Raw genomic sequence first — 57,671 nt, 5'->3', positions numbered from 1 at the left:
TTTTTGTAAAATTGGTGAAAAATTTCCACTGGTGACCCTGCCCACCGACTGCCCATTGCTGAAAATAGCCATGTCGTGGCGGGGAATGCCGCGTTCCACCATTTCGAATGCAGCAAGCTGACGGGTGAGGCCAACCTTTTTTTGCTTGCCTAACGCGAGGTGTCCTTGAAACTCACCTTTATCCCAGGCCACCACCCATTCGGCATTGGCCTCCAGTGGCGAGGTGTTCTCATCCATATCGTTGCCATACAGCAAGTAGCCCACGTCCAACCGCAAAAGATCTCGCGCCCCTAATCCTGCGGGTTTGGCTTCGAATTCTGCGCCGGCCTTCAGTAATCGATCCCACGCGAGGGACGCTTGCGCCGCCGGCACATACCACTCATATCCAAGCTCTCCGGTATATCCCGTCCGACTCAGCAAACCGGAAAACTCCATTCCCTCCAGGGCCAAACACCTACGGGGCTTCAGGCCGTCGATTTGTGCCCCAAGGAGTTTTTGCATGATAGCTTTTGATGCGGGACCTTGGATCGCAATTTGGGCCAGTTCTTCCGATCGATCACGAACAATTGCTCCAGGAAATTTTTCCGGCTGGTGCTTTATGAACCACTGGAGTACCTTCTCCCGATTGGAAGCGTTGACACAAACCAAAAAGGTGAATGACCCGGTTTTATAGACAAACACATCATCGAGAATGCCCCCTGAAGATTGGCAAAACATGCCATATTGCGCCTGCCCTATCTGGAGGCGGCTCACGTCATTGGTACTGATCCATTGCAGAAAGGCTTCGGCCTGATCTCCTGATATCTCGATGCGTCCCATGTGACTGACATCAAAGAAACCGGCCGCTTTCCTGACAGCGTGGTATTCCTCAAGGACACCGGTATATTGTAGTGGCATGAGCCATCCGGCGAAATCCACCAGCTTGGCATTGAGCGCCCGATGGGCGTGAGCGAGCGGTGTTTCGTCCATCAACGCAGGTCGAGCAGTTCGACTTCAAAAATGAGGGTTGCATTGGGGGGAACAGCTGATCCGGCTCCTCTGGAACCGTATCCCAACTGAGGCGGAATAACTAATTTGCGGATACCACCGATTTTCATACCTTCGACCCCTTCGTCCCAACCCTTAATCACGCGGCCGGCTCCTAAACGAAATGAAAATGGTTCGTTCCGATCTTTCGAACTATCGAATTTTGTTCCGTCGGTAAGCGTCCCCGTGTAATGGACTATTGCGGTTTCTCCCGCATGGGCTTCGCGCCCGGAGCCAGGAGCGAGATCGACGTACTGTAATCCAGACGTCGTGGTCACCATCGTTTCTTCCGCGGCTTTTCCGGACAGGGGATTCAAAACAAATATGATGAGGAGAATGATCCAAGACCCTATAATGAATACGGGTAATCGAAGACCTGATTGTAACGTCATACCGTTTTTCATGAACCTCTCTCTTTGCTAGTGTTGAACGTATCCGATGTCATGTCCATTTTTGAGGGGCGAGACACTTCTTCATAAAACAGCGCCAGACTGGCCGTATAGCCATGCAAAAAATTCTTCCCGCTCACGGGGCCAATTTCTCCACCTGCAAAAAACCCCGCTATGGGAATGGCCCCCATCTGGTGTTGCAGAGTGGCCACGTCATGGTGGGGAGTTTCGAAAAATCGCCGACCACGCCCATTACAACTAAATAACAACGCGCCCTTAGGCGGACTGTCCGGATGAGTCACCCGTTCCTTGGATAGGAGTAAATGGAAGTCTTCACTCGCTGCATGAGCATCCCGAACATGGAACTGAATCGTCTGGCCCTCCTGGACAAAATCCGCGATGGCCAGACTCCCGGATTGCCGATCGGCTCCTAACAGGCCGCGAATCAAAAAGTCCCCCTGGCCGAATTCGGGTCTATGTTCATCCATGGCAATGCCCACTTGCAGCCCGTGCGCCGCTTGTTGTTGTTCGTGTTCATCCAACGATTTTAGAGTGGATTCCAACCGTTCCAATGGGGGGATTCCTCCCAACTCCTGAATGACATTCTGATCGACCTTGGTCACAACGTAACGTTCTCCAATAGGTTGACACCCTTGGGACACCACTGTCCGGATTTCCACTCCACCCTGAACAGCCACTCCGACCACCCCCGATCCAATAATATTCCGATTAAAGACCAGGCGGCTTTCCCCGACATCCATGCCCCCACTGGCAATACCTCCAATCGCGGACGAGCCAGGGGCCTGTTCCTCCAACAGGGACAATAATTCATCAATGGGGGTAGAAAACGGATCAGCAAAGAGGAAAAACGTGTAAGGATGAGTCGTGGATTCTAATCCAACCGGCCAGCCCTCTAGTGAAGCTACCTCACCCTCTATCTTCGGCGTTAACATGAATGGGACCACTCGCATGTCGGTGCTTCTAAGACCCCAGAGCACCAGACCTGGATGTTCTTCTATTTCTTGATCGGCCCCAATTATCCCTTGCCCCATGCACCCAACCAATGTCTGAGGACGAAGGGTCTCGTGGATGATATCGACCATGCGCTGGATTTCTGAGGAAAAGTGGGGGGAAAAAAAGACAAATGCGAGATGACACCCTGCTTCGCCTAACGCCTCATGCACTGATGCTGCCACCGCATGAGCGGCCAATTCAGGATGAGATTCTTGGGAAAGGGCAACATGACACTGCATCGTAATTAAATCGGATTTGAGTCTAGCAATCCCCGCCAAACGATGTCCATGCAGAAAGGTTGGTGAATTTCGCCCTCATTTCAGGCAGTTCCCATAAGACCATAGAAAATCCACCCTAGAGGTTGGTCGCTTACCGAGTTGGGGGGCGATAAACATTTAAAATCGAACGGAGTCGGTCAATCGAGATCGCCTCAAAACGTCGTCCATCTCTCCCGGTAACCGTTGTGGCTTGCAATAAGGCATTGAGAATGGCTTCCTCCGTGGCCTCCACGGTGGCTTGAAACAAGGGGTTTATATGCGTATCAGCAAGATGGGCCATAAAAAATGTCCGTTCTTCCGGATAATGAGGAATGACATTACCGGTGGAAAACGCCAAAACAAAATCTCCACTGCCATGATGGGAGATTGACCCGGTTCGTGCCAATCCTATGGTAGCCCGGCGCGAGAGCCTGGACAGTTGACGTGCATCGAGGGGAGCATCCGTCGCAATGATAATTATGATGGATCCGCTGTCCTGTCGTTTTTGCGGGAAATCTGCTGGGATTTCGCCAGGAGTCGCCATGGTCGATTCTTGCGAGTTTTGTTGGGAAACGGTTGCCAGGTCCGTATCATAGACTTGGCCCACAGGTACTCCCGAGATCATGAATTCATGCCGACGACCATGGTTGGCATTCACCAACACCCCGACACGATATCCTCCTTCTTCGGAAGGAAGTATTCGGGAGGCGGTACCAATCCCTCCTTTAAATTGATAGGACACCATTCCCGTCCCTGCCCCGACCGACCCCTCTGGAACAGGACCTATCGAGGCAGTCTCCAGGGCGCGTACCACATCTTCCGAAGACACATGCCTTCCCTGGCTATCATTCAGTCGACTATCGTCGCATTCAGCCACAACAGGAGTGAGGGTATCATCGGATATCCCAATACCGGGATAACGTTGCATCATCCAGCTCATGACACCATCTGCCACACGAGGGACATTCAACGTATTCGTTAATGCAATGGGATATTCCAAAAACCCTGATTCCGTCACCCATGCTAACCCCGTCATTTCCCCTGTCCCATTTAACACAAACGCTCCAGCTGGAACTTTGTGATGCCAGACATCTTCACGCGGGATAATAACAGTCACACCAGTCCGAACAGGGCCTTGACCTACCTGCAAGGCTCCATTGCCTTCATAGATGGTGACATGCCCCACCTTGACCCCTTGGACATCCGTGATGGCATTCATTTCGCCAGGAGAATACCGGCCGATGGTAATCCCAAGATCTCTCACATGTGGACGGGGTTCTAACTCCATCAGGGCGGCCGAAGGGTTGGCCAATACCGCAGGGGGGAACCATGCCCAGCTCAGCCCTACTATGCAAAAAAGGCAGGTCTTTACGCCCTGACGCCATCTGAACAAACGCATATTGCCAGTCCTACCTGTTCTCAAGCCCAGTTGCCCATAACAATGAAAATGCATTTACACGATTGATTGAGGAAATGACGGAGACGTCCAGGAAAATTCTTTCTCATACATATGGTAGGCAGTTTCTTGAAATCCAAGTTTGGCATAGGTTTGGTGGGCTTGAATATTTTTCTCTTCCACATAAAGACGATATCCGCAAATGGGCTCACGGTTCAAATGGGCTTGGCCTTCCACGTATTCATAAAGTTGCCGAAAAATATGCTGTTGGCGCTGGTCTGGATGCACATACACACTTTGAAGCCACAAAAAATTCCCGTTTCGCCAATCGCTCCACTCAAAGGTAATCAATATCTGTCCAACTACAATGAGTCGGCCACTTTGAAAAGACTTTTCTGCAACCGCATACCATCCCTTACCAGCATCTTTAAGAAGTGCCTTTACACCAGACTCAAGAACCTGTACATCCAACGTTCGATTTTCAGTTTCTTTGGCTAAAGCCATATTGAAATTTACAATAGTATTCAGGTCAGACATCGTTGCTCGCCTGATAAAGACTGGGGATGGTTTATTCACATCTGTTGACAGGTTAAGTGTCCTTCTTCGCAAAGTTTGCTGCTGACAACCATCCTGGTTGGGGGCGATAGAGTCCCGCAGAAAACTCCATTTTCATTGCCTCTTCCGGGCGCAACTGAATTCGATTTACGCTTCCTTCTGGGACAAAGGCCAGATAGCCGGTAAAGGGATGGATTGCTGTTGGAACAAAGACCATCATGAGAGGTCCTTCGGGAGCAACTTGCAGCTTATGTGGGGGTAATCCCATGTCAAAACCTAATGCCCAAAGCCCGTCACGAGGAAACGGAAATGCGACGACTTTGCTTTGACCAAACCGATCACGGAACTTGATGACATCCGCCATACTTTTTAGGGTATAGTAAATACTACGCACGAATGGAATCCGCTCTAAAGAATTTTCCAGTTTTCGATGAATCCGCTGGCCAAGTAAATGGGTCGTTCCCATGCCCACCCAGAGGACCAGAAGACAAAAAAAGGTAATACCTGACCCGGGAATCCTCACTCCATATAAGGCCCACACAATGTCTACCGTCATATGTTCTAAGGCTTCGAGTAGCGTATAGAGGATTAATAACGTTCCCCATGCCGGAATAATTAGAAATAAGCCGGTAAGGAAATACCGCTTGAAGGTATGGTCAGAAAGTCCATTCATACAATGAAAATAGGGCGGTCATTGAAATTGAGAGCAGTCTAGCAAAAACCTACCCACTCCGCAGCACCAGCGGCGCGACTGCGGATTGCTCACAATTCCGAATTTCCTGAGGATTTCTTGCTACAAACGAAGGTGGGTGCTACTGTTCTAATGAAAAAAGTGAGTCAATTTATTGGTACGTATTGAAAGGAGCCATAGAGTGCGACCTGAAAACACATCCACAGGAAAAGGCGAGATTCCTGCCGACCTATTGGCCATTCTCTGTTGTCCAGAGACCAAGCAGGAGGTGTGTCTATTGGACCAAACGATTGTGGAACGACTGAATAAACGGATTTCAAAAGGAGAATTAAAGAATAAGGGAGGGCGACCCGTCACTGAACAAATCGATGGAGGACTCCTTCGAACAGATAGAACAGTAGCCTACCCTATCCGCGATCAAATTCCCATTATGCTTATTGAAGAAGGCATCATCTTAGAGAAATCTGATCTTTCATCCATCTAAGGCCAAGGCCCCACAAATTCTGAAAAAAAGCCGTAACTGTTTTTGTGGAATGGACTTTTTATGAACCTTGAGTGCTCCGACCGCCTTTTCTAACCCACCATAGCGATCGACCAATCTGGACTACAACATAGATAAACACACCAAAAAAAATCCCATAGTATCCATACGATTCAATCGGCCAATTCTGTCCTCCATGCAAGAGAAAGCCCAAGGCCACATGAGCTCCTAACCCTAAACATAGGGCTAAGATAATCCATTCACGGACCATTGTTTTTCGGGACAACCCCATGCTAGTTCCGAGTACAAAGAGCAGTTTGGACCATCCCACTAATGGCCCAACTGGTAGGTAGGCAATTACACAGGGCTTTTCGTTGATTCGATTTCCGTGGCAGTGATCAAGCTGATCAGGTAATCAGTTACAAAAATTAGTGCTTCTTCTCTCCCATCAGCACGGCGCCCCTTTTCCCTGCGTTGTATGGAGAGTTCGTGTTCCAGATCTGACTTGACGTCCCCTAAAAGCTTCTGAAGAGAGGCCGTAGTCAGATTCATATCCACATCCTCTAATTCTTGACATCGGTCCAGGACCCAATTGAGCCCTTCTACCCGACCAAAATACCTTTCTTGTTCAGCTGCATCGATTCGGGCCATGGTTGAGGCAAATGCTTGCCCTTCATAAATGAGATTGTAAAAACTCGCCACGGCACGATGTAAAATTGAATTCATTATCCGTTCCTCACAAAAAAATTGTTGTACTTTCTCTTCGATTATATACTGCTATTCATAATCCTTCTAGGATTTTTTCATTTTAATTGTGCAATGAGGATACTTTTTATTGTTCCCGGTATCTCTCAAGTAAATAATAAAGGATGAAATTCGGCCATAAACCCATAATATAAGGGAGCAAATTGTTTCAGGCTGTTGGGACTATTTTCTTTGAGACGTTTAAAGAAGAAAACCTGGTGGGTCGGCTCCATTTTCTCTAAAAGTTTCCCCAATTCCGGCATTGAAAATTTGCCTTGCGGAACACTTAGGACATAGTGAACCAGACGTTCCACAAATTGATGCATAATATACTCACTGTCCAAATATTGTTTCGGAATTTCCCCATTTTTAATGATTTCACCAAAAGAAACAGCTTGGGCAGAAAAGGGGAGATCTTCTATGGTTTTTGAAAGTTTCGTCACGTTTTTTAAGAACCCTTCACTGAAGTGAACGGCAAAGAAATCAACATTTTCATGTGGTTAATATATAATTGTATCAGGGGTCCCCAGTATATCAAAACCTTTTTGCCAACTTTCTTACCACAATATTTGCAAAATTTCCCTGTACGTCAAAAATGTTTGCACATTCGTCCTGACCCACTCTAACCACCAAATCCTGTCCGAGTCTATTTCTAGGAAATGGGCGCCAAACAGCCAAAAATTAAAAATATTCATGTCATTCCTCTGACTGACCTCTATACTTCCTTAAAATTTCAATTAAAACAGAATAAAAAATGGGAAAATATTCTACAATTACATGAAAATCCTGATCAAAAGTCTTTATCTCTATACTGCTCTCGTTGAAAGTGAGACCACCTTTAAGACATCACCCAGATCTTAAAGGAGGAAAGCCATGGGCCACTAGGAACCAATTGAACGCTGAACAGCAAATTGACGAACCGCTCTCGTCTTACTCGTACTGAAATGGGAAGAATCGGTGGCGGAAGCCGCCCGGCCACATGGCCTGACGGTCAGGGACGTAAAAGGCTGGCAAAACCAGTTTATTCGTGCGGCAGAAAATGGCTTGCGGCGTCGGCCCAAGGACGAGGAGGTGCTGAAAGAAGAGCAGATCAAAACACTGAAATATAAGATTGGGGAGTTCGTGTTCGAGAATGACGTGTGACGGAAGACCTTGCAACCGTACCCTTTAGGGCGGGAGATGGCAGACGCGTGGGAGCCGCGATTCCGGACATCTCGCAACGAACCGCCTGTTGTCTTCTCCAGGTCAGCCGATCGGCGATGCATCGGCTGACCAAAGGGTTAATCTTTCAGATCTGGCGGTTTCGACAGGCCTGTCGAGCCTCCGGCTTGGCTCAAGAGTTTATTACTCCATACACCCCGCAACAGAATGGGCTCATTGAACGGCTTTTTCAAAGTCTCAAAGAAGAGGGCGGCTGGCAACATCGTTTTGGCAGATTTAAGGAAGCGCGTCATAAGATCAACTGCTGGATAGCGATGGAACCGGTGCGACCTCATCAAGCTTTGCAGTACCTGAGTCCTCAGGAATATCGGCACCAACAAGACTTACAGTTGGCGTGATTTCGCGGAAGCATTACATCTTTTCAACCTACGGCTAAAAAATAAAACCCTTCAATTGGAATCGAGCATTGAACCCGGCACTATTAATACAAGTTTATTATAAATAATAGGAAGAAGGTTGATGGGGAATTCAGAATCAATTAATTCTTTCAGAATATACTGGCATTTCCCTTTTTTAATGTAATTCTCTTTGGAAGAAAAAAATTTCGAACCTGGTAGTTTTTAAAGTACGAACCTTATCCTTGACATTATAATATTCAATTTATTCCTCATGCATACCTAAAATTTAACCCACTTTAATCCAAACCAGGTATCTCGACTGAAACTATGTAAAATTCAAACCATTTCTGTTAGTCCGCAACTTACATAGTCTTCCAAAAATTAAAGGGATCAGTTTCCCCCATAAAAAAAGCAGGGGGCGACATCTGTCGCCCCCTGCTCTTCGGTCTCCCCTCTGGGCTTCCGCTTACAGCCAGTTCACCCGCTCCGCCGGGCGGATGTAAATCGGCTCTTCCACTTGCTGCCGCACCGCTTCCTTGCCCGATTTGTTGAACCCCAACACCGTGTCGTTGTACATCTCAAACTTCCGCCCATGGATTTGGGTTTCGAACACTTTCGGTCCCGGAATCACGTCATACCGGAAGATGATCTGTTGGCTCGCCCGCCACAACTGCAGCACCGCCAACAATTCCCGGCTCGGCACCAGATACTTCTCTATCGCATTATCCACTCCCGGCCCGAACATCTGCCGGATGTAGCCCCGTGGGGCTTGGCGTGGGGGAATGTAGAAGCCATTGGGCTCCGTGCCCCATTGCGGATACAACGGCAACGCCACTTGTTCCACCCGAATGGCATAGTACAACGGATTCCAGCGATCTTCCGCCCATAACCCGTCATCGCCCACCTTCACCAGCCCTTGCAACCGGATCTTACCCACGCACGCCGCCATACATCGGGTTTCCATCGGCTCGCCCCCCGTGAGGGGGTCTTTGCCCTCGACCCGCGGATAGCACGCAATACACTTCTCACTTACCCGCGTCGTGCCCCGGTACATCGGCTTCTTAAACGGGCATTGTTCCACACACTTCTTGTACCCCCGGCACCGGTTCTGGTCGATCAACACAATCCCGTCTTCCGGCCGCTTGTAGATGGCCTTCCGCGGACACGCCGCCAGACAGCCTGGATACGTACAGTGGTTACAGATGCGTTGCAGATAGAAGAAATACGTTTCATGCTCCGGCAAGCTGCTGCCTTGCATTTTCCACGGCTCTTCTTTCGTGAACCCCGTCTTATCCACTCCTTCCACGATCGCCCGCATCGAGGTCGCCGTGTCTTCATAAATATTCACAAACCGCCATTCCTGGTCGGTCGGGATGTAGCCAATGGCCGCCTGCCCGATCTTGGCCCCCGCATCAAAGATCGTCATCCCTTCAAACACTCCGTACGGTGCATGGTGCTTGCGGCCCACCCGCACGTTCCACACCTGGCCGCCCGGATTGACTTGCTCGATGAGCTGCGTAATCTTGACGTCGTAAAATTGTGGATAGCCCCCATACGGCTTCGTTTCCACGTTGTTCCACCACATGTATTCCTGCCCTTTGCTGAACAGCCACGTCGACTTGTCCGCCATCGAGCAGGTTTGACATGCCAAACACCGGTTGATGTTAAAGACAAACGCAAACTGCCATTTCGGATGCCGCTCCTCATACGGATACAGCATCTTTCGTCCTAACTGCCAGTTATACACTTCAGGCATTGTCGTCCTCCGTTTCTGTTGTTTGAAATATCAAGTGAACGAGTGGGGAACCCAAAGAAATTACTTTCTTTAGGCTCCCCTGAACACGTTCTTACACTTTAATCTTAATATGATCACCCTTCAGCCATTTGATCATGAACTCATTCTCCTGGCCTGGGGTAAACCCGGTCCGAACCGGCTCCCACGGTCCACGCCCGCCGATACCGCCGTCTTCCGCCTTGGTTATGCGGATCAGACATTCCTTCGGCGTCGTATTGACCGCATGATGGTCAATCGCAAAGCCCCATTTAAACTTCCAGCCCACGGGATGTTTGCCCGGCAACGAGTCGGTTTGATGCATGGGCATCAGCCAACTGCGGGTAAACGACTGCTGCGCTCCATACCGGAAGTTCGATTGATAGCCCGTGTCCAGCGCAATCGCCCGTCCATCCGGCCGGGTTTCATGCCCTTTCACCGACTTCGCGGTCGACACATACGGCGCATGCTTGGCCATCGTGACATGGTACGGGAACGCCGGGTTGTACTTCGCCCGGATCATTAACCGCGCCACCTTGTAATACGGGTCACTGGGCTTCCAGCCCCGATACGGCCGGTCCACCGGGTTGCCGTCGATGTAGACATAGTCCCCATCGTTGATCCCCCGATCTTTGGCCGCGGCCGGGTTGATATGGATTTGATGCTCGCCAACTCCTGGCGTCCGCTTATCCATCCGATAGGCATCCCCAAAGTTGGATTCATACATCTGCACCCAGTCATTCACCGACCATTGGCTATGCACCCGATGCCGGGTCTTCGGAGTGACGCAATAGAACTGATACCCCTTCTCCCAAAGCGGATTGGCGTACCGTTTAATTTCCGACCAGGGCAACTTGATGTTGCGGATGGTTTTGTCGTCATGATGTTGCGCCGTGATCGGCACCCCATAGTCATCCGGCCGGATATACGGATTGGAGGACATGATCGCATTCGGCAAATACGGGGTTGCCTCCGGGCCTTCCCGATGGACAATGAAGTTTTCCCCATATTCAATGGCTTCCGGCTCCACCCGGTAGGTTTCCAGGCGTCCGCTACGCGTCCACTGCGGTTTCGATTCGTTGACTTCTTCCCACAATGGGACGCGAGGATAGGTCCGGGTCATGACCATCCAGCCCTTTTCCGACTTCAACATCGTATCCGCGTTATAGCCATAGGAGCAGTTGCCCGCATCCAACAACCGTTGCAGATACACGTCCACGCGATTGTCATAGACAAACTTAAAGTAATCGCGGAACCGCCCATCCCCCGTCATTTCGGTGAGTTTAGCCGCGACGCCCGCGACCGTATCCAAATCGTTCCGTGTGTCATACAACGGCCGGATGCCGCCTTTCCACACCTGGAACCAGGGATTCGACACCGTCGCCGTATGTTCCGGATAGGTAAACTCCATCCACGTATTCACCGCAAATGACACGTCGAAATGGTTGACATCCGACGTCATCTCGACTTCTTGATTCACCAGACATTCATTATGCGGATCCACATTCTTGACCATGTCATAATGGTGCTTGGCATTATTGAGAATATTGACATTGGCCACCCACCGGAATTTACTCGGGGTCGGCATGTGTGTTTTGCCTGTAAACACCCGACGACCATACTTCGGCGTATTCACAATCAACGCCGTATCGCCGTGGTTCCAATAGCCGGGCTCCTCCCCATAATAGTAACTTCTTACGTGAATTTCCTTTCCATGGGCATTGGGGTCCGTCGTAATCTTGAACGGATCCTCTCCGGTATGCACTCCAAGACCGGATCCTGCCCACGGGGTCGCCGCCCAGGTTCCCGCCTTATAATTCCCGGACCAGGTATGACACCCGCTGCCGAATTTCCCAATATTCCCCGTATAAATGAGGTTCAAGGCCGCCGCCCGCCCATTTTGGGTCATGTGGAAATAATGACAGACGCCTTCCCCGTTGTGAATCGCAGCCGGTTTGACCGTCCCGATATCACGCGCCCACCGCACGATCAAATCTTTGGGAGACCGACAGATTTGATGCACCGTATCCAAATCATAGTCTTGGAGATGGACTTGATACATTTGGAAAATCGGCATCACGTCCACTTCCCGCCCACTGACCAAACGCACCCGGTGCGTCCCCGTCAAGGCCGGGTCAATGCCACTCTTCTTGAAATGCCACCCCACCAATTCACGATGAATGGGAACCGCTTGATTCTTGTTCAGATCCCAGACCATGAGGCCACCTAACCGCGCGATTTCTGCCGGTGTCAGCGTCTGCACTTTGCCCGAATAGGATTTGGAAAAATCGGGGAACTGATAATCTTTAATCACATCACGCGGATCTAAATACTGCAGGGTATCGGTCCGGACCAGGAGAGGCATATCGGTGTAGGACCGACAAAAATCCGCATCGAACAAGCCCTCATCTACAAGCATTTTACACGACCCTAAAAAGAAAGAGGCATCAGACTCTGGACGCACAGGAATCCAGTAGTCCGCTCGATAGGCCGTCGGATTGTATTCCGGGGTAATGACCGCAATACGCGCACCACGTTCAATGGATTCAAGTTTCCAGTGGGCTTCCGGCATCTTGTTTTCGACGAAGTTCTTGCCCCAACTGGTATTAAACTTCGTGAAGCGCATGTCGCTCAAATCCACGTCACAATTCTGGGTCCCATTCCACCAGGGCTGGGAAGGATCCTGGTCGCCGTGCCAGGTATAGTTATTCCAGTAGCGTCCGCCTTGCGCATGTTCAGGCGTAACTTTTCGTACGTAGGTATCCAATAAGGCGCCGCAGCCGCCATTCATCCGGGTGATGCCCATTTTCCCAATGATTCCCAAAACAGGCATGCCAGCCCGGAATTTCATGCTTCGAACTCCTGAGCCTTTCATCATCTCCAGCATCTCGGGCGGATAGCCTTGCTCCCGCAACCGTCGAGCCCCAGCCTCACCGCTATACCGGTTGGCGATGATGATCATGGCCTTCGCCAAATAGGTAAACGCCGTATCCCAGGACACCCGCAACATGTCGTCCAAATAACGGGCATTAAATTTGTATTTCGTCTGAATGGCTGGCGTGAACTCCGGGCTCCCGTCATCCATCCATTGCTTCCACCCCCGACGCATCAAGGGCCCCTTGAGCCGGTACGGTCCGTACACCCGCCGATGCATCGTAAACCCCTTCAGGCACATGCGGGGGTTATGCGCGAACGTCCCACGATTACCATAGAGATCTTCATAGGTCTGGTGATCGTAATTTTGCTCCACGCGCATGACGACCCCGTTTCGGACAAACGCCCGGATTCGACAGGCATGCGTGTCATTGGGAGAACAACACCAGGTAAACGAACTGTCATAGCGATATTGATCGTGGTAGACCCGCTCCCATGAACGGTCAGGATATTCGCCGAGAGGATTCCCGACTTCGATGACTGGCTGTAACGCCGTTAAGGCCAGCGCCTTATCGGCCAGTGCGACTGCAGCTACCGTTCCCGCTGAAACTTTCAAGAATTGCCGTCTAGAAAGAAACATTGCTTACACCTCCTAAGTGAGTGCAGGACATTAAGTCCATGATTTAATTCATCAATCCAAATTCAAAACTCTTTATCACCTCCTTTACATGAATGAAATTTGCCCAATTAAAATACTTAACCTTAATTATGATTTGTTAAAAATATACTAAGAACAGGAAAAGCAAGATTTGAACCTTTTTTAATTATTATAAAAATTTCATAAGTATTTGTTTAAATTATAAAAAATACAAAAACTAACTTTTGGGTAAAATGAATTGATCCAAAATGGTAACATTCACAATTTCCTTCAAATGATTTCCCTTTCTTAAAATCCTACTTACAAAAAATCATAAACACTTGAAAATTATATATAAAATTATTTAAAAATTACATTGCCTTAAATAGAGATACCAATTGGTAACAAATAATTAAAAGGTAACATTAATTTATTTCAAACAATTTTAACCAGCAACATTCAAAAATATCCCAATGCATAGGCAATTGAACCCCTAACGCAAATCCGCTCCAATTCTTTTGGTTAAATTTTCTAAATTCCCAACATTTTGAATCGCTTCCATTATGATCAATCGTCGCACAACACAATTAGGCGGATGAAGAGTCGTTTATAAAGGACTTGAATCAAATAAAAAAACGCACAGCCGGCATATTCCTCAATTTTAACGTCTGGATAAAACACCAATTTTTGGACAATAATGGCTTAGACTACAAGTACTGCACCGCGGCGAGACTGGTGTGCATATGTTTTGACCGAATGGGACCAAGATCCCATTGAGAGGAATCCACCACCTTCGAGGAAGCTTCCCACGGAGTGCTTGCTCTGTTCCATCCGGGGTAGTGGTAAAGACAAAGCCCCATCGATTGCAAATCCGATGGACATGTGTATCTACACAAATTCCTGGCATTTTATAGGCTAAAGTAACCACCAGATTAGCCGTTTTACGACCAACTCCTGGCAATGATAACAGGGCATCAATGGTATCAGGTGTTTTCCCGTGAAAATCCTTGCAAATCTTTTGGCTTAAGTCCTTAATTTGCTTGGCTTTTACGCGATAAAACGCAACCGGGAAAATGGTATTTTCTATTTTTTTCACCTGCATTTTAGCCATTGAAAATGGGTCAGATGAAATAGCAAATAACCTCTTGCTAGCCTCGGCGGTCACCTGATCACGAGTGCGCAAGCTCAAAACACAGGCAATCAAAATTTCAAAAGGGTCACTACCTTGTTCGGCAAGGTGACTAAGGATTGGGGTAGGAAGTGGCCTTATGGCCTTCTTAACCAGACTGAGGAAGACAACATTGTCATCCTCATTCATATTTTCCTTAAATTAGACTTGGAGAGAAAAATTGAGGAGAAATTGCGATGTTGCAGGCAAATAGTTACTGGAAGGCTAAAACATTCTATTCTTTGAAAGCCATTTTTGGCGACGACGTGCAGCTTCACGCTCTTTACCCTTTTTCTTAACGCTGGGTTTTTCATAAAATCTGCGCCGTTTCAATTCACGAAATAAACCCTCTGCCGCTAACTTTTTCTTAGCAACTTTCAATGCTTTTTCAACGTTGTTATTGATAACTCGTACTTCCACGTTTCCCTCAACCTAAAGATTAAATCAACATTTTACAGTTCAATGGCCTGCTACCGAGTCTGGCACTTTATCACGAGTTGGAATCCTATGCAAGACGAAAATAATTCGAATATTCAGACATTTTATTTTAAAATCAAGAGACTATGCGTTTTCAATAGCTTTGCCTAAAAAGACTGCACTCAGGAGTCTTTTAAGGCGGCAATAATATCCAATATCATTTTTTTGCCGTCCCCAAATAACATTAAAGAATTATCCAGGGCGAATAATGGATTAGGGATTCCAGCAAAACCAGGGCTTAAGCTGCGCTTAATCACCACAACAATCTTTGCCTTATCAACATCAATGATAGGCATTCCCGCAATGGGACTGCTTGGATCAGTCCTGGCTAATGGGTTCACCACATCGTTGGCACCAATAACCAGGACTACATCAACCTGATCGATGGTTTGGTTGATGTCATCCATATCCTTTAGGGAATCATAAGGAACATCGGCTTCTGCCATCAGCACATTCATATGACCTGGCATTCTTCCCGCCACAGGGTGAATGCCATATTCCACGGTTGTTCCGCGGCTCTCAAGGAGCGCAGCAAGGCTTGCCACCGGATGCTGTGCTTGAGATACAGCCATTCCGTAACCTGGAATAATGGCCACTCGCCGCGCCGCATCAAACAACAAGGCAACTTCCTCAGGAGATGCCGACTTAACTTTTCCGCCATACACTTCATCTGCAGTTTGGCCGCCCTCGCCCGAAGGCCCCATGACCCCAAACAAAACATTGGTCAACGAGCGGTTCATGGCCTTGCACATAATATGGGTCAGGATGATCCCGGACGCACCGACTAATGAACCGGTAATAATGAGGACATTATTGGAAAGCACAAAACCTGTTGCGGCGGCAGCTAAACCCGAATAGGAATTCAATAATGCGACCACCACAGGCATATCCGCACCACCAATAGGAAGCACAAGCAAAATTCCTAGAATAGATGCCACCCCAACCAACATCCAGTACAGCGAGAAGCTTTCAGGATTTAGGACCACCCCGATACTTAATCCCAGCACCAATACAGCCAATATTGAATTAATAACCTGTTGACCGGAAAACAATACCGCGTTTTCGGAGATCAGTCCCTTCAGCTTTCCAAAGGCTACCAAACTACCCCAAAACGTCACGGCCCCGATTAAACCTGATGCAGCTGTGGCAATGGTTAATTGAAGAATGGGTGAATCTGTTAAGGAAGAACCTTCAATCAATGCGGCCCCAGCCACAAAAATCGAGGCAGCGCCACCAAACCCATTTAAAAGGGCGACCATCTCGGGCATGGAGGTCATCTCTATGCGCAGCGCTAACACCGCTCCAATAGCGCCACCCACTACCATTCCCAAAATAATGTACTCATAACTGACAATGTGTCGATCAGTAAGGGTCACTATCACGGCCAGCAGCATTCCACAGGCACCCAGAAGATTCCCGCGAACTGCCGTTCGAGGATGGGTAAGCCCTTTCAAACCAAAAATAAACAGGACGGACGCAACGAGGTAAGAAAAATTTATAATAAAATCGTACATATAGTTTTAATTCTTCTTTTTGAACATGGCCAACATTCGGTTCGTCACCATAAACCCACCAATCACATTGATGCTCGCCAAGACCACAGACAGAAAACCCAAAACTGTAGTAACCCACAGTTCGGTTCCTGTAGAAACAATGGCTCCCACTAAGGTGATACCTGAGATGGCATTAGAACCTGACATTAAAGGAGTGTGAAGAGTGGGTGGGATCTTCGTGATGACCTCGAAGCCCACGAAGATCGCGAGAACAAATACTGTAAACGACATGAGAAACATTTCCATAGCAATTCCCTCGTTCTTACGCCGATTGAGCTGGAAGCCCCAATAACTCTCGAATGCGCGGCTGAACAACTTCCCCATTTCGCGTCATCATGGTTTCTTTTGTAATTTCGTCGTTCATATCAAGTTGAATCTCCCCTTTTTTCACTAAATGGAGGAGAAAGGTCGCCACATTTTTGGCATACATTTGACTAGCATGATACGGAACGGTTGAGGACAAGTTTTCAGGACCATGAATAGTCACACCATCCACTACAATAGTATGGCCAGGCTTGGTCAGCTCGCAGTTCCCGCCTCGCTCTGCAGCCAAATCAACAATCACTGACCCTGGAGCCATAGCCCCAACCATATCCGTCGTAATAAGAATCGGTGCTTTTTTCCCAGGCACGGCTGCCGTGGAGATCACTACATCACTGGCGGCAATGACTTTTCCTAATAACTCTCGTTGCTTTTTGTAAAAGGTTTCATCTTGGGCTTTGGCATACCCCCCTTTATCTTCCGCCGCGCCCGTTTCCAATGGCAACTCAACAAACTTGGCACCTAAACTTAAAATCTGTTCCTTGACGGCAGGCCGAATATCATACGCCTCAACAGCAGCCCCTAATCGCTTGGCCACAGAAATGGCTTGCAATCCTGCAACCCCAGCGCCAATGATCAAGACCTTCGCAGGGGTGACCGTTCCGGCTGCGGTCATGAGCATTGGAAACATTTTGGGCAGAGAACTGGCGGCAATCAGTACCGCTTTATAACCAGCGACTGTGCCCATGGAGGAAAGGATGTCCATGCTTTGGGCACGGGTAATGCGAGGCATCAATTCTAATGCAAAGGCCGTGACCTCACGAGAGGCAAGGTCTTGAACCGATTGGGGGACGGTCAAGGCTTCGGCCATTCCAATTAGCATCTGTCCTTTGCGAAAGCCGGCTAAGTCTGATTGGCCTTCGGTAGGGTTAGCCCCCAGCAAACGCACCTGAACCACGCAATCAGCCTTTTCAAGCACTTGTGCGCGAGAGGAGGCTATAGTTGCCCCTTTTTCGATATAGGTGGAATCAGGGTAACCGGCTTGCTCACCTGCCTCGGATTCCACAATGACATCCATTCCCCCTTTTTTCAGTGAGGGAAGCACGGCTGGAACTAGAGCAACACGGTGTTCACCAGGATACGTTTCTTTCAGGACGCCAACAATCATAGGGGCATATCTCTAAAAATAAGGGTTATAGAAATTTTACAAATTTATTAAATCTGCCGGGAATTTTAATGCTCCTTAACAAACCCTGTGTTGATATCATAGGGATTCAAAGAGAATCAATGTGTCTTTGGATCTATAAGGTGAATGAGACTAACGGCCCATCGTGTTAGGCAAGACCGAGGCAACACGCCTCATAGCCAATCAACAGAGAAATCACAGGAGAGGTAGCCACGGGTTCCGCGACCAAAAGAAACTTTTCACTCAACTACTTTTCTTTGAATAGAATGCCTGCGCGATCTCAGTCGCCAGAAATAGCATGGCACGGCTATGGGTATAGCATGCATGGCCGAATAAATGTTGTCGAGGAGACTCCTCCGCTTGCACCCCATATTCCACCAACAAACATTGTCCGTCATTAGCACATCGTGTGGCACGCCTGGTACATTCCAGCCACCGTTCAAAGCCGTCATAGGGTTCAAAAATTTCCCGGAAATCAACATTGGCCTGCTCGGCCTCAGGGTTATTCGGAACCATGTCAGTTCCAGCTACAGCCAATTGCTGTACATAATCACCTCCAGTTTGATAGGGCACTTCCCACGCAATTTGAGGTAATTCCATTTTAGCCAACCAACGCTTGCCATCCGTTCGAATTTCACGATGATTCACAAAATGAAGTAGATGACCAACCCCATCGATATCCCAACCATAGCGAATCGGTGTCCCTAGCGTGACAACATCGACCGCTGCTCCATTTAACGCCACTTGATCCATTACAAGACCATACATACATTCGAGTTGGGCTACGGACCGATCCGCTGAAGGGCACGACTGCCAGTATTTGGCCAAAATCTCGAAAACGCGCGCCCTCGCCTCTGATTCCCCTTTGGTGAGAATATTCGACAATAAAGCCAGGACCTGCCCAGCATGACCATGACCGACGAGAAGAACCCGATCATCTTTTGTTAAGTCAAGACTAGAGCCCCATTTTTGAAGATACATTAAGAGGTGAATGGCGGCTTCGACTCGGCCAACATGATGATTTACCGAGGACCAAATGTAGCGATTACAAGGAATAGATTTCTCGCTCGCCGGAGTCAGGGCGAGTTCAATATTCCTTACATACGACGAAGAAAAATTCCCTATTTCCTGAGCGAGCAGGTCCAACCTTTTGTGCGTTGCTTCATCATCTGACACAGGGGGGTGGAGGGAATCTCCTGGGAAACAAATACCATTTGTGGCAGGGCGAAGAAGAGCCAGCAATGATTCTAAACCAGATATTCCCCGTGAATACCCTCGTTTTAAACCTCCAACCTCATCTAACCTGGCAGCTCCAAAGAGATCCATAAAGGGAAGACCCTGGAGAAAGAGTACCCCCTTCACTCGGGATTGGGCCATGTGTTCGCCAACGCCAGCCATGGCTTGGCCCCACTCAGGAGAATCCGGAGCCGCTCCAGGCTGAAAGGTTCGATAGCCCACCCGTGCACCAGGGTCCGACTTTGAATAATTGGCATGTTGGAAATTATTTTCGTGAGGCATCGCGAACCATCCCTACTGTGAATACCCCCATTCATAATGGATACCCCAGACCGAGGGCAAGAGAAGCTTGAAAATTTTTGGGGTCCTTTATTATGGAAAGAAACGCCTGGGCTTCTCAGTTGGTTGACCGCCTGAAAATCTGCATGATAAGTTCAAATCCAACCACTCATCTGACAGTGGAGGAGAAGTTTCCTACTCAGAGAATGTAAGGTTCATTCCCAATTTCATCTATATTTTCTTTTCCTGGAGCAGGGCAGAAATTATGAGCACTTCCCAAATACCTACCCCCCAACATCGTCGTGGTAAACGCATGCGGTGTTTTTTCTTCGCATGGAGTTTGGTCTGGCTTCCGCTAATCGGAGGAACAGCTTCGATTGCTTCTGCCACACAAGCCGAACACATTATTCTGGTTGTATTGGAAGGGATCAAATCATCATCCATCCAAAGCGGTGCGACCCCAAACCTGGCTCGTTTAGCTAAGGAGGGAGTGGTGACCTGGGCCGCTCACTCCATTGCTCCACCTCTCACTGTTCCGGCGATGGCCTCTCTGCTCACCGGACTTCAAGTCGAGAAGCATCGGGTGACCGCCGAATGGGAAACATACGATTTTGCACGTTCATTTATGCGTTCACCCACAGTCTTTGATTACATGGATCTGGCTGGCGGAAAAGACACAGGCGTCTTTCTTATGGATGAACGCCTCTATCAATTGATTCGACCTGAAATTTACGTCGATTCCCAAGTCTGTGGCTACACCAAACCCCAATGCACGCCTGAAAGAGCGTCGGCATACATCAAAGACTTTTTAAAAAAAGTCACCAGTGAGAAAGGCTATGGCTTCCGACTTTTTGGAGTACCAAACCTCTTATTAGTCCACCTGCCTACGGCGGTGAAGGTCGGACAAAAATACGGGTGGGATTCCGAAAAATACTCCGATGCCCTAAAGGCAATCGATACTACTGTGGAACAAATCATCCAAACGTATAAAGAACTTGGGGTATTGGACAAAACCATGGTGATTGTTACTGGCTTGAATAGCGGACCCCTTTCCTCCCCAGGAGGAGGCGTGAAACCAGTCTCTACCAGTCCTACTTCCCCTGAGTTAGATGCCACCGTCCCATGGATTGCCTGGGGCGCGAATATTAAGAAAAATCACCCCATCACCCAATCAGTCTCTTTGTTAGATACGGGAGCAACCATCATGTATGCCCTCGGGCTTGAAACGTATACAGAATGGGACAGCCACGCTATTGGTGAAATTTTCCAAACCGTTCCAGAACGACGGACCACCGGCAATGAACCATAAAACAAACAATAAAACCATGATTCGAATACATTTTCCGCGTCAATTCACACATATCGTTTTCTGCCTGTTGCTCATGGGAATTTCTCCACTGCTTATTCAGCTCGGGCACACCGCAGACTCTAACAACCCTTTGTTGCGACAATTTCCAATTACCGTGAATCCGAGCGCCCTCGCCCCTCCGACATGGTGGCACGTACCCGGCATGACGCCGTTGATTTGGACAAAAGATCCCATTAGTAGTGACGCCTACAAAACATCCGAGACCAGAACACTGAACCTCAAGCCTGGAGAATATCGCTTTGGGACTTTTACGTTTGATTTCTTATTCAAGGTCACCTTATCCGGGACCTTGGAATTCTCTCCAACACTTGATCAATGTGTAGACGGACGAGGAACACAAGTCCTGACAATTCGTTGTAGCCATACGCAACCCTATCCCCAAGAACCGGACTACCCGAAATAATCGGAAGGGATAAGAAGGAAAAAAATGTCGAATTCTGTGCAAGACTGGATTGATGCCCTGGAAGATGCCGATGATGCCACCCGAGAGGAAGCGGCCAAGGCCCTTGCGGAAAAGGGTGACCCGAAGACGCTAGAACCCCTTCTGACCGCCCTCGAAGATGACTATTGGTCGGTTCGATCTCATGTCGGGTGGGCTTTGGCAAAAATCGGCGGAGAAAAAGCCGTTGAAGGTCTCATTACACTTTTCAATGACAATATGATGGAAGTACAAGCTGAAGCAGTAAATGCCATGGCCTCCATGGGAAAAAGCGTCATTCCGCAATTACTGACTTGCTTAAAAGACAAACGATGGCGGGTGCGCGAACAAGCCGCGAAAACGTTAGGCGAATTGCGTGACCCTCAGGCCGTCCAAGGCTTGAGCCTGGTGTGTCGTGACCGAGATGGTGCAGTCAAGAGTGCTGCAGCCGAAGCATTAGGAAAAATTGGAGACCCCAAAGCCATACCAACTCTGATTAAATTATTTAAAGATACATCCAAAATCGTGCGGGAAACCGCCGGAACCGCATTGATGTACGTTGGAAAAGAATCAGTCGATGCGCTTCTGGAATCCCTCAAAGACCCCCATTTCGTTGTGCGCTGTCACGCCGTTCGCGCGCTAGGAGGCATGACCACGGATTACCAAATGGGACGGGTGTGGGTACGTGAACCACGTGTCGTCGATGCCTTGATCGATATGGTCAAGGACCCTGACCGAGCCGTTCGCGAAGATGCCACAATTGCTTTGGGCAATATTGGAGATGCACGTGCGGTGGATGCCCTCATAGAAGCCATGAAAGATGGGACAGTAAAACGGCATGCAATCGCTTCCCTAGGCATGATCGGTGATCCTCGCGCCTACCCTCCCGTCCTGGACGCCTTAAAAGGTAAAGGGATACATCAGGAGGGGAAGCCAACCCCTGGCTGTATTATCAGCGAAGACCTCTTAATTAAAGAAGCGGCTGCCACAGCCCTTGGCCATTTCCGACATCCCAAAGTCATTCCGGATTTAGTGCTGTTACTCAAAGACCTAGTCCTTCGTGATTATGCCGCCAATTCCTTGGTCTTGATTGGAGATGCGGCCATTGAGCCCCTGGTATGGTTCTTCCATGACCCGGATTTATCGAAGGTCCAGCAAGAAAGCGAAAGGGTTTTGGCCTTTGCTACTTCTCGAATGACAGCAGGAGGTGCTCTCAAGAAAACGATCCTAGATACCCTGGATAAACTCGGGTGGAAACCATCAGAAGGCATCAGCAAAGAGACCAGAGAGATTGAATATACCGATACTTCCAATGTGTTAGGTGAGGGAGGAGAGGGCCGCTTTGGCAAGAGCGGGGACTTTGCCATGCCGGCCAAACCACCTAAAATCGAACGGTAATATACTCCAATTCCCGTGTCGGAATGTGACGGGGCTCCGCTCCTGACGGATGCCCCTTCCTCAATTAGTCTCGCCGGAAATGCAAAATTCCCCAGCTGAGGTGGCCACTTTTCCCAGCCTCTACCCAATGCTGGAGACCCACCTTCATATTAGCCAGATAATCCTCCGTACAAACCCGAATAAGCATATGATGTTGGGTGGTAAGTTCCTGAAGCACTCGCTCGTAATGTGAAGCAAGGTTCGCGGAAAGATCCTCAACTCCAACCTCTTTGAATCCAATTTTGGCAGCCAACTTCCGATAGTATTCAATCGATCCCAGTGAATCCAAATGAATACGATCTAAAATAGGTTGAAGCACATCGGGAGAACAGGTTGCACTCTTCATCGGATCGGTAAAAATAAATTGTCCGCCCTTAGCCAACACCCGGTGGACTTCCTGGAAAACTTTCTCCCGATCTCCGCTATGTAAAATGGCATCTTGCGACCACACCAGATCCACGCTCCCATCCGGCATGGGAATCGACTCAAAATTCCCGTCAATGACATTAATGGCTAGACTGATATTCTCCTTCTGATTGAGTTCTCTATTCCGCTTATTTTGGACTTCACTCAAATTCAGGCATCCAACCTGACATCCATATCGTCTCACAAGATGACGGGCGGAACCTCCGTACCCTGACCCAATATCCAATACCCGTGTCGTTGAATCAAGTCCTTTGACAGAAGCCGCCATTTTCTCCACGGTTCGTCGGCTGGCATCAAAAATCGAGTCGTTGTCGGATGCGTACAATCCAATGTGAATATCTTCGCCGCCCCAGATTGTGGCATAAAACCGGTCAGCATCCGAACTGTTGTAATAGGCCCGAGCAGTATCCACGGTGGGAGAATAATTCAGATTGCCAATCTTGCCCATGATCGTGGGGGGGCGTTCCTCATTTTTATAGCGTTTCTCAGCTACATGAACATAAAAATCGGGGTCCTCAACTTTATGCGTTTCTTGAAAATCCGCATAGGTTTTTACTTGCTGAAAGCCAACCTCATTCATGAGCCGACGTGTATATTCTTTCCGCAGCGGAAACATATTCAAATGAAACGCTTCGCCATCGGGAAAAGTATATTTGAATCTGGCAAGCCCTTCATCAACATGTTCCGGCTCCGCACTCACATTGTCTCCGCAATAGTAATACACATGCTTCGAGGTAAACCCATTATCTAAAATTCCATCATAATTTCTTTGGTCCAGAATCAACACCCCATCGTGCTTCAGCGCGGTGTAAAATTCGGCCAAGGCTTTTCGCCGATCCTGCTCGGAAAAGAGATGAGTCAGAGAGTTCCCCAGGCAAATCACCGCATCGTATTTATTGTGTATATCCCGGCTCAACCAGCGCCAATCAGCATGAACCGTTCGCATAATAAACCCAGCTCGTCTGGCATTTTCAAATGCCCGTGCTAACATTTCAGGACTGCCGTCCGCACTCGTCACTTCGAACCCGGCACGCATGAGCCGAATAGAATGAAATCCCGTTCCCGTCGCGACATCCAATACGCGTTTGACGCCCCGTTCCTTCAAAATTCTGATAAAAAAGTCCCCTTCACTCGAGGCCCGGGCATCCCAATCAATCAAGGCGTCCCATTTTTGCACAAAACTATGAACATACTCCTGTTTGTACAAATCCGTTTTTCGTTGAGCAATGGGATTATCCCCATATTTTTGTTTACTAACTGGCATCGTCGCTTTCTGAGTCATTAGGGGAAACCTCCTGGATGGCTACAGCCCTCACCACTGCTTGAGAATGATGGGTACAAGGTTAAGTAAAGGCTTGCGATTTAAACATTGCATTACAGTATTCAAGTGAAAAAACCCTCAAGGGCAAAACAGTAGTCTGTCCCTACGGACCAGAAATAAAATTGGGCTCCGCACTTCTCCTACGCGGGTAAGAAAGGCCCCACTGTTGTGTGTGAGATTCTCACACTAACTCGTTAGGCCCATCTTCGCAACCCCTTTTTGATGACGCTCTCATTCCTTCATCAACTCCCAAGTACCAAATTCAGTCGGTAGTCTTAAAACTTTAGGACGAAAAAAATGCTGCTTTTCCGCCACCTAAACAAAATTTGCCTACTCCTTGCCATTCTTTTCGGTTTGGCAATAAACAAAGATTTCCTTGTTCAACAATGCCAAGTATGGTAAGGCCTAACCTTCCCATTCATTTCTATCGCCCCATGAACCCACTGAAATCTACCACCCTTGTTTTCAATATCTCCTGCGCCTTCGCCTTTCTCTTTTTGCTCTGGGGTGCCTTAGCCCCGAAACATTTAGCAAAAATCACCGGGACCTTCCAAACGGCCCTTCTTGATTCCTTTGGCTGGTTATATGTCCTGGCAGCAACCGGTTTTCTTATTTGCGCGTTCTGTCTGATTTTTTCCAGATGGGGTGATATTCCACTTGGACCCGATGGGGCCAAACCTGAATTTCCTCTCCTCACCTGGTTCGCCATGCTGTTTTGCGCAGGCATGGGCATCGGTCTGGTGTTTTGGGGCGTGGCGGAACCCATATCCCATTTCCATGATCCCCCCATCGACGAAGGAGGAACACCCCAAGCCGCACGCCTGGCGCTGCAATATTCTTTTTTCCACTGGGGCCTACACCCCTGGGGCATCTACACCATGGTGGGCATGGCCCTCGCCTACTTTCAGTTTCGAAAAGGCACTCCAGGGCTATTTAGTGCAGGATGCCAGCCGGTTTTAGGCAGACATGCCACCGGGCCGATGGGAACGGCGGTAGATGTGGTCGCTGTTTTTGCCACGGTCTTTGGCGTAGCAACCTCCCTTGGATTTGGGGCTGTACAGATCAGCGGAGGATTATCCTATGTGTTTGCCCTGCCCAATACCCTCACCACTCAATTGGCCGTCATCGCCACTGTCACCGTGCTCTTTATGCTCTCCGCTCAAACCGGACTCCAACGAGGCATCAAATACCTTAGTAATCTGAATATGGTGCTGGCACTGACTCTCTTGTCGTTCTTGCTGTTTCTCGGCCCAACGCATTTCATCATGACCGTGTTTCCCTCGACCTTCGGAAACTACATCCAAAACCTTCCGACGATGAGCCTGAACCTCGCACCATTCCGAGATTCAACCTGGATTCACAACTGGACGTTGTTTTATTGGGCATGGTGGATCGCCTGGGCGCCCTTTGTGGGAACCTTTATTGCCAGAATTTCCAAAGGCCGGACGGTGCGACAATTTGTGTTGGGCGTATTGCTTGTTCCGTCAATATTTTGCGCATTTTGGTTTACGGTGTTTGGAGGAACCGGGATAGCATTAGAACTCTTTCAGGACGTGCCCTTGAAAACCGTCATGGAAAAGCAGGGAATCGAGGTTTTGCTCTTTACGGTATTGGAGGAATATCCAATGGGTACGGTCATGTCACTCATCGCCATTTTCTTGATCGGCACCTTTTTCATCACCTCAGCGGATTCCGCTACTTTCGTCTTGGGAACCTTAACCACGAATGGCAGCCTCAATCCCCCCAATCGGATCAAATTCACCTGGGGCATCATTCAATCCCTGTCGGCAGCCATCCTTCTTTGGTCAGGTGGACTCAAAGGCCTGCAAACCGGGGCCATCCTGGCTGCCTTTCCGTTTGTCTTCGTCATCATCATCCTCATCATCTCTCTCCTCAAATCCTTTCAGGAGGAAACCAGGTAGGCCTGGTGCGACAAAGGACACAATCTCTCAATAGTTGATTTGATCAAAAAAAATCGCTATTACTGCTAGTCCTTTCAACCCTACAAAAATTTACCTGTCACAGAAATATTAGAGAGGAATCAATGAAGTTAGACTCACTTCCAACAGAATTTACGCCTTACAAGCAGTTAGAGATTGCGACGAATAAACTGGTCGATGGTGTGGCATTAGTATCGGTCAATGGATTTATTCCGGTTTTAATTGGAAGAGGAGAAACTCCTGAAATATGGGTGACCATTCCTGCCGATCAACAGGGGAAGGAATGGCGTCCAATCGTGAGTAAAAATTCATCTTTGCTTGATGTGATAACCGTCACTGCCTTGGGAAAGAAGATCGAAGTCGCCTTTGCCGACGAGATTGTTCTGGAAGTCAAAGAAATTAGCGGGGAAAACGCCGAAATTACGAAATGCAACCTTCGGCCATTTGGCATTAATGTGTTTTTAGAGGACGACTGTCTGAAAGTCATGACGAACCGCTATTCAGGCAACACCATAACCGAGGCAGAAATATTCATTGATGTAGGGAAAGGATAACCACGGCAAGATCAGTCGAAATGCGCTCGACCAACCGCATATTTCTTGATGGTAAACCATCATCGTGAATCCCAACTTATTGCGGGGGCTTCACCCTATTAAAGGACGCACACCCAGAAAACTCCAAAGGGAGTCAGGAACGCCATTTTATCGTGCCCGTCTGAGGCCAACCAGGTTGCCTTTCCACTAGTCTTTGTCATCATCACCCTCACCTATCTCCTTTCTCAAATCCCTCAACTGTCGTGGCAAAAGACGGCAACACAGAAAATCACGTGTGACACGGAAGTCGGGGACACAAATGAAATGCATTCTCGATCCAGCGCTTTTTACAGGAAATTCTCGAGATGGATCCCGATCCACACCGTAAATCTGGAAGGCCAGAAATTTGAACTCTGAATGATCCAAGCACTTCTCATTCCGGACTTGCGCCATTTCATCTTTATTGTCAGAATGGCGATAGAAGGCCTCCCTGAAGGAGGTCAATGATTCCTACTTGACTCGAGTAAACGGCAGAACCCGAAAGGAACGATCATGACTGACCTTGAAACGCCCCTCCCACATATCACCACCACCGAAACCTTAGTGAGATTTTATGTCCTTCTCTCCCAATACATCGATCGATGCCTGGATGAGGCCACCAAGCGCTCACTCCCGGAAGGAGAATTTCAAAAACACCTGGCCGAGACTCACACCCAGGTGACGGAACTTCTCGCGACAAACCGGGTTGTCAAAAATAAGGCGGAGACAGAATTTCAACGGATCACCACGCTGTGTGAACAATTTTTGAAATCCCCAACCGATCAGGTCATTAAAGACAACCTGAACCACGAGCATGACGTTCTGAGAATAAAAATGTTAGCGTTGAGCGACCTCTTAGCGGTGTTTCGGTCGGTATAGGGTAGGTATTCAACCGCCTTCACAGGCAACCTCTCTTCTCCCTCATTGACCCCTCAAAAAATCGTGTGGTAACGTCGACCTTCGGGTTTTCCCTAATGGTAGGGAAAGGGGTGTGGTCTATATTCCACCACTTGGCACAAACATGGTCGACTCCGTCGCTGAACATATATCTGCGCTTGACGACGAGGATTGGGGGGTGCGTGAAGACGCAGCGGTAGCCCTCGGACGTCTTGGCGATCCCCGTAGCGTTCAACCATTGATTCGGGCGCTTCGTGACTCAGATCGGGCCGTACGGGAAGCTGCAACCTCAGCATTAAAAGCGCTTGGGGAACCGGCCATTCTCTCGTTAGGGTTTTGCCTTCAGGATGCAAATCTTCAAGTTCAGGAATCGGCTGCATGCATCCTGGCTGATATCGCTAACGAACAAGTCTTAGATCCCTTGTTGTCCGCGGCATTAAGTCCTAACTGGATTGTGCGAATGTCGGCAGCCAAAGGCCTCAGTCGCATCCAGAACCCCCAAGCCATAGATACGTTGATTTTGCTCCTACAGGATAAAGTGCCAGCCGTGCGAGAGGAAGCAGGGCGGGCCATTCAAGCCATCGGCAACACCAGCATTCCAAAATTATTGGAAAAATTAAAGGATGAAAACTGGAAAATCCGGTTGCGTGCAGTGGAAGCATTGGCCCTGTTGAAGCCCCTGGAAGCGGTAGGACATTTGATGATTCTGGTCCTCGAAGATTCCGATACTGCCGTGCGCCAGGACGCCGTGCGAGCACTTGGCCAGATTGGCGATCCCCGAGCCATTCCTCTTTTACTCTCGTCCCTTGCCCTCGACACGCCTTCGCTGAAATTGCCCTCGATTGAAGCACTTGGCCAAATCGGATCCACCGAAGCCATTCCCATGTTAATCGCGTTGGTCAATTCGCTACCCAAGGAAACCTACGAAGATCGCATGGAAGGATGCACCGACCCGCAATATAAAGAAGATCTTCCTCCCCTGGAAGCTGCCATCAGGGCCTTGGGAAAGATACGCGACCCACAGGCTATTCCCGCTCTTATACAAGCCCTGCAAAGTACGCTCCTGCGGACAGAAGCCGCCGAAGCCCTGACGCAATTTGGCCAAAAAGCCGTGAATCCGTTGTTAAAGCTCTTAAAAACCACTAAAAATGACAATCTCCGTCGTCATGTGTTGGAATCCCTTTCTCACCTCGGCTGGAGGCCGGGACAGATACGCATCTAACCGAAAGACCTGACGATGCCGAAAGAAACTTTCGAAACCATCATCTCTGAACTGGATCACGAGGAAGATTGGCGCCGAATGCGGGCCACCTCCACCTGCATGAAGGGGGGACCCAAGGCCGTCGAAGCCATTATTCAAGCCATGGCGACCGGTTCTACCCACTACAAGGTGGAAGCCGCAAAAATGTTGGCCCGCCTACGAGATCCCCGAGCCGGCCAGGCCCTCGCTCATGTCCTGAAGGATGAAGATGAACAGGTGAGACAGTCTGCCGTGGATGCCTTGGAACATATGGCTGGCATTTTGGATGAAGCCACCGCGGCTGCACTCTTAGAACATTTACGCGACGAAACTCTCCAGGAAAAAGTCACGGAACTCCTCGGTGTGATTCCCACCTCTATCGGTCCTCTGTCGGAACGGCTCAAGGATCCCGACCCAGCCATCCGCCTCCGGGCCGCAGAGATTCTCGCACACCTCCTTGATCCTCGATCGGCAAATGCATTTGTTGATGCCATGTCCGACCCCGATCTTCGTGACGTGGCCACCGATACCTTGCGCAAATTAGGTGCGATTCGAGACCGTGTCGATCAAACAATGGATGATCTGCGAGCGGTGGACGAATCCGAGTTAAAAGAAGGCGTGCGGCAGGAAGCGGTCATTCAACTGCATCGTATTGGCCGCCCAATCGTTGAAATTCTCATTGAATACCTGGAGGACGATGATTGGATCGTTCGGGAAGCTGCCGCTGATACCCTTGGCAAAATTGGCGATATTCGGGCGGTGGAACCACTCATGGTCAGGCTCCGGTCGGACAGCGATACGGGTGTAAAAGAGCATGCTCTTAAATCCCTTGGACTCATCGGCGATCCCCGGCCGGTTGAGTTATTCATTGAATCCATTCCCATTCGCCCCCTTCGTATACTCGCGGTCGAAGCCCTGGAGAAAGTGAAAGAAATCGAAGTCCTACGACCCCATATGGAATTATTTGCCAGATTAAAAACGGACCGGGATGGCCTGATTTCCTATAATTCAGGGGTCATCCTTGACAAACTCGAGGCTGCCACTGCACAAATGAGTATGGATGAAGAAGCCTGGGCCGAAAAGGAATAAAAGGAGTGTTGACCCATGACGGAAGGTAACCACGTAGATCCCTTATTGTCAGCGCTTCGTGATGACAATGAAGCCCTTCGGAATCATGCCGCCTCTCGGCTCGGAGAAGCTGGCTCTGAAGCGATTCCAAAGCTGATCAATATGTTCTTGGAAGACGATTGTGTGGTTCGTGAAGCAGCCACAAGCGCCTTGGTTCAAATTGGGGAATCTGCCGTTGATCCCCTGATTGAGGCGTTGAAAGATGATGAGGAATGGTCTGTTCGGGAACAGGCAGCTACCGCTCTCGGGAAACTCCGTGCGATTAAATCGGTGGAACCATTGGTCCAGGCCCTCCGGCACGACAAGGATGGAGGTGTGCGCACTGCTGCCATTTGGGCGTTAGAACGGATTGGGCATCCTGATGCGGTTCCCGCCTTAGTTGATGCCTTGATGGACGCGACCCTCCGTGAGGATGCCGCAAGAGTCTTAAAGAAATTGGGGGATTCGCGCGCGACTGATGCCCTGGTGGAAGGGTTACAGGCCTCGAATTGGATTGTGCGCCGACACGCGGCCGAGGCGTTGGGGAAAATTGGCGATCCCCGCAGTTTGGATCCTTTAATTCATGCTCTGGCTGATGAGGACTGGTTGGTTCGCCGCAATGCAGCCGAATCCCTAGCTCGTTTTAAGGATAGTCGAGCCATCGATCCCCTGGTCCCTTTACTCGAAGATGAAAATGAAATGGTTCGGGACACCGCCGAAGGTGCCCTGGCAAGCTTGGGATGGACACCCGGTTCTTCCCGATCATAACAACAAAAGCTCTTTTCGTTTTTTTAACTACAAATAAGGACACTGAACAATCATGGCAAATGAAGCACCCGCAAAACTCATTTCAATCGGCCCCAAAAGTGGCACGAAAAAAGACGGGTTTAATCTTGTGACTGAAAACGTCACTGCGATCAATCTTGATGAAAGACAAATCGAGGTCGAACTCTTGGCGTACGATGGGAAGACCGTCCTAATGGATGTCAGTGAAGAGGCGGTCGAAGACTTACAAAAGATCAAAATCGGTGACGGGGCGACTCTTCGCGTCGTTGAAGAAGACGGCAAACGAATCGTCAAAAGTTTTCGCATCCGCTCCAAGGACCCCAATATTCAACGAGCCGATGCTGCACTGCAAGATCTTACCGATTCTCACTGGCTCAATCGCAAGCATGCCATTGAAGTGCTTGGTGAACTCCGGGTGGAAGCAGCCGTGAAACCGTTAGTAGAAATGCTCAGCGATGAGGTGGGTGATGTCAGACAGCGTGCCTATGAGGCCTTGATCAAAATAGGCGCGCCCTGTGTTCCCGATGTCATTCCCTTTTTGGTGTCCGAAGAAGACGATCTTCGGCAATCGGCAACCGAAATTCTTCGAAAGATTGGAAAGCCCGCAGTCGAGCCTTTAGCTCTGGCATTAGGCGAGGCTGATGAAAAACTTCAAAAACGCATCATGAAGGTGTTAGACCGCATGGGCTATAAACGAAAATAGCGCAATCGGCAGGATACACCCAAAGCCATCCCATCACTTGCTCTACAAGCCCCGAAAGGCAACCGAAAACGTCTTGTGCCCGAATCCTGGCTTTTCTCGAAACAGGCTTCCCAACTAAGCTAGTCTTCAAGCACGAAACGTGTGTTGCGATCTTTTAGCTTTTTTGGGAAGGAGGGGCTCCCACGGTTTTTCGTCCCACCGAAACATAATGAAACCCCAGATCTTCCATCCTTTGGGGTTCATAAACATTGCGAAGATCGATAAAAATCGGAGAGGTTACTGCGGCCCGAACCCGGTCAAAATCCAAACTTCTAAACTGGTTCCACTCCGTAACCAACACCACGACATCCGCCCCTTCCATCGTGTGGTAGGCATCCTGACAGGGGATCATGGTGGGCAACACCTTCATCGATATCTCCAACGCCTCCGGATCATAGGTCCGCACGGTCCCACCCGCTTTCATGATCTGCTCTGCGAGGTACAAAGCCGGTGAATCCCGAATATCGTCGGTGTTGGGTTTAAAGGCTAACCCGAGTAAAGCAATGGTTTTCCCCCGCAACTCCCCGACCGCTTCTCGAATTTTCTCCATCATCCGGACTCGCTGCTGGTCGTTCACCCGTTTGGTCGCTTTGGCGATAGTCATCTCATAATTATTTTCATTTCCGATATTGATCAACGCGGCGGTATCTTTTCCAAAACACGATCCTCCATACCCTGGACCCGCATGCAGAAATTTCGACCCGATTCGTTTGTCTAAACCCATCCCTTTGGCCACCAGTTGCACATCGGCCCCAACCCCTTCACAGAGATTGGCCATTTCATTGATAAAGGAGATTTTCGTGGCCAAGAAAACATTTGAAGCATATTTGATCATTTCAGCGGTTGGAATATTAGTAATCACAATTGGCGTTTCAAGGATATACAAGGGGCGGTACAAATCTTTCATAATCGCCACCGATTCTGGACTGTCAGCTCCAATAACCACACGATTGGGCCGCAAAAAATCCTCAATAGCCGATCCTTCGCGAAGGAATTCAGGATTCGAGACCACGCCAAAACTACACGTCGTTGTTTGGTTCGCCTGAATAATCGACCGAATGCGTTTTGCCGTTCCGACCGGCACGGTGGATTTGGTCACCACCACCTTATATCCCGTCATCCGACTTCCCACATCTTTCGCCACCTGATCGATAAAGGACAGATCGGCTGACCCATCCTCACGGGATGGAGTGCCTACGGCAATAAAAATAACAAGGGCTTCATCAACGGCTTTATGTAAATCAGTGGTGAATCGAAGGCGGCCGGCCGTCAGATTTTTGGTTACGAGTTCGGAAAGCCCTGGCTCATAGAAGGGCACCTTGCCCTTTTCCAAAGCCGCAATCCGGCTGGCATCCGTGTCCATACACAACACATTCAAGCCAAATTCCGCAAAACAAGCCCCTGTGACCAATCCAACGTACCCGGTTCCTATCACGCTGACATACATGAATTTATCCTCCTTGATCTCAATATGATATTTCCATTTTACTCGGCTAAAGTCTTATTGCACTTTAAAAAGAACGAATTAGTATACCCTATTCGATGTTGCTTGACAGCCTCCAGGGTGCCAACTAGAATCAGTTCAAATTTTCCTACAGAGCGGGAATAGCTCAGTGGTAGAGCATCGCCTTGCCAAGGCGAGGGTCGGGGGTTCAAATCCCCTTTCCCGCTCCAACTTCAACCGTGTCCTTTCCGAATTACAACTTCTCTCTCCTTCGCCCTATTTCTCGGGCTGCCGAGGCTCAACTTTTATATTCATTCCGTCTAGGGGTTCCCACAGACCTTCCTCCTTGGTCGGCCCTGGAATTTTGACCAATATCTCTAAGTCCTCATTCAAATCTTTGAGAAAATCTTTCATTTGCCCGACTGTCATGGATCGTGCCTTTCTATAAAAATTGTTAACTACTCCTACCCTGCTGGCACCTCAATTCTTTCCTATACTACTTCAAAGAATAGGTGGGCCCTGACGGGTCTCATTAACGAAATTTTTCCCAGCTTCCCACACCCAGGGAAGTGAGTATTTCTTCCGTTCAATCGGTCACCATTATCACCCACCATGGGGTGGATTCTTCTTTCATCTCGGAAAACTGCCTCGCGGTAAAACTGCTGGGGACTCCCCCAAGCACCGCTCCCCGCCGAATTTCCACATAACGAAACCTGGGAGGCCTCTGAGTACCCTCATTCTTCACGACCCCAAAAGGCATAGAATCTCGCAGGTCAGCTAAGACGGAAAGGTCTTTTCTCTGTCCGACAGTCATTGAGGTTAATTCCTCATACACGCTTCCAAATATTGCAGGCAGAACTGAATTCGTAAAAATCTCATTTCTTGGACGGAATCGATCATCCGCTAACAATTGGCTGAGCACCTCCCAAAAGACCCCATCATCGATTGCTGAAAGAATACCCACACGACTTCGTTGAGCCATAAATTTCAACAATGCCAAAGGGCCCAAAATGTCAAACTTCCAATCGGGGAAGGTTAATGTCCGTCCTCGGTGAGAGACTTCTAATATGGGCTCCCCTTCATATCGGCTTTTCCGATAATTTCCCCGGCTGGATTGAAGATGCGCATGAATAATTTCAGGTGCCAAACGACTGGGTTCATAGGCAAAGGTGGGATTTGCCGGAGCATGGCAGGTACTAACGGTGTAACGGAACAACTTCCCTTTGCTCTTCGAAAATGTCTCCAGACCCATGCCCCCCCAAAATTTAAATCGTAATTCTTCTGACGTGAACCTCTGTAAGTAACGTTCACGCTCAAGGTTTTTGTGATAGACGCCGCCCACCCGTGACCCCGGCATCAACCGATCAAAGGCATGCAAGGTCAGCGGGGTACGTTGCGTCCGTAAGTATGGGACATAGTGATCCACCAATTCCTGTTCAAAGGACAAATCTCCAGCTCCGATATCTAACAGGGAGGGTGTTGGCGTCTGTCGTAACACGTCATAAGGATTAAACGCATCCCGAAGAATTTCCTCCCATCGTATCCCGGAATACACTTCCGGACTTTCCCTTTCTTCATTCACGTTCAAGATTCCCCATACCATGAGCGCGCGAACCGCCTTGGAAGGGGGAAAGCCGGTGAGGTCCTTGAGGATCTGATTTCCCTCCTTACTCCCGATAGGTTGTGAGAATTTTTGCAGGGCAGCAATTAATCGTTCTTGAATTGTTGGATCGAGAGAGGCCTCTTGAATATGTTGAATGAGGGCGGGAAGCTTGGCCTGAAGGGTTTCAGGAACCATAAATTTCCTACTCGCCTCCCAGTGATGGGGGGAGGATTCCCGACTTATTTTGATTCTCTCCCGAAACGCCGTTAATCCGAGTCTCTGGTCATCCATTGATGTGTATCCCTTTGACTGATGGCTAACCTAAATTCTTCACCCACCTTAGCCCCTCCGAATATCCTGAAACAACCGCATAGCTCCTAAAATATTGCCCACAAGGGAGAACTATGCTACACCTTGTTTCGTCATGGTCACGCATTATTTTCTACGTGCGAAACAACACGTTCTCTTCCTCTTTCTGGGCATCATTGTGATGAGCGCCACCGCCGGGTGTGCGACATCTCAAGCCAACCCGACCTTTGGAGTCAACCACATCTACGATGTCGACAGGCAGCAAGCAACCACATTCGACGATGTCCTCCCACAACTTTTAGCCGCCGACGTGATTTATATCGGCGAAGAACATTACACCCCTTCACACCTTGAGGCAGCCCAGAAAATACTGACTGCCCTCCTTGCCCATGACCGCCATCCAGCGCTAGCCATGGAAATGTTTAGTTGGGATGGACAATCCGGGCTAGACCGGTATAGCCAAGAATCCGAATATACGACAGAACAATTGGTTAAGGATTCAGAGTGGAACACGAATTGGGGGGGAGAGTTTGCCGATTATCAACCATTAGTGACCTTTGCCAAATCACATCAACTCAAAATTTTTGGCCTTAACCCGCCACGCCCACTTGTTCGATTAGTCGCCACGAAGGGACTATCCGAAGCCTTGCAAGACCCGGAAATGCGAAAATGGCCTATTCAAGAAATCGTGACCGATGATCACGCGTACGAACAATTGATTTTTGAACAAATTGAAGCCTGCCATCCTGGCTTACCAGACCACGTGTACCGCCGAATCTTCGAAGCATCCATCTTCCGGGATGAGGGCATGGCACAGATTATTACCAATTACCTCAACAGGCGATCCCGGACCGCCGGACCGTTGGTGAGCTACACGGGCGGCGGTCATATTCAGTATAAGACCCCCGTCCCCAAGCGAGTTAAACGAAAGCACCCCGGTGTCAAATCTATTACCATTTATCTCGAAGCATGGGATCCCTCCAAAGAAGAGAATGTTCGTTCGGAGTTGCAAGCCGGCATTGCTGATTTCCTCTGGCTTACCCCTTTGGGCCCTAAAGGCCTTCAACCCCGCTGCGGCTAACTAATAACACCAATTTTCTTAACGAAGGAAGGAGGTCTAACCACATGGGCGACCCGATTATCATTGCACAACGAACACCTTACGTTCTGGACATGGAAGCAGGAACCTATTATTGGTGTCGATGTGGCCGATCAAAAACCCAGCCATTTTGTGATGGGTCCCACACGGGAACTGATATTTCCCCCATCGAGGTGGAACTCAAAGAAAAACAAAAGGTAGCTTGGTGTGGATGCAAATACAGCAAAAAGCCCCCATTCTGTGACGGTACTCATTCCAGACTGGAATCGTAAAATCTGCTCTCGACTCATTAAACCAGCTCGTCTTTTCAGAATCCTTCGTGATCATGATTACGTATCATAAACTAACATGAATACTTTAATTAAATTATACTAGTTAGAAGCTTGCATCCATGAAATAAAATTTACTACAATCCTCCACGATTGTGGATAGTTGATTTTTATTTCGAAGCTATCCCCAAACATAAATTGTGTGAGATTTTTTTATAATGTCCGAAAGTGAGGATTTTCGTATGAATCGGATTACTTCCCTTCTCAGTGCTTTTCTCCTATTAGCCGCAAACCCTGCATTTGCCAATGAGCCAGGCGGAGGCTATGAAGGGATCACGGGCTTGTACTATGGAACCATAGCCCTTATTTTGGCCTATGGGGTCTATGACATTTTCTTCAAAAAGTCATAACGTCTCCCGCATTACCTAACATGCCATTTAGAGGATTCCCCTTCCCATTAAAGGGGGAGGGGTGCAGACTACTCTTGGGCCTGATGATTCCGCCGAGCTTTGAGTAAAGGCTCCAAGGTGCGAAAAACATTCTGAGCTACAATGGTATAGCCTTCCGCCGTGGGATGGATTCCATCCGCCTGATTTAAGCCAGGTTGGGCCGCCACACCTTCCAGGAAAAATGGAATGAGTGGAAGCGTCAATTTCTGGGCTAGCCGTTCATACTTTCCAAAAAATTCTCCAGTATAGGCTTCGCCATAATTTGGCGGAATGCGCATGCCCGCCAAAATGACCGCTACTCCTTCCTCCTGCAACCGGTCAATTATGCTGTGAAGGTTGAGATAGGTCTGTTCTAAAGAGAGCCCCCGAAGTCCATCATTGACGCCCAATTCCAATATGACAACCGTCGGCCGACTTTTTAATATCCACTCTACCCGTCGCACTCCCCCCGCTGAGGTTTCTCCGCTGACTCCAGCATTGACCACCTCATAATGAAATCCACCCTCACGCAACTGTTTTTCCAACTGAGCCGGATAGGATTCGTCTGATGACACGCCAAATCCAGCCGTTAAGCTATCGCCAAAGGCCACAATTTTAGGCAGAGATTCGTTCTTTCGCACCGAAGGTTTGGATAAGGATCGATCGGGAGGAAATTGAGTCCCAGAAATTTCCGTGTCTGAACTATGCTTCATGGGCTCTGGTATACCGGTAGACGGACTTTCCTGAGGGTCACACCCCCAGATTCCCAGACAGAGGAGCACAAGGACTGATAGGATACATGTATGCATAATAGCCGGGTAATAACTCTCATCTCTATTATTCACCATTTGGACCCATTTGTGTAATCAACGTGAACGTTCCTGCATCGTCTGTACCCCCTTTGCACCCCCTCACTCCATCATCTCAGGTCCTCATTTCTGTCAATCACCTTGAAATGGAGCTTCAGGCAGCCAATCAGTCCGTCAAGATTTTACAGAACATATCCTTTGAGGTCCTCACTAATGAGGTCGTCGCTATTGTCGGTCCATCGGGAAGCGGGAAATCAACACTTCTGGGGTTACTTGCAGGCCTCGACAGGCCAACACAGGGGTCTATCCGCATCAACCAGACCGATATCACGACCTTAACCGAGACCGAAATGGCACACTTTCGCCGCAAACACATTGGCTATGTATTTCAAGCCTTTCATCTCCTTCCCACATTGACGGCTCTGGAAAATGTGGCTCTCCCATTGGAATTGCAAGGCATATCCACGGGCACAGTACGGGCCAAAGCACTTTTACAATCCGTAGGCCTGGAACACCGTCTCCACCATTATCCGGTTCAACTCTCGGGTGGCGAGCAGCAACGAGTGGCCTTGGCCCGAGCCTTTATTGTCCGGCCTCCCCTCCTGCTGGCCGACGAACCCACCGGCAACCTGGATAGCTCAACCGGCGCAATGGTCATTGATCTTCTGTGGGAACTTCATCAGCAACACGGCAGTACTCTCATCCTCGTCACTCACGATATGTCATTGGCCGCTCGGGCACAACGAATCCTGGCTCTGCAGGATGGAGCAATGGTGAACGAGACGAGACCCCCTATATTATCATCCGGCTCAGAGGCATGACCCCAGTATCCGTCAAACTCGCCTGGCGGGAAATCCACAGCGCCTGGTCCCGTTTCCTCTTTTTATTTCTCTGCATTGCACTCGGTGTCGGTGCCATTGTGGCCGTAGATCTGTTTGCCGTCAATGTCGAACAGGTCATTCTGGGAGATACCCGGGCCCTGTTAGGGGGTGACGTCGAACTATCATGGCGGCGGGCAATTTCCGATAAGGGCCGTAACGTACTGGACTCCCTCGCTGACCGTGACATGATCCTTTCACACGTGACTGAAATCGCCGCAATGGCGACAGTGGAGAACCCTCACTCACAAACGGCTTCTCAATTGGTGGAACTCAAGGCCATAGATTCGGCCTATCCCCTCTATGGTCAATTGGTAGTGGAGCCGGATCTCCCGATGAAGCAACTCCTAGATCCCCTTCAATCCGGTTGCGGTCGCTCGCCGTGTTTTGGTGCACTTGTCCAGGAATCCTTACTGATCCGGCTCAATCTTACCGTTGGCAGCGAGCTACAGATTGGCAAAGCGAGCTTCCTCATTACCGCCGTGCTGAAAAAAGAACCGGACAGGATTGCCAATGGATTTAGTTTGGGTCCCAGGGTCATGATTTCCCGAGATGCGCTCAAAGCCACCACCTTGATCCAAACCGGAACCCGGATTCAGGAACGATATCGCCTGTCCCTATCCGACTCTACCTCTCTTGAGCCTTTAATGGGTGAGTTACGCGGGCGCCTCAGCCAGGAAGGAGTTCGGGTCAGCTCATTTCGCGATGCCCAACCACGACTCCGCCGGTTCCTTGACCAATTAAACCTCTATCTTGGGCTGATTGGTTTTACGATCTTATTGGTCGGTGGGATTGGAGTGGCATGCACGATTCAAGGATTCCTCACACAAAAAATTCCGATTATTGCCACACTCAAAACTCTGGGAGCGGATTCTTCACAAATCATCCGTCTCTACCTCACACAAAGTCTCATCCTGGGAGGGATCGGCAGTCTTATTGGGGTCATAGTCGGCGTCATTCTCCACCGGGGCTTACCCCTATTGCTTCAAGGCATTATTCCTGAAACCATGCCACTGAATACCTCTCTCGCACCCGTCCTGCGTGGAATCTTTCTTGGCACCCTAGCCACTCTTGCCTTCTCACTTTGGCCGTTGCTGGCTATCCGTCATGTCTCTCCGGCATTGGTCTATCGACAAGCGGTGGATCACTCCCAGGACATGGCCAATAGCCAATCCATACTAACCCGATGGCGGACCATCCTGAAGCGTTGGTGGAATGACCGGGCACAGGTCATGGTCAGCATCAGTATGATGGTGGGCGTGACCGGCCTGGCCATGTGGCAGGCCCACTCACTGACCCTCGGTTTATTTTTTTCCGGTGCTTGTGCGATCGCGGTTCTCCTCTTATTAGTCGGCACTGGAGCACTGTATAGAATTCTTGGGCATGTCCCGATTCCTCAGTGGTATTTATTGCCTCATGCGGTGAAGAATCTTCAACGGCCTGGAAACTTTACCAAAGCCATGACGTTGGCCATAGGGATTGGTGTCATGCTCATGACAACGCTGACTATTGTGCAACGGTCCTTACTTGACCTGATAGGAAACCAGATACCCTCTCAGGCTCCCTCATTTTTTTTCATAGACATCCAACCAGACCAATATCCCCAATTTGTGGATGTGCTACAACAGAAATTCCCCGATTCACCCTATAAATTAGTTCCAGTCGTGCGGTCTCGCCTCACAGCCATCAACGGACAACCCATCGACCCTGAAGAGCATAAAGGCCAACGAAATGGATGGTATTTCACCAGGGAATACGCATTGACCACATCCCAGGACCTTCCAAAAGATAACGTCCTCACTCAGGGACAATGGTGGGATCACACCAAGGAATCAGACTCGGACGGAGCGCCCGGGAGGCCTTTAGATATCCCGTTGGTCTCCGTGGAGGAAGACGCCGCAAAAAACCTGGGACTGACCCTGGGCTCAACCCTGACCCTGGATATTCAAGGGGTGCCAATTGTCACGAAAGTAGGCAGTCTGCGACAGGTCGATTGGGGCAGTTTTTCCATGAATTTTTTCATGATCCTTCAGCCTGGCTCCTTTGACGGCGCACCTTTCACCTACATCGCCACAACCAGAGTGCCGACTAATCTCGAAGTCCCCTTACAGCAAGCCATCGTCGCCGTTATGCCCAATGTGACAGCCATCAACGTGGGAGATGTGCTGCAGAATATTGGTCGAATCTTTCACCAGTTGGCCATGGGAATTCAAGCCTTGGCCCTGTTATGTCTGGTCACCGGAGCCGTGGTCATGGTTGCGGCGATTTCAATCAACCGGTATCGGCGCCTGAATGAATTGGCAATTGTGAAAGCCCTGGGAGCAAGTCGCAGACTACTCGTATTTTCGCTCGGAGTGGAATTCGGTGTCATTGGGGCCTTTGCAGGGCTGGTTGGACTTGGATTGGGGTCTCTCCTCTCCTGGTCTCTCTTGTACCTCTTTTTTGACCTGACCTGGAACTTCGATCTCATCGTGCTAAGCACAGGTTTGCTTTTGACAATTCTGCTAAGCCTCATGACCGGCTTTCTCGGGACGTACCGGTTGCTGGGCTTCCCTCCTCTATCCGTCCTCCGTCAAGAATAAACCCCGTCCATCAGATTGCCGGGTTCTTCTCCCAACACAACATCCGTGACTGAGGCCGGCCTCTTTCTTCGATGAACACTCGCAGGAGTTATCCATTTAGATACAAACTGTATGCTGTTGAATAACAACCTGTCCCACAACTGATGCCCTTATGCCTCATCTTCTTTGCATCCTTTAAAAAATTCCCAAACCAATTTTAAAAATTTGCTTCTCCATTCATCAGATTATCAATGAGTTATAACCATGAAAGCCTTAAAGAACCGCTCCCCTACTATTTAGGTACATTCTTTGCTTTGTAATATGGCAAGTAGGGGATATTAAGGGGAGCTATGGAAATTATTTTCGCCATCTGTATCACAGGCTTTGGAATCTTCGGAGGAATGTCCCTCATATGGAATGGGCAGAATCCTATACCATTAAAGGCACCCGACAGGTCAGGCTCACGGTAAAATGATGACCAAAACAACACAGGCCTGTGCCTGCATGACATTTGTTCAGGAGCCATCTTTAGGTGATTTCACCAAATGGTGAGTCGGCCATCTATCGACTCGAATCCACCAAGATGGTGAATTCGCTCATAGGTTAGGAAAGGAGATCCTCATGGCTAAAAATATTCTGATTATTGATGATGATGAAATGAGTCGAGGATTGCTCAGGATGGTCCTGGAATATGACGGATGTGAGTGTGTAGAAGCCGAAAATGGAGCCAGCGGGTTAACACTTCTTGAATCAAAATCCTTTGACGTGGTGATCCTGGATAATGCGATGCCCGTCATGACCGGAATGGAGTTTTTGGACCGGTTACAGCATATACCCCACAAGTCCGACATCCCAATTATAATGATAACCGGGTACCTCAATGCCGTAACACGAGAAAACGCCACCCGCTTAGGAGCCTATGCCATTATCGGCAAACCCTATGATTTTGGGGAGTTACGGGCCATAGTCGCTCAACTGTGTCCGTCAGCCGCTCCAAGGCGGTCCCATTCCTTCATCGTTGCCAACATGTCCCAAACCTATAGTCCCCCTCCGGGTTGAGACCGGGATGAAGGAATCATCCAGTCCCAAACAGGACATCTCCTCCTCTATTGTCCAAATAACTGTTTGAGAATATCCGCTCCGTCTTGTAAGAGTTGCTGTAATTCCTGTTCATCTCCCTGTAAGGCTTTCTCAATCCTCCGCTCCACATTCCTTTGGACCTGTTGCCCAAAGGATTGCGTATCTAATTGCAAGAGCGGTTTCTGAACGGTTCCCATAACAGCAAAGGGCAGCACCAACTTTCCCTCATGCCACGCAACTTTGGCCATCGGAAACCGTTGAATAATCCGGTCCCCGATCATCCGTGAAACGGCCAGATTGCCTTGAAGGTTCAACGATTCATCAAACCCGAGAGTTCCCACCCCTGTCATCGAGAAATCTGGGGCCTCAACTGTTAATTGCCGAATAACCACTCCCCTATCTTCCAATTCCATTTGAGTATCAATCAGAGAAAATTTCGTCGCACCGGTGGATTCGTCCATGAGATCCGGTAGCTGAAGGGCATCTTCAATCGCCTGCATGAGGTCAAAGCCACCTAATTGCCCATCGCGGATCATCAATCGGACTGGTCCGGTCATATGTGGTTGCCTGGAGGAAGACTGTGCTGCTCCCGTGACGCTCCAATCCAACTCTCCCCTACCAGTCAAACGGAAAGAAGAAGATCTCACCACTTGCATCATTGATTCGACGGAAAAATTCGTGAATTTTCCTTGGAGTGAGAGCAGGGGAACAGCGTGAGTCCCATCCCATCTTCCATGCGCCTCAAGATTTCCCCTAAACGCTTTGGCCTTGAGAGACACCAGATCCACCCTTGTTGCTTGGATCACCGTTTCAAAACGGATCTGTTCGAGTGAAAACGGGCGTTGAACGGAAAGAGCCAAGGGAAAATCCTCTGAGGACAGGGCAGGAGCCTCCCCGGACAAATTCAGACGTCCAGGCGTACCCTGACCCGAAAGGTGAATGGTCGCTCCACCCAATTGGAGATCTACGGTCAACGGATCAATCCTCATTCCTGTGGAGGGTTGCGATGGCTCGGAAAACAGGGGTGCCATCACATGAGCCTGAAAGCGGCTGAAGACCACAGGCTTATCCAACGATACATTCACAGGCAGGTCATTCGACGATATGTTTGGGATTTGCACGTCCAACTCCAGCCTTCCATCGATCACTTTGCCCTGTGCCGTTCCCCCTATTTTGCCTACGCGACCCGCAAGATTGATCATCGGAAGATCAAAAGTGGGTTGAAGAGGGCCAAAACGCCCATCCATCTCCATGGGGAGCTGATAGGGCATCACCATGCCCTTCATGAGCAGACTCGCCATCTGTCCCAACTGAACGGAATTTGTAACCAACTCCAGTTGTTCGAGGTGGTATGAACGGGAAGATTCTTTGGAACGATCCTCATACTGTAGAGAGCCTCCAGTCATCAAGAAACGCTCAACCGCAAACATCCCGAATAAGGGTTTGAGCGCATTGGCGGGATTTGCTTCGGCGGCCTCAGGGTGGTGAAGAGCAGGATCTTTTCCGATGGTGGCCATATTCAACAACCCATCAGGAGTGCGGATGACGTAGACCGTCGGATCCTGAAGACGCACCTGTTCAACCTGAATGTGCCGGCGCAACAGGGGGAGCCACTGAATCTCCACCTCAGCGGAAGGAATTGTGACAAACGCCTTAGGACTGAACGCCGGGTCATCCCCTATTGTCAGATCCTGCACCCGAAACCCGAGGTTAGGAAAGAGCGTTAAGCGGACATCCTGAACATCCACGGTTCGATTAAGGGCCTGCTCCAGAACCGGGAGATACCGATCCCGGTACCGATTCAAATCCAACAGAAGCGGAAGGAGCAGGTAGACCACAAGAACCAGCCCAATGAGGATAGCGAGACTAACCATGATATTACTCTTCACGAAGACATGCTCCCGTCATGAACCAAAGAATTCGGTAGTTTACCATGTTCCATTTTTCTCGGTTGACAAACAATCCTGGGATATCGACACCTCAAGAGCTATCAGGTATCTTCTAGGGCCAACAATCACACAAAGAGGATATTTTCCTGTGACCACTGTGAGTGAACCGTCTTCCCCTCTTCCCATTCGTCATGTCGTGTTAGTCGACGCCTCAGGCTACATTTTCAGGGCCTTTCATGCCATCAAGATTTTAAACAGTCCGAATGGTACCCCCGTCAATGCCGTCTATGGATACATCACCATGCTGATGAAACTACTGGACGATATGAAACCCGATCATATTGCCGTCATCTTTGATTCCGCACGAAAAACCTTTCGAAACGATCTTGCCCCCAGCTACAAGGCCAATCGCAGCGAACCACCGGAGGAGTTGGTGCCTCAATTTGCTCTCGTCCGGGAGGCGACACGGGCTTTTAATTTTGATTGCATTGAACTGAACGGTTTCGAAGCCGACGATCTGATCGCGACCTACGCCAAACATGCCATGGAAGCCGGCGCGAATGTGACCATCGTGTCCTCGGACAAAGATCTTATGCAGTTAGTATCAGAACAGGTCAGTATGTTCGATCCCATCAAAAGCCGAAAGATCGGTCCCGAGCAAGTTCTGGAAAAATTTGGTGTGCCGCCCGTGAAAGTGGTCGACGTGCAGTCATTGGCGGGAGACTCCACGGACAATGTGCCCGGGGTCCCGGGTATCGGCATCAAAACGGCCGCACAACTCATTCAGGAATATGGTGACCTGGACACCCTCCTTGCCCGCGCCTCAGAAATCAAGCAGAACAAGCGACGGGAAAGCCTCATTGAACATGCCGATAAGGCCCGACTCTCCCGTGAATTAGTCCGGCTTCGTTCCGATGTCCCGCTGCCATTTCCGCTTGAACAATTGGAGCGGCGCCAGCCCAATATGGATTTATTAGCTTCCTTCCTCAACGAACAGGGCTTCAAATCGATTTTGGCTCGCCTACAAAGCCGCATAAAGGGCGGACAGGAACCCAGTACCACTCTTTCTTCCACACCGGACACCGATGCACCAGCAACGAAAGATCCCGAAATAAAGCCACTGCCTCCCAAAGCCCAGTACGAGTTAATTCAAACGGTGTCGGCCCTCCAAGGATGGGTGGAGGAAGCGACTCGTCGCGGGAAAGTGGCCGTCGACTGCGAAACCACCTCTCTCGATCAAACCAGAGCGGAGTTGGTTGGATTCTCATTAAGCCTGGAACCCGGCCAGGCCTGTTATGTACCCGTCGGTCATGTGGCCCCGGGATCCACGTCCTATCAGGATTTGCTCTCACACGATACGTCTGCTGCCTTGCCGGAAAAACCGGAACAAATTCCACTCCAACAGGCGCTCGACATCCTGGGACCACTGCTAACAGACCCAGGTGTGCTTAAGATCGGGCACAATATCAAATACGACATGGTGGTGTTTCGCCGGTATGGCCTCAACGTGGCTCCCGTGGACGATACCATGCTGCTCTCATACGTCCTAGAAGGAGGCATGCATGGCCATGGCATGGACGAACTGGCCGAACACTTTTTGGGCCATACAACGATCAAATTTAAAGACGTCACGGGTACCGGGAAATCTCAAGTGACCTTCGATCAGGTTCCCCTGGAAAAGGCTTTGGAATACGCTGCGGAAGATGCCGAAGTGACCTTGAGGCTCCATCAGGTCCTCAAACCCCGTCTCATCAGTGAACGCATGACCACAGTCTACGAAACGCTCGAGCGTCACCTCATTCCCGTGCTGGCGACCATGGAGCAAACAGGTATCAAAGTCGATGTCTCCCAATTGAAGCAGGTCAGCCAGGAGTTTTCTCTCCGCCTTCGGGATCTGGAACAAGAGATCTATCGCCTGGCCGGGAAAACCTTCAATGTCGGTTCCCCTAAACAACTCGGCGAAGTCATGTTTGACGACCTCGCATTAGGGGGGGGGCAAAAAAGCAAAGCCGGCAGCTATGGCACCGGGGTCGATGTGCTCGAATCCTTAGCCGCTCAAGGCCATGAACTCCCGTCACGTGTCTTGGAATGGCGGCATTTAGAAAAACTCCGCAGCACCTATGCCGATGCGCTCATCCGCCAAATCAATCCCGACACAAACCGGGTGCATACCTCCTATGCCATGGCGTCCGCCGCGACGGGAAGACTCTCATCCACAGACCCCAATCTCCAGAACATTCCCATTCGCACTGAAGAAGGTCGAAGAATCCGGCGCGCATTTGTCGCGGAGCCTGGCTGGACATTGCTTTCGCTCGATTACTCCCAGATTGAACTTCGGCTGCTCGCCCACGTCGCAGATATTCCCGTTCTCAAGAAAGCCTTTTGGGAAGGCCAGGATATTCATGCGCTCACCGCCAGCCAGGTCTTCGGCATCCCCCTGGAACAGATGGATCCGGGAATTCGACGAAAAGCCAAGGCCATCAATTTCGGCATCATTTATGGGATCAGCGCCTTTGGATTAGCCCGCCAATTGAGCGTGGAACCGAGCGAGGCCTCTGCCTATATCAAAACCTATTTTGAACAGTACCCCGGCATCCAGGATTACATGGAACGCACCAAACAGTTTTGTCGACAGCACGGATATGTCCAGACATTGTTTGGACGTCGGTGCCACGTCCCGGGTATTCATGATAAAAATCCCGCCCGACGAAATTTTTCTGAGCGTGCCGCCATCAATGCACCACTGCAAGGCACGGCCGCCGACATTTTAAAGCGTGCCATGATCCGCGTACCTACAGCCTTGGCAGAGCATGGCTTAACCAAACAGGCGAAAATGTTGTTAACCGTCCACGATGAATTATTATTCGAGGTAGAAGAGGCGGCTGTCTCCCAAACCACTGAGGTCATCAAGCAGGTCATGGAAAGGGCCACACTGCCTGCCCTACAATTGTCGATCCCGCTGACGGTGGAAGCCGGACATGGCCCATCCTGGGACGAAGCGCATTGAGGAGAAGGGCACTGCGAAACGTAAAAGGGTAAGGCGACCGGAGGATTTTCCACCTCCCCTCTCCTCTTTCTCAGTCCCCCCATTTCTCATCAGGGATCCATCTGGCTGGTCTTGCCAAAAGAAAAGATGGATCCCCCTAAATACCTCGAGGATGACAACAAGAAAAGATTTGTTCCCTTCTTCTGTACAGGTTCACTTTTCAGGAACGGCGGCATATACTTTTAGTAATACCTGAAAGGGGGGAGAGAAATGAGTAAAGTGTTATCCCTAAAACTCGACGAACATGCCTACCAAGAAACTGAAGCCATTCGAAAACGTTTGAACATGCCTCGAAACCTGTATATCAGAAAAGCTCTGGCTCACTTCAACGCCCTCTACGCGAGAAAAGCGTTGGCCCAGGAATATCAAAAAGCCTCCCAGCAGGTATCCGCCGCACATCTTGCCTATTTAAAAGAAACTGAACTGCTAGAGGATCTTCCTGGCGATCTATGACCCCCCAGTACGGCCATGTGTATTTGGCGGACCTGAATCCACGAATTGGAACCGAACCGGGAAAGGTTCGACCGGTTGTCGTCGTGCAAACTGATGCCTTGAATCCCTATCACCTTTCCACCCTTATTTGTCCATTAACGACTCAAGTGGTTGATGTTCAAACTCCCCTTCGAGTATCAACTCCTCAGGGGGTCTCAGGGCTGACCTCCATCTCTGACATTTTAGTGGATCAAATCAAGGCCATTGACAATCAACGCTTTCGCAAAGAACTCGGTGCGTTACCTGATCCCTACCTTGCAGAGCTTCGAAAAAAAATATTGCAAATCTTGGACTTTGTCGAAGAAAGTCTCTCCTTGGCACCGCCCACCTGAGGCATGTCCCTATCGAAGTTAGGCGGTCTATTAAATCTGTTACCCTCTGGAACACTGCACTGAGGAAGGAGTTGTATGGAAATACCAACATATAAAGAACTGTTGAAACTTATGTGGTTCCTGGTGTGGCGCCACGTGGTGATTCTGATGTTTGTGAGTATGACGATCGGATGGGCGGTTCCTGTGATCTTCAATGGCACGGTCTCTGAAGACTCGCAGTATATTTTAGAAATTTGTATTTATGCCGTGTTATTCTTTGGCATCACCCCATTTATTTTAAAGACCCTGTTTCAAAAACAATTCCAAGGCTTTCAGGTCATCTTCCAACGCGAAACCGACTCACCACCACTTTCTTCATCATAATATGGGGTTTATTCAGCATATGATGGTTCCGGTCTCCTTCAGGTGTGTCACTGAAATATTCAGTCTCTCATGGTCCGACGCCTGCTGTCTGGCCGGAGGGACGGATGAACTCATCAACCGGCGGGCCTTTTTTGAGCACAAGTGGAATTGGTTCACCTGGCAACATTTTGTTCATGGCCACACACCCAAAAATAGATATCCGGCACACACCGTAAAACCAGAATCATAAATTATCTATGATACTCATTATGGCTCAATACACATTCTGAAACTCATCATGAAAATTGCTACCTGGAACGTCAACTCGATTAAAGTCAGGATCCCCCACTTGATGGAATGGGTCAAACAGGCCAACCCGGACATTGTCTTGCTCCAGGAACTCAAAACCACTGAGGACCAGTTCCCCAGAATGGCGATCGAGGAGCTTGGCTACAATATGGCCATAGTCGGACAAAAAACCTACAACGGAGTCGCAATCCTCTCCAAAGCCCCAATCGAGATCGAACACACCTCACTGCCTGGTGCCCCTTCTGACGAACAAGCCCGCTACGTGGAAGCGGTCGTGGGAAACGTTCGAGTAGCTTCAATTTATTTACCCAATGGGAATCCGGTGGAAACCGAGAAGTTTACATATAAACTTGCCTGGTTGGATCGACTGATCACGCATGCGCAATCGCTCTTAGCCCTGGAAGAAGCAGTGGTGTTAGGGGGAGACTTTAACGTGTGCCCCACCGACCATGACGTCTACGATCCCAAGGGATTTGCCGACGATGCCCTTTGCCGTCCCGAATCCCGCGCCCGCTTTCGCGCCCTCTGTCATCTCGGGTACACGGATGCCCTTCGAGCCCTGCACCCAGAATTGGGTCTCTACACCTATTGGGATTACCAGTCCGGCCGATGGAATCGGGACGAAGGGCTCCGCATCGACCATCTTCTGCTCTCTCCACAAGCCGCAGACCGGTTAGTTGCAGCAGATGTTGATCGCGAACCCCGCGGAATGGACAAACCTTCCGATCACACCCCTGTCTGGTGTGAGCTATCTACCTTGTAATCGCAACCTGTTACAGACAACCGGGCACCGCTTCAATCCTTGAAAATCCAAGAACTTCTACCGGAAGGGCACGATTGCGAAATAAACAAAAAGATATCGTGGATATGCGGTACAGGCGGGGACGCCTATGATCGCCGACGGTGATGCTTCAATGTTTCTTTTTAAAAGCCGCTTAGATTCTAGTGATTTAGGCGGATTTTTCTTTGCCTTTCTTCGGGCCATAGTCACTCGTAGAAGGGCGGCCCGATTCTTTAGACAAGGATCGGCTCCACCTCGGGAAACCGCTTCACTTTGATGCTTTTGGCCGTCTTCTCAACATTAGCCAAATCATAGGCCAGTTGCATCCGCATCCAATGTTCGACGGTCGAACCAAACGCCTTTGATACCCTGACCGCCATTTCTGGCGAGAGGGACGTTTTTTCATGCATGACCCGCGACAAGGTTTGCCGCGTCACGCCCAAGCGTTCGGCGGCATCAGTGACACTCAGGCCAGACGCATCAATCGAATGTTTAATGATTTTTCCTGGATGGACAGGGTTTTTCATCGCCATAACATTCTCTCCTCAATGATAGTCCACTAAATCCACATCAAAGGCGTTGCCATCTTTAAACCGGAAAATCATCCGGTGATTGCGTGACACAAACACACTGTAAAACCCACGAAGGTTGCCAGTGAGCCGATGAAAGCCAAAGCCTGTAATGTCGAGTTCCTGTACAGTCTGAGCGGTATCTAAAATGGAGAGATACAACTCGGCTTTATCGGCAATATCCGTGCGAAGGCCGCTCCGATCGCCTTTTTCGTAGAGTTTTTTTAAGCCGCGATGCCTAAAATTCTCAATCATTGGTTATTGTAACACGTAACATGACATGTTACAATAAGTTTTTGGTAGGAGTAAGTCGTTGAAATGGCTAGCAAAAGATGGGGTGATTTGTCAAAATCTATATTATCACATTATTTGGGCTATTGGGGGTTAGATTGTCCTGCTTCGCCTACCAGCCAAGACCGCCAGAATATTGATGACTGAAAATGTTCCTTCCGCACAAAGCGCGGCCATTTGAAAATTAGCTGTTCTTTTGTGCTGGAGGGCTACTGCAAGCTGTAATGCAGCTTTTGCGTGTTTTCTGGCTTCTTCGTTAGCTCCGCCTAATAATTCCCTTTCAAAATAAGATTCGAGCATTCTCTTGGCATCAGTGTCGCTAGGATGGATTCCATCTGAAGCTTTATGGCGTTCAGAGTTATAAACCTGCTGAGCAACTGTTATAAGAACCTCTCGGCAAAGAAGCCCTACGGTTTGGTAATGCTCTTCCGTTTCAGCCGTTTCTAAGCGAAGGCGTGTCTCCTGTACCTGACGGTCCACTTTGGTCCAACCTGTTGGTTCTATAAAAACTTCACTCCTTCCGTCTGTTTTCTGCACGCTAAAAACAGGCTTTCCGGACATTTGTTTAATTTCGACAAGATGCCAACCATCTTTTTGAAGTTCCCTATTAAATGTATTTACAAGCTCTTTAGCTTTCTCTGTATCAGGCCTGACGACAGGATGAACATTTTCACACAAAAACTTTATGAAGTCTTCATCCGACGCATAAAGAAGGTTAAAATGAGAATCGTAAAAGACCCAATCATCCTCCCAATCCGAGTTTAATTCTCTATGTTGTTGAATGTCGCCGGCAGCATTCTTAAATTTACGATCATTCGATGGTAGATTAGCAAGATCGTAAACACGCGCCAGAAAGGCGTCTTCTGAAAGACGGCCAGACCAATTCGATGTTAAATAATCTATGATGGCTCGCCGCGTAACCTCTGTAATAGAATTAATTCTCCTTTTCCTATCGTCAAACATCAGAAGCCTCGTGAATTAAAAAAAATAACCTAAATAAGAGAGTGTTATGTTTAAGGAGGTATCGAAATAACCGAAAAGGGGATAGCATGAAAGAATACTAACACCCAAAAACTTGCGTCAGGATTATCTTTAGCCATACCCCATTTATAAGAAAATACGTCATTGCCTATTTTCTTAATAGGCTCATTTTTTAAATCATTAATCAAATCCAAAATTACGTTCTGGCGCTCCTCTCGTACTTTTGGGTCTGGTGAAAAGGCTTTTTTGGACGAATAAACTGAATTAATGTTATGGGTTGGATGATGTTTTTTAAGCTCGTGATAATAAAGGCCTTTCATAATCCGTGTTAAAATCCTGCCCTCTCGCTTGAAATCATTTTCTAAAGCTGTCCCTTCGCCGTAAAAAAGACCACTTTCCGTAATCAAAGAAAAACGCTTTAAATTTCGATCCATATATTCTTGAAGGCCTACACCTTGAGGCCTTTGAAGCGATCGCGCTAAAGCATTATTCAATTCTTTTGCTTCCGGATGATTCTTTATTCGATCGTCAGATACGAGATAATTGCGAAACCATTGGTCATCAGTAGAAGCTTCATTATTACAGGAAAAGCAGGCCGGGACTGTTATTAAATTATCTGGAGGAGATGTTTTAAAAAGGCTTTTGGGAGGAACATGATCTCTTGTTGTAGCTGGCTGCTCACAAAACGCACATGTTAATTCAGGTTCCATACTGACGATTATCACACTACAAAGCGGACATTCGTAGACCGCAGGGGTTCGGCCGCAAACGGCCAAAAGCGGTCGAAGGTCATCTGCCGAAGCTTGAACATTGCACAAGAAAAAGGTTGGAAGACTTGATGGTCAACCTTCCTGAGGACTCAATTTTTTAATAATTGCCATACAGGCTCGCACAATATCATCAAGAGCCGACTCTAGATATTCGCGCTCTTCTCGTTCGATTCTCTCCAAATAGGAAACACTACACTGTTCTTTGAGAGAACCAAACGGCAAGTGATCCATCTCACTAGAAGTCACAAGAATTTGTTGAATGCTTTCATTCTCTTCCAATCCAAGAGAGTGAGCGAGCCCTGCCAGCCGATGGCAGCCTTCTAATGGATGCAGAGTACCCTTGATTATTGAGGTGGCGAGGTCGATAGCTTCCTGTCGTTTTGATGCATCAATGTCCATAAATATCTCAGACCGAAATTTATTTAAAACTCGACTCGTTGCCCAATTTGTCGCCAATGTCCGCTTTGGGTTGCGGTTTCAACCGGTCGCTGCAACACATGGGTTAAATCGTTCAGCAGGTGTTTCAAAGTTTAACGTTTTTCTTGGTCGTTCGTTGAGACGCCGTGCAACGGCGTTTAGCTTGGCTTGTGGAACTCTCGACAGATCCATTCCTTTCGGGAAGTATTGCCTTAACAGACCATTGGTATTTTCGTTGGACCCTCGCTGCCAGGGATTGTGTGGATCACAAAAGTATACCTTTATGTCGGTCGCCAGCGTGAAGCGTTTATGGTCGGCCATCTCTTTGCCTCGGTCCCAGGTGAGTGACTTGTAAAGCTCCCGAGGTAACTTATGCGCTTGCTTGATCAAGGCATTGATCACCGTCTCGGTGTCTTTGCTGTCGACTTTGACCAGCATCAGGTAGCGTGTATGACGTTCGACCAGCGTCGCCATCTGGCTGTTATGACTACCGAATAGCAGATCACCCTCCCAGTGTCCCGGTAAGGCTCGGTCTGCCGCAGAGGCAGGCCGCTCACGGATCGATACGGTGTCGGTAATCCGGCCGTGCTCCTCCGTTTTTTGTGTGTGGTGGCGTGAACGACGCATCATTCGTGTGCGCCTCAAATGCTGCATCAACTCTTTCTTCAAGGCACCACGTGCCTGGATGAATAGGCTCCTATAGATCGTCTCGTGGGACACCTGGTAACGTTCATCGTCCGGATAGGTGTGCTTAAGCCAACCGGCAATCTGCTCGGGTGACCACTCCAATTGTAGCTTCCTGGCTACGATTCGAGCCAGTGCACGGTTCTCTACTAGTTTACAGGTTTTGGGGCGATGGGCCCGAGCCCAGGCCGCCTGATCAGCCTGACTTGCCCGGTAACCGCCTTGCCCATGGTTGCGTTTGATTTCCCGACTGATGGTCGAAGGCGCACGATTCAGGGAGGCTGCGATGGAACGAATGGAGCAACCTGTAGCTATGCCGCGTGATATTTCCTCCCGCTCCGCCAGGGTTAGTGCGCATGATGATCGTCGACGCTCTGGCGGGCGTATCCCCCCATGCTCTCGAAGGATACGTTCAATCGACGGATGATGCCGATCAAATAACCGCGCAATCGACTCCAGAGATTCACCTTTCTTCCAGCGATCCCACATTAAGGCCTTTTGTTCTTCTGTGTAATAAATCCTTGGGCGCCGCTTCATTTTCAACATCCTCCTCTCTATTATTAGAGATTAGATGTTGCAGCGACCGGTTGAAACCGCAGTCGATTATAGACGATATGTCAAAAAATGGAACGTCTGCTTTTCCACAATAACGGTTATCCGACCAAATCAAATTCCTCAGCCCGCTTTAAAAACCTGAAATTAACCGGAAACCGATACCATTCCGGTTCAATAAAGGCCCCTTGCATATTGAATCGTCGATATAAGCCGTCGCCTTTGAGGATGGTACTTGGAAAGGCAAAGAAAAAACATCCTCGACCACATACTGAAACCGAAACGCCAAACCCGGCTTGAACGTATTCGGTTCCATTTTTCGTAAAGCCCCTACCCTATTCTTTTTTTCAGGCTCATCTTTTTTTGAAAACAACACCACCCGGCCCGAGACGGCCACATGTTGGGGAAGATTCAGAGTAATATTGCCGCTGTCATTGGCAAAGGCCGTGCCGACGGTCGTCCACGCAGTTTTTTCTTTCCCGTCTTTTTCGTAGGTTTCAGGAACCGCAATTTTATATTGTATGAACTCCAGGACGATTTCGGAGAAATTGATTAGAAAAACTCAATCATCTGATTGGCAAATGAGCAAAAATCTTCTATTCTGTAATACTTTTGGAATCAATAGCATTTATGGTTCTGACCTTACAGCTTTACGATGTGTATCGAAAATCCATCTTGGGGCTTGGCAGAAAAAAGGGGCTGACAGGGGAACCCAATGCATTTGTGCGCACAACTCTCATGTTTAACGTGCTTTTCTGTGTTGCCGGGTTTCGCCCAGGCAGGCGAGGCCCTTTTGTTCCGGCAAAAGGCCCCAAAACCATGGACGCCCCGTCTGGCCCTATGAGAGGGGAGGGACGCCAGCCTGAGGAGGGCGGACCAACTCGCGGAGTCTATCCTGAGCCATGCCGAAGGACTCAGACAAGGCCCGCCGGTGGATAAGAGCGTCTCTCCCTTATGCCAGACGGCAGGCGTCGGAGACGATCATTTCAGTGACTCAGATGAAAGAGCGAGGAGCCATATTTTCTGTATGATCACCCTTCTGGGAACGAAAGCTCCAAATCACGTTTTCACTGTTTTCTGCTGAGAAATCCCTTCTTCGCAACGAGCATATATCGAACATGGACTCCATTAAATTCGGGACTTCAGGGTGGCGGGCCATTGTGGCCGAGGACTTTACGGTCCGGAACATCCGTATCGTGTGCCAGGGAATCGCTCAATTTCTCCGTCAACAGAAGTTGGGGCAACAAGGCATCCTGATTGGCTACGACGCAAGATTTTTAGGGGAGCATTTTGCCAAAGTGGCTGCAGAAGTCATGGCGGCCCATGGTATCCCTTGTCTGATTTGCGACCGAGATACCCCGACGCCCGCCATCTCTTACCATGTGGTGAGTCGTAAGCTGTCAGGCGGCATGAACTTTTCAGCCAGCCACAATTCTCATGAATGGAATGGCATCAAATTTACACCGGACTGGGGAGGACCGGCCCTACCGGAAACAACCAAAGCCATTGAACTGCGCATCCTACCCCTGTTGCATGGGGAACACATCAAATGGCTCCCCTGGGAGCGGGCGACCCACGATGGCATGGTGCGGCATTTCGATCCGCAACCCGAGTATTTGAAAGCTCTGGAATCGCTGGTGGATCGCGACCGCATCCGAAACGGCCGGATCAGGGTGATTTTTGATCCCCTCTATGGAACCTCCAGGCATTATCTGGATGAATTCCTCCGACAAGCGGGCGCAAAAATGGCCGTCTTACACCATTGGCGAGATCCGTATTTTGGAGGATTTCGACCGGAACCGACCAACGAGACACTTCAGGATCTGCAAGAGACCGTTCGCCGCGAAGGAGCACATCTCGGCCTGGCGACCGACGGAGACGGAGGCCGGTTTGGCATCGTGGATGCCGACGGCACCTTCATTCAAGCCAACTACATCCTGGCCCTTTTATTGGATTATCTCATTCGCAGTCGGCAATGGACCGGTGGAGTTGCCCGCTCGGTTGCCACCACCCATCTCATTGATGCCGTGGCAGCACACCATGGACTCACCGTCCACGAAACCCCGGTCGGATTCAAATACCTCGGCGAATTGCTCGCGAAAGGGGAAGTGGTCTTTGGCGGGGAAGAAAGCGCCGGGATGTCCATCAAGGGCCATGTACCGGAGGCAGACGGGATATTGGCCGGGGCGTTGGTCGCAGAGATGGTGGCCTTTACCGGACAGACCATTCAGGAGTTACTAAAGGACCTGTTTGATCGAGTCGGCGCGACGTTCACGATACGACAGGATCTGCCGATGAGCGACCACATCAAAACACAGGTCAAGCAGGTCCTTGAACATCCACCACCGGAGTTTGCCGGAGCAGAGGTCAGCCATGTCAATAAACTGGATGGCTGCAAACTCCTCCTGCCGGATAGCTCCTGGTATCTCATTCGATTGTCCGGAACCGAATCCCTCGTCCGATGCTATGGCGAAGCCAAAACCCCTGAACGACTCGCCGAGATCATGAACGCCGGCAAAGAACTGCTTCATCTTCCCGCCAGGTAAGTCATTCCAAATCCTTTCCTTTCCCCTTTCTTCTTACGAATTAGCAATTTTCTCCCCATGCCTTCTTTGGGGAGGCTTTCCCCTTTTAAGAAGAGCAAATTATTTGGATCATATTGGATATATGGATCTAGCCTTCCAGCAATTTCAGGTTCATCGGAAATTAATCTTGAGATTTTCCAGCTGAGAAGCCGGGTTGGTGAATGAGTCGCTTCTTTTTACCAGACTCTCGTATCACCGTGATTGTCTGTGTTACCGGGTTTCGGCCCGGCAGCCGAGCCACTTTTGTTCCGGCAAAAGTAGCCAAAACCATTGACGCCCCGTCCGGACTCATTACTTGAGATGGACTCAAGTCACGGGAGGGCGAACCAACTCGCGGAGTTTATCCTGAGATTCTATGGTTTATGTCAAGCATTGTGTGATCCGCTCTGGATGAAATGTTGTACGGTAATGATGAATAGACCAAGCCGCACGGGCGATTTTGCGAGCGATAATGACCAAAGAGGCCGTCGTGCTCCAACCTTGAGTGCGGTAAGACTCGTAGATGGGTTTCCAGACTGTGGTTTTGATGGCCGACATCGCGGCGTTAAACAGCAAGCGGCGCAACTCGGCGGGGCCGCGTTTGGACAACCGTCGGCGCCCGGTTTTGTGTCCCGAGTCATTCGCCCGCGGATCCAAGCCAATGAAGGCGACGAACGCATCCGCCTTGCGGAACGGCACGCGCTCCAACGTATTGGTCAAGCTGATGCCCACCAAGGGCCCGACGCCCACAATGGTTTGCAACCGTTGTTGCGCCTCCTGATGGTGGGGCGAACAGGCCGCCAGCGCGGCCATGGTCGCATCAATCTTGGCGAGCAAGGCATCCATTTTGCCCATCACCGCCTTGAGTTCGTGGGCAAAGCCACTCAGATGGCGCATCGTCTGCTTGAGCGTGCCTTTGAGGCGGACGATCGTGGCGCGCCGTCGAATGAGCCGATCGAGCTTGCGTTGGTTCGCCGTGGGGGGCGTGTAGGCCCGCAAGCGCGTGTGCTCTTGCGCGATGAGTCTGGCGATCAACTCCGCATCCACCCAGTCGGTTTTGGCGCGGGTGCCCATGGCCTTGGCATAGTGCCGAGTATCCAAGGGATTAAGCAGGAAGACGGTATGACCGTAGGCCTGCGCGAGGTCCGCCAGCAATTCGTGATAGGCGCCGGTGGATTCCAAGCCAATGCGGCTGCCTGCCGGCAGCGATTTGAGCCAAGCCCGCAACGAGCCACGCTGATTGGGAACACTCTGGACCGGGAAGCATGACTCGGCGCAGGCAACCATGACGGCATCTTTGGCCACATCCACGCCGACATTCAGACAGGTGTGCATGATGGTACCCTCCAAAAAGTACGTGAAC

At 49.4% G+C, this 57,671-nt stretch carries 54 protein-coding genes and 1 tRNA gene (2 of these 55 cut by a window edge); 27 read left to right on the top strand and 28 right to left on the bottom strand.

From position 1 onward, the window contains the following. The 6 genes from gcvT to PJI16_05290 all read right to left on the bottom strand — a co-directional run. Positions 1-969 carry the 5' portion of a glycine cleavage system aminomethyltransferase GcvT gene (gene gcvT, locus PJI16_05315; GenBank protein ID MDT3776976.1) on the bottom strand. It extends 129 nt beyond the left edge of the window, so 969 of the gene's 1,098 nt are visible here — the first part of the coding sequence; the start codon lies at positions 967-969; its stop codon lies off the left edge, out of view. Continuing rightward, the gene (locus PJI16_05310) at positions 969-1,307 is read right to left on the bottom strand and encodes an FKBP-type peptidyl-prolyl cis-trans isomerase (protein MDT3776975.1); all 339 of its coding nucleotides are present in this window, start codon (positions 1,305-1,307) and stop codon (positions 969-971) included. Before PJI16_05310 ends, gcvT begins: the two co-directional genes overlap by 1 nt. Positions 1,308-1,426: 119 nt before the next feature. Then, on the bottom strand, positions 1,427-2,707 hold the full coding sequence (locus PJI16_05305) for an FIST N-terminal domain-containing protein (GenBank protein MDT3776974.1): 1,281 nt from the start codon (positions 2,705-2,707) through the stop codon (positions 1,427-1,429). Between the two features lie 91 nt (positions 2,708-2,798). Next, positions 2,799-4,085 carry a P1 family peptidase gene (locus tag PJI16_05300; protein ID MDT3776973.1) on the bottom strand — a complete coding sequence of 429 codons (1,287 nt, stop codon included), beginning with the start codon at positions 4,083-4,085 and terminating at the stop codon, positions 2,799-2,801. Between the two features lie 54 nt (positions 4,086-4,139). Then, on the bottom strand, positions 4,140-4,619 hold the full coding sequence (locus PJI16_05295; protein ID MDT3776972.1) for a GNAT family N-acetyltransferase: 480 nt from the start codon (positions 4,617-4,619) through the stop codon (positions 4,140-4,142). A gap of 52 nt (positions 4,620-4,671) precedes the next feature. Beyond that, entirely contained in the window at positions 4,672-5,310 is a 639-nt protein-coding gene (locus PJI16_05290) for a DUF502 domain-containing protein (protein MDT3776971.1), read from the bottom strand. A gap of 199 nt (positions 5,311-5,509) precedes the next feature. Here PJI16_05290 and PJI16_05285 point away from each other — a divergent pair, with 199 nt between their 5' ends. Beyond that, positions 5,510-5,812 (top strand): Trm112 family protein, encoded by a 303-nt coding sequence (locus tag PJI16_05285; protein ID MDT3776970.1) that lies wholly within the window; start codon positions 5,510-5,512, stop codon positions 5,810-5,812. A gap of 354 nt (positions 5,813-6,166) precedes the next feature. Here PJI16_05285 and PJI16_05280 read toward each other — a convergent pair whose 3' ends face one another. Both PJI16_05280 and PJI16_05275 read right to left on the bottom strand, forming a co-directional pair. Then, a complete protein-coding gene (locus tag PJI16_05280; GenBank protein MDT3776969.1) occupies positions 6,167-6,535 on the bottom strand; it encodes a hypothetical protein in 369 nt (122 codons plus the stop codon). A gap of 125 nt (positions 6,536-6,660) precedes the next feature. Beyond that, a complete protein-coding gene (locus PJI16_05275; GenBank protein ID MDT3776968.1) occupies positions 6,661-6,996 on the bottom strand; it encodes a hypothetical protein in 336 nt (111 codons plus the stop codon). Positions 6,997-7,510: 514 nt separating this feature from the next. Here PJI16_05275 and PJI16_05270 point away from each other — a divergent pair. Next, positions 7,511-7,696 carry a hypothetical protein gene (locus PJI16_05270; protein MDT3776967.1) on the top strand — a complete coding sequence of 62 codons (186 nt, stop codon included), beginning with the start codon at positions 7,511-7,513 and terminating at the stop codon, positions 7,694-7,696. Beyond that, positions 7,693-8,112, top strand: a complete 420-nt coding sequence (locus PJI16_05265) for an integrase core domain-containing protein (GenBank protein MDT3776966.1) — start codon at positions 7,693-7,695, stop codon at positions 8,110-8,112. Before PJI16_05270 ends, PJI16_05265 begins: the two co-directional genes overlap by 4 nt. 466 nt (positions 8,113-8,578) lie before the next feature. Here the strand turns inward: PJI16_05265 and PJI16_05260 are convergent, their stop codons facing one another. The 8 genes from PJI16_05260 to PJI16_05225 form a co-directional block, all read right to left on the bottom strand. Next, positions 8,579-9,868: a nitrate oxidoreductase subunit beta gene (locus PJI16_05260; protein MDT3776965.1), complete on the bottom strand. Its 1,290-nt coding sequence runs from the start codon at positions 9,866-9,868 to the stop codon at positions 8,579-8,581. Positions 9,869-9,959: 91 nt separating this feature from the next. Beyond that, positions 9,960-13,397 carry a molybdopterin-dependent oxidoreductase gene (locus tag PJI16_05255; GenBank protein ID MDT3776964.1) on the bottom strand — a complete coding sequence of 1,146 codons (3,438 nt, stop codon included), beginning with the start codon at positions 13,395-13,397 and terminating at the stop codon, positions 9,960-9,962. Between the two features lie 658 nt (positions 13,398-14,055). Continuing rightward, a complete protein-coding gene (locus tag PJI16_05250; GenBank protein MDT3776963.1) occupies positions 14,056-14,712 on the bottom strand; it encodes an endonuclease III in 657 nt (218 codons plus the stop codon). 75 nt (positions 14,713-14,787) lie between these two features. After that, positions 14,788-14,982, bottom strand: a complete 195-nt coding sequence (gene rpsU / locus PJI16_05245; GenBank protein ID MDT3776962.1) for a 30S ribosomal protein S21 — start codon at positions 14,980-14,982, stop codon at positions 14,788-14,790. A 179-nt stretch (positions 14,983-15,161) separates the two neighbouring features. Further along, positions 15,162-16,553: an NAD(P)(+) transhydrogenase (Re/Si-specific) subunit beta gene (locus PJI16_05240; protein MDT3776961.1), complete on the bottom strand. Its 1,392-nt coding sequence runs from the start codon at positions 16,551-16,553 to the stop codon at positions 15,162-15,164. A gap of 6 nt (positions 16,554-16,559) precedes the next feature. Further along, a complete protein-coding gene (locus tag PJI16_05235; GenBank protein MDT3776960.1) occupies positions 16,560-16,838 on the bottom strand; it encodes a proton-translocating transhydrogenase family protein in 279 nt (92 codons plus the stop codon). 16 nt (positions 16,839-16,854) lie between these two features. After that, on the bottom strand, positions 16,855-18,021 hold the full coding sequence (locus PJI16_05230; protein ID MDT3776959.1) for an NAD(P) transhydrogenase subunit alpha: 1,167 nt from the start codon (positions 18,019-18,021) through the stop codon (positions 16,855-16,857). Between the two features lie 261 nt (positions 18,022-18,282). Then, positions 18,283-19,557 carry a hypothetical protein gene (locus PJI16_05225; GenBank protein MDT3776958.1) on the bottom strand — a complete coding sequence of 425 codons (1,275 nt, stop codon included), beginning with the start codon at positions 19,555-19,557 and terminating at the stop codon, positions 18,283-18,285. Positions 19,558-19,819: 262 nt separating this feature from the next. Here PJI16_05225 and PJI16_05220 point away from each other — a divergent pair, with 262 nt between their 5' ends. From PJI16_05220 to PJI16_05210, 3 genes are read left to right on the top strand one after another with little or no spacing between them, the layout of a single operon-like run. After that, positions 19,820-20,863, top strand: coding sequence for an alkaline phosphatase (locus tag PJI16_05220; GenBank protein ID MDT3776957.1), 1,044 nt, complete (start codon positions 19,820-19,822; stop codon positions 20,861-20,863). Then, the gene (locus PJI16_05215) at positions 20,853-21,326 is read left to right on the top strand and encodes a hypothetical protein (protein ID MDT3776956.1); all 474 of its coding nucleotides are present in this window, start codon (positions 20,853-20,855) and stop codon (positions 21,324-21,326) included. The genes PJI16_05220 and PJI16_05215 overlap by 11 nt, the downstream gene beginning before the upstream one ends. 24 nt (positions 21,327-21,350) lie before the next feature. Further along, positions 21,351-22,739, top strand: coding sequence for a HEAT repeat domain-containing protein (locus PJI16_05210; GenBank protein MDT3776955.1), 1,389 nt, complete (start codon positions 21,351-21,353; stop codon positions 22,737-22,739). Between the two features lie 64 nt (positions 22,740-22,803). On the opposite strand, the gene PJI16_05205 is transcribed toward PJI16_05210, so the two are convergent. Next, entirely contained in the window at positions 22,804-24,486 is a 1,683-nt protein-coding gene (locus tag PJI16_05205) for a methyltransferase domain-containing protein (GenBank protein MDT3776954.1), read from the bottom strand. A 482-nt stretch (positions 24,487-24,968) separates the two neighbouring features. Between PJI16_05205 and PJI16_05200 the strand changes: the two genes are divergently transcribed. From PJI16_05200 to PJI16_05170, 7 genes are all read left to right on the top strand, one after another. Next, positions 24,969-26,447, top strand: a complete 1,479-nt coding sequence (locus PJI16_05200; GenBank protein MDT3776953.1) for a BCCT family transporter — start codon at positions 24,969-24,971, stop codon at positions 26,445-26,447. 122 nt (positions 26,448-26,569) lie between these two features. Next, positions 26,570-27,019 (top strand): hypothetical protein, encoded by a 450-nt coding sequence (locus tag PJI16_05195; protein ID MDT3776952.1) that lies wholly within the window; start codon positions 26,570-26,572, stop codon positions 27,017-27,019. 531 nt (positions 27,020-27,550) lie between these two features. Next, positions 27,551-27,916, top strand: a complete 366-nt coding sequence (locus tag PJI16_05190) for a hypothetical protein (GenBank protein ID MDT3776951.1) — start codon at positions 27,551-27,553, stop codon at positions 27,914-27,916. 112 nt (positions 27,917-28,028) lie between these two features. Next, on the top strand, positions 28,029-29,156 hold the full coding sequence (locus PJI16_05185; protein MDT3776950.1) for a HEAT repeat domain-containing protein: 1,128 nt from the start codon (positions 28,029-28,031) through the stop codon (positions 29,154-29,156). A 15-nt stretch (positions 29,157-29,171) separates the two neighbouring features. Next, a complete protein-coding gene (locus PJI16_05180) occupies positions 29,172-30,263 on the top strand; it encodes a HEAT repeat domain-containing protein (GenBank protein MDT3776949.1) in 1,092 nt (363 codons plus the stop codon). A 15-nt stretch (positions 30,264-30,278) separates the two neighbouring features. Then, positions 30,279-31,049 carry a HEAT repeat domain-containing protein gene (locus PJI16_05175; GenBank protein MDT3776948.1) on the top strand — a complete coding sequence of 257 codons (771 nt, stop codon included), beginning with the start codon at positions 30,279-30,281 and terminating at the stop codon, positions 31,047-31,049. Positions 31,050-31,101: 52 nt separating this feature from the next. Next, entirely contained in the window at positions 31,102-31,770 is a 669-nt protein-coding gene (locus tag PJI16_05170; GenBank protein ID MDT3776947.1) for a HEAT repeat domain-containing protein, read from the top strand. A 154-nt stretch (positions 31,771-31,924) separates the two neighbouring features. On the opposite strand, the gene PJI16_05165 is transcribed toward PJI16_05170, so the two are convergent. Then, positions 31,925-33,256 carry a UDP-glucose/GDP-mannose dehydrogenase family protein gene (locus PJI16_05165; protein ID MDT3776946.1) on the bottom strand — a complete coding sequence of 444 codons (1,332 nt, stop codon included), beginning with the start codon at positions 33,254-33,256 and terminating at the stop codon, positions 31,925-31,927. Between the two features lie 152 nt (positions 33,257-33,408). Between PJI16_05165 and PJI16_05160 the strand changes: the two genes are divergently transcribed. After that, positions 33,409-33,483 (top strand) — tRNA-Gly (locus PJI16_05160). 356 nt (positions 33,484-33,839) lie between these two features. Here PJI16_05160 and PJI16_05155 read toward each other — a convergent pair. Beyond that, a complete protein-coding gene (locus PJI16_05155; protein MDT3776945.1) occupies positions 33,840-35,147 on the bottom strand; it encodes a hypothetical protein in 1,308 nt (435 codons plus the stop codon). A gap of 133 nt (positions 35,148-35,280) precedes the next feature. On the opposite strand from PJI16_05155, the gene PJI16_05150 reads away from it, so the two are divergent. The 3 genes from PJI16_05150 to PJI16_05140 all read left to right on the top strand — a co-directional run bounded on the left by PJI16_05150 (position 35,281) and on the right by PJI16_05140 (position 36,943). Next, positions 35,281-36,246 (top strand): ChaN family lipoprotein, encoded by a 966-nt coding sequence (locus tag PJI16_05150; GenBank protein ID MDT3776944.1) that lies wholly within the window; start codon positions 35,281-35,283, stop codon positions 36,244-36,246. A 44-nt stretch (positions 36,247-36,290) separates the two neighbouring features. Next, a complete protein-coding gene (locus tag PJI16_05145) occupies positions 36,291-36,536 on the top strand; it encodes a CDGSH iron-sulfur domain-containing protein (protein MDT3776943.1) in 246 nt (81 codons plus the stop codon). A 239-nt stretch (positions 36,537-36,775) separates the two neighbouring features. After that, positions 36,776-36,943 carry a hypothetical protein gene (locus PJI16_05140; GenBank protein MDT3776942.1) on the top strand — a complete coding sequence of 56 codons (168 nt, stop codon included), beginning with the start codon at positions 36,776-36,778 and terminating at the stop codon, positions 36,941-36,943. A 68-nt stretch (positions 36,944-37,011) separates the two neighbouring features. Here the strand turns inward: PJI16_05140 and PJI16_05135 are convergent, their stop codons facing one another. After that, entirely contained in the window at positions 37,012-37,674 is a 663-nt protein-coding gene (locus PJI16_05135) for an arylesterase (GenBank protein ID MDT3776941.1), read from the bottom strand. A gap of 158 nt (positions 37,675-37,832) precedes the next feature. On the opposite strand from PJI16_05135, the gene PJI16_05130 reads away from it, so the two are divergent. The 3 genes from PJI16_05130 (at position 37,833) to PJI16_05120 (ending at position 42,268) form a co-directional block, all read left to right on the top strand. Beyond that, positions 37,833-38,591: an ABC transporter ATP-binding protein gene (locus PJI16_05130; protein MDT3776940.1), complete on the top strand. Its 759-nt coding sequence runs from the start codon at positions 37,833-37,835 to the stop codon at positions 38,589-38,591. Further along, entirely contained in the window at positions 38,588-41,230 is a 2,643-nt protein-coding gene (locus PJI16_05125) for an FtsX-like permease family protein (protein ID MDT3776939.1), read from the top strand. The genes PJI16_05130 and PJI16_05125 overlap by 4 nt, the downstream gene beginning before the upstream one ends. A 600-nt stretch (positions 41,231-41,830) precedes the next feature. Further along, positions 41,831-42,268, top strand: coding sequence for a response regulator (locus PJI16_05120; GenBank protein ID MDT3776938.1), 438 nt, complete (start codon positions 41,831-41,833; stop codon positions 42,266-42,268). A 47-nt stretch (positions 42,269-42,315) separates the two neighbouring features. Here the strand turns inward: PJI16_05120 and PJI16_05115 are convergent, their stop codons facing one another. Beyond that, complete coding sequence (locus tag PJI16_05115; protein ID MDT3776937.1) at positions 42,316-44,163, bottom strand: AsmA family protein; 1,848 nt, start codon at positions 44,161-44,163, stop codon at positions 42,316-42,318. A gap of 163 nt (positions 44,164-44,326) precedes the next feature. Here PJI16_05115 and polA point away from each other — a divergent pair, with 163 nt between their 5' ends. The 5 genes from polA to xth all read left to right on the top strand — a co-directional run bounded on the left by polA (position 44,327) and on the right by xth (position 49,462). Further along, positions 44,327-47,185: a DNA polymerase I gene (polA, locus tag PJI16_05110; protein MDT3776936.1), complete on the top strand. Its 2,859-nt coding sequence runs from the start codon at positions 44,327-44,329 to the stop codon at positions 47,183-47,185. A 249-nt stretch (positions 47,186-47,434) separates the two neighbouring features. Beyond that, positions 47,435-47,677: a hypothetical protein gene (locus PJI16_05105; protein MDT3776935.1), complete on the top strand. Its 243-nt coding sequence runs from the start codon at positions 47,435-47,437 to the stop codon at positions 47,675-47,677. Next, positions 47,674-48,048, top strand: coding sequence for a type II toxin-antitoxin system PemK/MazF family toxin (locus PJI16_05100; protein MDT3776934.1), 375 nt, complete (start codon positions 47,674-47,676; stop codon positions 48,046-48,048). The genes PJI16_05105 and PJI16_05100 overlap by 4 nt, the downstream gene beginning before the upstream one ends. 75 nt (positions 48,049-48,123) lie before the next feature. Then, entirely contained in the window at positions 48,124-48,411 is a 288-nt protein-coding gene (locus PJI16_05095) for a hypothetical protein (GenBank protein ID MDT3776933.1), read from the top strand. 277 nt (positions 48,412-48,688) lie between these two features. Then, entirely contained in the window at positions 48,689-49,462 is a 774-nt protein-coding gene (gene xth / locus PJI16_05090; GenBank protein ID MDT3776932.1) for an exodeoxyribonuclease III, read from the top strand. Positions 49,463-49,713: 251 nt separating this feature from the next. Here xth and PJI16_05085 read toward each other — a convergent pair whose 3' ends face one another. From PJI16_05085 to PJI16_05060, 6 genes are all read right to left on the bottom strand, one after another. After that, a complete protein-coding gene (locus PJI16_05085) occupies positions 49,714-50,013 on the bottom strand; it encodes a HigA family addiction module antitoxin (protein ID MDT3776931.1) in 300 nt (99 codons plus the stop codon). Between the two features lie 12 nt (positions 50,014-50,025). Then, positions 50,026-50,304 (bottom strand): type II toxin-antitoxin system RelE/ParE family toxin, encoded by a 279-nt coding sequence (locus tag PJI16_05080; protein MDT3776930.1) that lies wholly within the window; start codon positions 50,302-50,304, stop codon positions 50,026-50,028. Between the two features lie 129 nt (positions 50,305-50,433). Then, positions 50,434-51,303, bottom strand: coding sequence for a hypothetical protein (locus tag PJI16_05075; GenBank protein ID MDT3776929.1), 870 nt, complete (start codon positions 51,301-51,303; stop codon positions 50,434-50,436). A 50-nt stretch (positions 51,304-51,353) separates the two neighbouring features. Then, positions 51,354-52,031, bottom strand: a complete 678-nt coding sequence (locus tag PJI16_05070; protein ID MDT3776928.1) for an HNH endonuclease — start codon at positions 52,029-52,031, stop codon at positions 51,354-51,356. A gap of 132 nt (positions 52,032-52,163) precedes the next feature. Continuing rightward, on the bottom strand, positions 52,164-52,490 hold the full coding sequence (locus PJI16_05065; GenBank protein ID MDT3776927.1) for a hypothetical protein: 327 nt from the start codon (positions 52,488-52,490) through the stop codon (positions 52,164-52,166). 78 nt (positions 52,491-52,568) lie between these two features. After that, positions 52,569-53,729: an IS30 family transposase gene (locus PJI16_05060; GenBank protein MDT3776926.1), complete on the bottom strand. Its 1,161-nt coding sequence runs from the start codon at positions 53,727-53,729 to the stop codon at positions 52,569-52,571. Between the two features lie 1,133 nt (positions 53,730-54,862). On the opposite strand from PJI16_05060, the gene PJI16_05055 reads away from it, so the two are divergent. After that, the gene (locus PJI16_05055) at positions 54,863-56,290 is read left to right on the top strand and encodes a phosphoglucomutase/phosphomannomutase family protein (protein ID MDT3776925.1); all 1,428 of its coding nucleotides are present in this window, start codon (positions 54,863-54,865) and stop codon (positions 56,288-56,290) included. Between the two features lie 399 nt (positions 56,291-56,689). On the opposite strand, the gene PJI16_05050 is transcribed toward PJI16_05055, so the two are convergent. Next, positions 56,690-57,643: a transposase gene (locus PJI16_05050; protein MDT3776924.1), complete on the bottom strand. Its 954-nt coding sequence runs from the start codon at positions 57,641-57,643 to the stop codon at positions 56,690-56,692. Here PJI16_05050 and PJI16_05045 point away from each other — a divergent pair. Further along, positions 57,642-57,671, top strand: partial view of a hypothetical protein gene (locus PJI16_05045; protein MDT3776923.1) — the start only. The gene runs 342 nt beyond the window's last position; only the first 30 of its 372 coding nucleotides appear in the window; the start codon lies at positions 57,642-57,644; its stop codon lies off the right edge, out of view. The two genes, PJI16_05050 and PJI16_05045, sit on opposite strands and share 2 nt — an antisense overlap.

Origin of the sequence: Nitrospira sp. MA-1 (genome assembly GCA_032139905.1) — a bacterium.
Taxonomy (GTDB): Bacteria; Nitrospirota; Nitrospiria; order Nitrospirales; family UBA8639; genus Nitrospira_E.
Note: the sequence above shows the minus strand (reverse complement) of the source record. Positions and strands in the feature narration are given on the sequence as shown.

What these genes read in the sequence shown, in the direction of transcription:
- PJI16_05310 (MDT3776975.1), bottom strand. Translation starts at nt 1,307, where the DNA reads ATGGTGACCACGACGTCTGGATTACAGTACGTCGATCTCGCTCCTGGC.
- PJI16_05300 (MDT3776973.1), bottom strand. Translation starts at nt 4,085, where the DNA reads ATGCGTTTGTTCAGATGGCGTCAGGGCGTAAAGACCTGCCTTTTTTGC.
- PJI16_05295 (MDT3776972.1), bottom strand. Translation starts at nt 4,619, where the DNA reads ATGTCTGACCTGAATACTATTGTAAATTTCAATATGGCTTTAGCCAAA.
- PJI16_05290 (MDT3776971.1), bottom strand. Translation starts at nt 5,310, where the DNA reads ATGAATGGACTTTCTGACCATACCTTCAAGCGGTATTTCCTTACCGGC.
- PJI16_05280 (MDT3776969.1), bottom strand. Translation starts at nt 6,535, where the DNA reads ATGAATTCAATTTTACATCGTGCCGTGGCGAGTTTTTACAATCTCATT.
- PJI16_05260 (MDT3776965.1), bottom strand. Translation starts at nt 9,868, where the DNA reads ATGCCTGAAGTGTATAACTGGCAGTTAGGACGAAAGATGCTGTATCCG.
- PJI16_05255 (MDT3776964.1), bottom strand. Translation starts at nt 13,397, where the DNA reads ATGTTTCTTTCTAGACGGCAATTCTTGAAAGTTTCAGCGGGAACGGTA.
- PJI16_05250 (MDT3776963.1), bottom strand. Translation starts at nt 14,712, where the DNA reads ATGAATGAGGATGACAATGTTGTCTTCCTCAGTCTGGTTAAGAAGGCC.
- PJI16_05240 (MDT3776961.1), bottom strand. Translation starts at nt 16,553, where the DNA reads ATGTACGATTTTATTATAAATTTTTCTTACCTCGTTGCGTCCGTCCTG.
- PJI16_05235 (MDT3776960.1), bottom strand. Translation starts at nt 16,838, where the DNA reads ATGGAAATGTTTCTCATGTCGTTTACAGTATTTGTTCTCGCGATCTTC.
- PJI16_05230 (MDT3776959.1), bottom strand. Translation starts at nt 18,021, where the DNA reads ATGATTGTTGGCGTCCTGAAAGAAACGTATCCTGGTGAACACCGTGTT.
- PJI16_05225 (MDT3776958.1), bottom strand. Translation starts at nt 19,557, where the DNA reads ATGCCTCACGAAAATAATTTCCAACATGCCAATTATTCAAAGTCGGAC.
- PJI16_05220 (MDT3776957.1), top strand. Translation starts at nt 19,820, where the DNA reads ATGAGCACTTCCCAAATACCTACCCCCCAACATCGTCGTGGTAAACGC.
- PJI16_05215 (MDT3776956.1), top strand. Translation starts at nt 20,853, where the DNA reads ATGAACCATAAAACAAACAATAAAACCATGATTCGAATACATTTTCCG.
- PJI16_05210 (MDT3776955.1), top strand. Translation starts at nt 21,351, where the DNA reads ATGTCGAATTCTGTGCAAGACTGGATTGATGCCCTGGAAGATGCCGAT.
- PJI16_05205 (MDT3776954.1), bottom strand. Translation starts at nt 24,486, where the DNA reads ATGACTCAGAAAGCGACGATGCCAGTTAGTAAACAAAAATATGGGGAT.
- PJI16_05195 (MDT3776952.1), top strand. Translation starts at nt 26,570, where the DNA reads ATGAAGTTAGACTCACTTCCAACAGAATTTACGCCTTACAAGCAGTTA.
- PJI16_05190 (MDT3776951.1), top strand. Translation starts at nt 27,551, where the DNA reads ATGACTGACCTTGAAACGCCCCTCCCACATATCACCACCACCGAAACC.
- PJI16_05180 (MDT3776949.1), top strand. Translation starts at nt 29,172, where the DNA reads ATGCCGAAAGAAACTTTCGAAACCATCATCTCTGAACTGGATCACGAG.
- PJI16_05175 (MDT3776948.1), top strand. Translation starts at nt 30,279, where the DNA reads ATGACGGAAGGTAACCACGTAGATCCCTTATTGTCAGCGCTTCGTGAT.
- PJI16_05170 (MDT3776947.1), top strand. Translation starts at nt 31,102, where the DNA reads ATGGCAAATGAAGCACCCGCAAAACTCATTTCAATCGGCCCCAAAAGT.
- PJI16_05165 (MDT3776946.1), bottom strand. Translation starts at nt 33,256, where the DNA reads ATGTATGTCAGCGTGATAGGAACCGGGTACGTTGGATTGGTCACAGGG.
- PJI16_05155 (MDT3776945.1), bottom strand. Translation starts at nt 35,147, where the DNA reads ATGGATGACCAGAGACTCGGATTAACGGCGTTTCGGGAGAGAATCAAA.
- PJI16_05150 (MDT3776944.1), top strand. Translation starts at nt 35,281, where the DNA reads ATGGTCACGCATTATTTTCTACGTGCGAAACAACACGTTCTCTTCCTC.
- PJI16_05145 (MDT3776943.1), top strand. Translation starts at nt 36,291, where the DNA reads ATGGGCGACCCGATTATCATTGCACAACGAACACCTTACGTTCTGGAC.
- PJI16_05140 (MDT3776942.1), top strand. Translation starts at nt 36,776, where the DNA reads ATGAATCGGATTACTTCCCTTCTCAGTGCTTTTCTCCTATTAGCCGCA.
- PJI16_05135 (MDT3776941.1), bottom strand. Translation starts at nt 37,674, where the DNA reads ATGAAGCATAGTTCAGACACGGAAATTTCTGGGACTCAATTTCCTCCC.
- PJI16_05125 (MDT3776939.1), top strand. Translation starts at nt 38,588, where the DNA reads ATGACCCCAGTATCCGTCAAACTCGCCTGGCGGGAAATCCACAGCGCC.
- PJI16_05120 (MDT3776938.1), top strand. Translation starts at nt 41,831, where the DNA reads ATGGCTAAAAATATTCTGATTATTGATGATGATGAAATGAGTCGAGGA.
- PJI16_05115 (MDT3776937.1), bottom strand. Translation starts at nt 44,163, where the DNA reads ATGGTTAGTCTCGCTATCCTCATTGGGCTGGTTCTTGTGGTCTACCTG.
- PJI16_05105 (MDT3776935.1), top strand. Translation starts at nt 47,435, where the DNA reads ATGAGTAAAGTGTTATCCCTAAAACTCGACGAACATGCCTACCAAGAA.
- PJI16_05100 (MDT3776934.1), top strand. Translation starts at nt 47,674, where the DNA reads ATGACCCCCCAGTACGGCCATGTGTATTTGGCGGACCTGAATCCACGA.
- PJI16_05095 (MDT3776933.1), top strand. Translation starts at nt 48,124, where the DNA reads ATGGAAATACCAACATATAAAGAACTGTTGAAACTTATGTGGTTCCTG.
- xth (MDT3776932.1), top strand. Translation starts at nt 48,689, where the DNA reads ATGAAAATTGCTACCTGGAACGTCAACTCGATTAAAGTCAGGATCCCC.
- PJI16_05085 (MDT3776931.1), bottom strand. Translation starts at nt 50,013, where the DNA reads ATGGCGATGAAAAACCCTGTCCATCCAGGAAAAATCATTAAACATTCG.
- PJI16_05080 (MDT3776930.1), bottom strand. Translation starts at nt 50,304, where the DNA reads ATGATTGAGAATTTTAGGCATCGCGGCTTAAAAAAACTCTACGAAAAA.
- PJI16_05075 (MDT3776929.1), bottom strand. Translation starts at nt 51,303, where the DNA reads ATGTTTGACGATAGGAAAAGGAGAATTAATTCTATTACAGAGGTTACG.
- PJI16_05070 (MDT3776928.1), bottom strand. Translation starts at nt 52,031, where the DNA reads ATGGAACCTGAATTAACATGTGCGTTTTGTGAGCAGCCAGCTACAACA.
- PJI16_05065 (MDT3776927.1), bottom strand. Translation starts at nt 52,490, where the DNA reads ATGGACATTGATGCATCAAAACGACAGGAAGCTATCGACCTCGCCACC.
- PJI16_05060 (MDT3776926.1), bottom strand. Translation starts at nt 53,729, where the DNA reads ATGAAGCGGCGCCCAAGGATTTATTACACAGAAGAACAAAAGGCCTTA.
- PJI16_05055 (MDT3776925.1), top strand. Translation starts at nt 54,863, where the DNA reads ATGGACTCCATTAAATTCGGGACTTCAGGGTGGCGGGCCATTGTGGCC.
- PJI16_05050 (MDT3776924.1), bottom strand. Translation starts at nt 57,643, where the DNA reads ATGCACACCTGTCTGAATGTCGGCGTGGATGTGGCCAAAGATGCCGTC.